A 57,375-nucleotide genomic window follows, 5' to 3' on the forward strand; every position below is an offset into this window, starting at 1 on the left:
ACCTCGAGTCATACCACTCCGACATGTCGTAGTCGCGTCCACTTGCCTTGGCGTGACCCGACGTTCCTAGTGTTGTTGCCATGTTGTTTCCTCCTGTTGCCTTGTGCGTTGATCATGTGCTGCGCGCTCTACCGGCTTGAACCCAACTTCGACTCCTTAACCACTCCCCGCCGGTATGAGCTTCGATAATTTGTTGCTGCGCAATTCAATTAATTACTACTTGTACTAACTAATACGGTCTAACTGGTACTTTACATACCCACAACCCGGCAAAGACTATCCTCGAAAATGGCCTAAGTCAAGCAATTTGGGGGCAATGATCGCTCTCCCCCCTTTAAAAACCTTGAAAAGCCCCCATGTAGCGCGAGAGAAATTTTTTCAATGTTCTTTAAAAACCCTGGGCTTGCCGTCCGGAAATAATTCCAGATCACCACCGGGACAATATTCCGTCCAATTGCTCAAGGCTGTCATAATGAATCACTACGCTCCCCTTGCCTTTTTTTCCGGGATTTATGACGACCTGCGCGCCAAGTTTCAAAGAGATATTTTCCTGCAAGCGCAACAAATCGCGATCGCGTTTGGGGTGTTTTTTTTCTACCGGATGCTCTATCCGATGCACCAGCCTTTCGGTCTCGCGTACCGAAAGCTGTTTATACACCACCAGATTCGCGGTTTCTATCTGCTTTGACGCAGGAAGCGAGAGCAGCGCGCGGCTGTGTCCCATGTCGATCTTTCCCTGCATCAGCAATTCCTGCACGGCAGCCGGTAGATTGAGTAATCGGAGGAGGTTGGAAACCGCGCTGCGGGAGCTGCCCAGCGCTTGGCTAGCAGCCTGGTGAGTCATTCCGAATTCTTTGATAAGCCTTTGAATACCCATAGCTTCTTCCAGCGGATTCAAGTTCTCGCGCTGAATGTTCTCGATCAACGACATGGCCAGCGCTGCCTCATCCGGTACTTCGCGGATGAGCGCCGGCACCTCAGAGAGTCCCGCCAGTTGTGCTGCCCGCCAGCGCCGCTCGCCGGCTATGATTTCGTAGCTTCCCGGCGAAACAGGCCGAACCAGGATCGGTTGCATTACCCCCTGGGCCTTGATGGATTCCGCCAACTCCGCCAAAGATTCCTTATCCATGTGGGTGCGCGGCTGATACTTGCCCGGCTGTAACAGTGAAGTTTTCAGGTTCTGCAGCGATTCTTCTACCTTGAGACCATCGCTGTCACCTGCCAACAACGCATCCAACCCCCTTCCCAACCCCTTCAATTTCATCTGCTTTTTTCCTTCCTGGTCTTTATCCGGCTAAGCTTCAAGCTTCTGATCGTGATCCTGTTGGACCGGCCCGACATTGGATGAGTCTCTGTTTAGCATTTCCCCCGCCAGCGCCAGATAGGCCTGCGTGCCTTTCGATAATTTGTCGTGATATAACGCCGGTATACCGAAGCTTGGTGCTTCGGCCAGTCGCACGTTACGTGGGATTACAGTGCGGTAAACCTTGTCCCCAAAGTGCTGCTGCAATTGTTCGGATACCTGTTGCGCCAGTATATTGCGGGGGTCGAACATGGTACGCAGTAGTCCTTCGATCTCGAGCACCGGGTTGAGATTTGCCCGTACCTTTTTTACGGTATTGACAAGATCGCTTAACCCCTCCAAGGCGTAATACTCGCACTGCATCGGAATCATTACCGCATGGGCAGCGCATAAACCGTTGAGTGTCAGCAGGTTAAGTGCGGGCGGACAATCGATGAGAATAAAATCGTATTCCTTTTCCACCGCTTGCAGCGCGGCCTTCAGTCGTGTTTCCCGCTGGGGTAAATCCACCATTTCTATTTCAGCCCCGGCCAAATCACGGTTGGCGGGGACCAGGTCATACTTGCCACTGGTAGTGGTTACACGGACATCTGCAATACTTCGGCTACCCAGCAATACCTGATATACCGTATGCTGCAGGACACGTTTGTCCACGCCACTTCCCATCGTGGCGTTACCCTGAGGATCGAGATCGATTAACAAGACACGACGCTGGGCGGCTTCGAGACTCGCAGCCAGATTAACACTCGTAGTGGTTTTTCCTACCCCACCCTTTTGATTGGTTATTGCCAGAATTTTTGCCATCTTGTCCCCTCCGAACCGGGCCTCTCCGGCTAACCCGGCCGTCAAATCGCAGGCCATCCGCTAAAACCACCGTCGCAACGCCGTCACCCGCTATGTCTGCTTGATCAAAACAAGATGCCGCTCTGCCTCAAGGCCAGGGACTGTAACCGGTAATATCTTTTCGACCATGAACCGTGCTGGGAGCTGCGCCAGTTCTTCATGAGGATACACTCCTTTCATCGCCACAAGTCTGCCGCCACCGTTTCCTGGCGCGCACAAATGCCCCGCCAGGCCGGCAAAATCCGCCAGATCGGAAAAAGCACGGGAAATGACGACATCAAACCCATCCACCGGATGAAAGTTTTCGACGCGCTCAGTCATCACCTCGACATTTTTTAAATCGAGTTCGATTCGCGCCTGCTGCAAAAAAGCGGTTTTTTTATGATTGGTTTCGACCAGAGTCACACGCCACTCGGGCCGCGCCAAAGCCAGAGGAATCCCTGGCAAGCCGGCGCCACTGCCAACGTCGGCAATACGTGGTCCTGCGACGTGCGGTAAAATGGCGAGGCTATCGAGCAAATGACGAACCAGCATTGCTTCCGGCTCACGCACCGCGGTCAGGTTATGCACCTGGTTCCACTTGCGGATCAGCGCAAGGTATTGCAGCATGCGCGTTTGGGTTTCGCGCGGGAGCGCCAACCCCAGGACTTCAATCCCCTCAGAGAGTTGCGCGGCGAGTCTCATGCGCTTTTCTTTTTTTTCTGGCCGGAAAATCCACGTTTGACGTGTACCAGCAATAGTGAAATTGCTGCTGGCGTTATGCCGGAAATCCTGGCCGCCTGTCCTGCTGTTTCCGGCTTGAATTCATTCAGTTTTTGCTGTGCCTCGCTGGAAAGGCCGCGCACGGTAGCGTAATCAAGATCGAGCGGCAGGCGAATGTCCTCATAGCCCGCATTACGCGCAACCTCATCCTTCTGACGTTCAATGTAGCCGTGATATTTCGCCTGGATTTCAACTTGTTCCGCAACCACGGGGTCAGTAACGCACTCCCCTGCGCCGGGCAGCGTCATCAGAGCGGCATAGGATACGTCCGGACGACGCAACAATTCGTATAGCGAATAATCATGTCCAATGGTCTTGCCAAGCACTCGCAACACGTCTGCTTCAGGCAGAGCTTTCAAGCTGGTATTCGGACTGAGCCACGTCGCTTTTAATCTGCCTTGCTCTCGAATAATCGCTTCGCGCTTGGCTTCGAATGAAGCCCCGCGTACGTCGTCGACCACCCCGAGCTCCCGGCCCATCCCGGTCAGACGCAAATCAGCGTTGTCTTCCCGAAGTTGTAGGCGATATTCGGCACGACTGGTAAACATGCGGTAGGGTTCGGTCACACCTCGGGTGACGAGATCGTCTACCAAAACGCCGAGATAAGCTTCGTCGCGGCGCGGACACCATGCTTCCCGGTCTTGTGTTTTGCGCGCCGCATTAATCCCTGCCAGCAATCCCTGGGCAGCAGCTTCTTCATAGCCTGTCGTCCCGTTGATCTGGCCGGCAAAAAATAAACCTTCGATTGCTTTTGTTTCAAGCGAGCTTTTCAATGCCCGCGGGTCAAAAAAGTCGTATTCGATAGCATAGCCGGGGCGCGTAATATGCGCATTTTCAAGCCCCTTGATCGACTGCACCAGCTTTACCTGCATGTCAAATGGCAGACTGGTCGAGATTCCGTTGGGGTATACCTCATGAGTATCGAGACCTTCCGGTTCCAGAAAGATCTGATGCGATTCCTTCGCTGAAAATCGAACGACCTTGTCCTCGATGGAGGGACAATAACGCGGCCCTGTGCCCTCGATTACGCCCGTAAACAATGGAGATCGATCCAGGCCGCTGCGGATGATGTCGTGAGTACGGCTATTGGTATGCGTCAACCAGCAGGGCAACTGCCGTGGGTGCCGGGCAGCGTCCCCCATAAAGGAGAAGACCGGCACAGGGTCGTCTCCCGGTTGCTCGGTAACCGCCGAGTAATCGATGCTACGGCCGTCTATACGCGGCGGAGTCCCGGTTTTTAACCGCCCCACAGGCAGCTTCATCTCCCGCAGACGTGCAGCCAGGCTGGTGGAGGGCGGATCGCCGGCCCGGCCGGCCTGGAAATTGACTGATCCCACATGCGCAAGCCCCCCAAGAAACGTTCCTGCCGTCAGGACCACCGCCCTGGCCGCAAACCTGATTCCTAATTGGGTTACGACACCGGTGACGCGCCCCCCTTCAAGCGTGAGATCGTCCACCCCCTGCTGGAACAACCAAAGGTTGGGCTGGTTTTCGAGACGACGCCGGATCGCCTGGCGATAGAGCACCCTGTCTGCCTGGACACGCGTTGCCCGTACCGCCGGCCCCTTGCTCGAATTCAGTATGCGAAACTGGATACCGGCTTCATCGGCTGCGGCAGCCATTGCTCCACCCAGCGCATCAACTTCTTTCACCAAGTGCCCCTTGCCGATACCTCCTATGGAAGGGTTACAGGACATCTGCCCCAGCGTTTCGATATTATGCGACAACAGAAGGGTTTTTTTGCCCATGCGTGCAGCTGCGAGGGCGGCCTCGGTACCGGCATGTCCCCCACCTATAACTATTACATCGAAATTTTCCGAATAAATCATTACGCTACAGCACCCTTCAAAGACGGGCATTCTACGGTAAAACGGAGACCTATGTAAGGCGCAGCCCTTCGGAGCCATGAAATGCGGCTATCCAGACGTATGTTCCATGGGAGTTTCATGTGAGACTGTTTCACGTGAAACATTTTTTCTTGAAATTCTTGGAGAACCGCTGGATGGCCGGAAATCGGACCACCCCGAGGCGTTACTTGCCAATACAGAATCGCGAAAATATCTCCCCCAGCAAATCGTCGGCCCCAAATTCGCCAGTAATTGACGATAGAGCTTGCTGAGCAAGCCGCAACTCTTCGGCGAGCAGTTCGGATTGAAACTCTTCCTTGTCCAGTTCTGCAGCGTTTCCCAAGTATTCGCGGGTAGCCGTCAACGCGCGCAGATGGCGCTGGCGCGCCATGAATGCACCCTCGCCCACCGAGCGTGGTTGCCATCCTGCTAGTTCCAGTAGCTTCTGGCGAAGTGTTTCAATCCCCGCGCCGGTTATCGCGGAAAGGTAAATCTCTAATTCGCCGTTTCCCGCTTCGATAAGGGAGGACTTGTCCAGCAGATCGATCTTGTTATACACGTATATTACCGGTAATCCTGAGGGAAGACTGTCGAGTATCGCTCGATCCTCCGAGGTAATGCCCCATCGGCTGTCCATCACGAGCAATACGAAATTCGCTTTCTCGATGGTGGAGCGCGTGCGGGCGATGCCCATTTTTTCCACGGCGTCGTCCGTTTCCCGCAGCCCAGCGGTATCCAGTAAATGTAGCGGGACGCCTTCAATCTCAATTGTCCGGTGAATCGTGTCACGTGTAGTACCCGGTATCTCCGTGACAATGGCCGCCTCTTCACCTGCCAGTACGTTCAGAAGGCTTGATTTTCCGACGTTAGGCTGTCCAACCAGAACGATCCATATACCTTCTCGCAGTATGCTGCCCTGCCGGGCCGATGCAAGCACATGCTCCAGTTGTGCCTGGACGCTTTTCAGCTTGTGGCTAACATCAGCATGGTGGACATGATCTATTTCTTCCTCCGAAAAATCCAGTGATGCTTCAACCGATATACGAAGATCAGTGAGCGCTCGCACTACGACATGAATGGCGCTGGAAAACTCTCCTTGCAGAGAGCGCATGGCACACCGTGCGGCTTCGCTCGTACTGGCGTCTATGACGTCCGCTACGCTTTCAGCCTGAGCAAGGTCCAGCTTATTGTTAAGATAGGCGCGAAGGGTAAATTCTCCGGGCTGCGCCATCCGGGCGCCCGCAGAGAGACAACTTGACAATAATAGATTCATTACCGCTGGGCCGCCGTGGCCCTGCAGTTCGAGAACGTCTTCGCCGGTATAGGAATGAGGGGCAGGGAAAAAAAGAACGATTCCTTGATCGATGACTTGTCCATCCTCATCGTAAAACTTGCTTAGGCTGGCGTAGCGCGGTTCAGGAACATAACCGACAACTTTCAGCGTCAAGGATTTTATATCCTTGCCCGAAACACGCACCACACCAATGCCGCCTCGTCCGGGCGGCGTAGCAACCGCGGCAATAGTGTCGGCATTCTCCATCACACATTGGGTCGAGATGAGTCACCCTGACAGGGCGACTCATCTCACCTGGATATTTCCAATAGAGCCAGCCATTTCGAATAGAAAGAGCTCGGCGATATCAGCCGTTCTGCTTTTTCTGTTTTACCGCGGCAGTAGTGGCGGCAGAACTTTCGATCATGCGCGTGATTTGCCATTGCTGGAGAATGGAAAGCACGTTATTGACCAATGAATAGAGCACCAGCCCAGCGGGAAAGAAGAAGAAGAAAACGCTGAAAGCGAACGGCATGATCTGCATCACTTTCGCCTGGATCGGATCCGCAGAAGGCGGGCTTAGCTTTGATTGGATGAACATGGAAATACCCATGAGTATGGGTAGCACATAATAAGGGTCGGGAGAGGACATATCTTCTATCCACAATGCGAAGGGCGCGTAACGCAACTCCACGCTCGCGAGCAATACCCAGTACAACGAGATAAACACCGGGATCTGAACCAGGATGGGAAAACAGCCTCCCATCGGGTTGATTTTTTCGGCCTTGTAAAAATCCATCATCGCCTGATGCATGCGCTGACGATCGTTCCCGTGCTGTTCACGCAAACGCTGCAACTTGGGCGTAACCAGCCGCATCTTCGCCATCGACCGATAGCCCGCCGCGGATAACGGGAAAAACACCAGCTTGACCGACATGGTCAGAAGGATAATGGCTACCCCCCAATTTCCCGTCCATGAATGATAGAACGACAACAACCAGAACAGCGGTGCGCCGATCACTGTCAGCCAGCCATAGTCCACCGTAAGGTCAAGCCCGGGAGCAACCGCTGCGAGCTTGCTTTGTTCCTCGGGACCCGCGTAGAGCGGCACCGTAACGGTAGCCGTAGCGCCAGGCTCGATCATGCCCACCGGCACAATGACACCGGCCGTATACTCGTTGTCGCCCAAGGGCTTCGCGTAATACTCGCGGGGGGTTTTGTCCTTCGGAAGCCAGGCGGTGAGAAAATAATGCTCCAGCATGGCAATCCAGCCATTGTCAGCTGTTTTAGGATAAGTTGCTTTGCCTTTATCCAAGGCTGAAAACTCGATTTTCTTGAACTTATCCTGCTCTGTGTAAAGCGCGGCGCCGGTATAAGTGGGAATCATGAATACCGAACCGACTGGAGGCTGGCTGTCGCGCAACATCTGGAAATAAGAGAAGGGCTGGATCGCGGCAGTTCCCTGATTGGTAACCTCAAAACTGACATCTATGAGATAAGTTCCGCGATGGAACGTGTATATCTTGACTACTCGCACGCCTTCGGCCTCGGGCGCCAGGAGTCGTATCTCGATTTTTTTCGCTCCAGCTGCCAGCTCATACGTACTCTGGTCTGCCGTATAATTTGTCTTATGGCTGGGTAGGCCTTCTCCTATCAGCCCCGACTGAGCCACATAAACATGCTCGTCCTGACTTTGCAGCAGTGCAAAGGATTTGTTTTTATCTGCGGTATCAGGGTATTGGAGTAACTCAAGGCGTCTTAAATCGCCTCCCGCAGTATCGATTTCCGCAACGACCATATCGGTCTTGACGATAATTTTTTCGCGTGTTCCCAGCTTGCCCGTCACTTTGACCGGAACACCGTCCTGAACAGCCGCTCCACCCTTGCCCGGTTGTGCCGAAACAAGCTTATCGCCGGGTATGGGGGTTTCGTTCTGGCCGTTTTTTACAGTCTGATTTGCCCCACCTTGGGTCGCAGGGGCTGATGTGGCGGGGGATGGCGGAAGTTGTTCCTTCTGCCACGCCTCCCACAGAAACAGCATCGACGTGGAGAAAATCAGGAAGAGTATTAGTTTTTGTGTATCCATCTTGCTTCGCGATTTTATATTTTACGATACGGGATAATCGAGGCATGATTATTCAAACCTGATAAGCCCCATGTGATAAATCCTATGGGACGGGGTCATGTCCGCCACGGGCCCAGGGGTTGCAACGCATTATCCGCCAGACGCTCAGAAATATTCCCCGAAGCACCCCATGCTTGGTGAGTGCCTCACATGCATAGTTTGAGCAGGATGGACTGAACCGGCACGAGGGCCCTAAGAAAGGGCTCAGGCAATATTGGTAGAGCTTGATAAAACCGATGATTATCCGCGACATCGCTGCAGTTGAATCATGAGCTTTTCCGCTTCCCCCGCTATCCGTGAAGAATTGTTATGGCTAACCCGACATCGTAAACGCACCACGAGATCAAGGCCAGCCAGATCTCGTTGACGCGCTCGAAATGCCTCGCGCAACACGCGTTTCACCCTGTTTCGATTTACGGCCAACCGCTCGATTTTACCAGCGACGATCAGCCCCAGTCTCGGGTGTAATAAGCCATTGGGCTTAGCGAAAACTTGAAGAAATTCGCTGCGTGCAGAACACTTGAACCGGATAACCGAGGAAAATTCTTCTGCTTTATGCAGCCGCTTATTTTTTTGAAAGCGAATAATACAATCCCTCGAGTTCAACCTGGCGCCAGCAGCTATACTGCCAGGCGGGCTCGTCCCTTGGCGCGGCGAGCTCTGATAACGGCCGCACCCCCCGGGGTTTTCATGCGAACTCGAAAACCATGGGTTCGCTTCCTCCGCGTTACGGACGGTTGATAAGTGCGTTTCATTATGTCCCCTGAGCCTGATAATCAATAAAACTCGGCATTACAACTCTTTACGGACGTTGATGTCAACCAATATTTTTTCCCCACCCTGTGGATAAGTCGGGAGGAACGGTCTAAAATGCACTCCTCGCCTGCGCTTTCGCTTTTAACTTCCGATTTCCGCTTCTTCCCCAATCAGCAATGACAATCATGCCGGCAATGGATATCTTTTGGCTTTCCTGTCTTGAACATTTTGAGAAAGAGCTGAGTGCCCAGCAATTCAATACCTGGATCAAACCGTTACGCCTGGAGGTATCGCATAATCCCCACGACTCAACCGCAGTCGTCATCGCTCCCAACCGGTTCGTCATGCAATGGGTCAAGGACAATTTCCTGTCCCGCATTGAACAAATGGCGGGGCTGCATTTTCCTCAAGCTATTCGTTTTCAATTGAAGCTTGCTGATCCGATTTCGATAAAAACAACTATTCGGGCTACTGAAAATACTGACCCAACGTCGCCGTCTGCAACACCACCTTCAAATTCCGCCCCGTTTGGCGTACCCGTGGTGCCAGTACAAAAATTTGCCATGGATGCGAGAGAAAAACGTGAAAAAAATCCGAGCCGTCTGAATCCATCTTTCACTTTTAATAATTTCGTTACCGGAAAAGCGAATCAACTGGCGCGCGCGGGCGCCATTCAGGTTGCCGAACGTCCAGGCACCGCTTATAACCCATTTTTTATTTACGGCGGCGTCGGGCTGGGCAAAACTCACTTGATTCAGGCTATCGGTAATTTTGTACTGGAACACAACAGCACGGCCAAGGTCAGGTATATTCACTCGGAACAGTATGTTTCCGACGTAGTAAGGGCTTACCAACATAAAGCTTTTGATGATTTCAAACGATACTATCATTCGCTTGATGTTCTGCTAATAGACGACATCCAGTTTTTCGGCGGCAAGAATCGAACTCAAGAAGAATTTTTCTATGCGTTCAATGCGCTGATTGAAGCACATAGACAGGTAATCATCACCTGCGACTCTTACCCAAAAGAAATTTCAGGTATGGAAGAACGGTTGATTTCCCGTTTTGGGTGGGGCTTGACAGTAGCGGTCGAACCGCCGGAACTGGAAATGCGTGTCGCCATTCTGCTTAAAAAAGCATTGATGGAAAATATTGTTCTGGATGAAAACGTCGCTTTTTTCATAGCCAAGCATATTCGTTCCAATGTGCGTGAACTCGAAGGCGCACTGAAACGAGTGCTCGCTTACTCCCGTTTTACGGGCCATTCGTTATCGCTGGATTTGGCGAGAGAAGCATTGAAAGACCTGCTAGCGGTACAGAATCGTCAAATTTCGATTGAAAATATACAGAAGACGGTTGCGGACTACTATAAAATCAAAGTGGCTGAAATGTATTCAAAAAAACGTTCGCGCATCGTTGCGAGACCGCGGCAAATGGCTATGGCCATATCCAAGGAACTGACCCCTCTGAGCCTGCCCGATATAGGTGAAGCCTTTGGTGGCAGGGATCACACTACCGTACTGCACGGATATCGGAAAATTGCCGAATTACGCGCATCGGACCCAGCGATCAATCGAGACTTTAATGCGTTGCTGCACATTCTGCGCGGTTAATAACAGCGAGGATAGCAAAAGGATGATTTGGGGATAACTCGGTTTTTTTTCGAGACGGTAATTCTATCCACAAACTGCCCACAGACCATACCGGCTTGATACCGGAAAAAAATAATGGGTAATCTGCTGATATCAATTGGTTTTTTTTATTAATACCGGACTTGCCCCGCTTTTATTAACTATTATTTAGGTTTTTAATACAATGAAACTAATAGAAACAGATCGGGATACTTTACTTAAACCATTGCAAACGGTTACCGGTATTGTCGAGCGTCGTCATACGTTGCCGATACTTTCCAACGTGTTAATAGAGCGAAAGCAGGAGAAAATTTCGTTTATTGCAACTGATCTGGAAATTCAGATAACTACCTCCGTAGAGGACGCTAATCCGGTAAATGAAGAACGCGCGGTTACGGTACCGGCAAAAAAACTGCAGGACATATTGCGTGCCCTTCCTGATAAGGTTCAAGTAACGCTGGAAACCGGTGAGAACAGGTTGCATGCCAAAGCGGGAAAAAGCCGTTTTAATTTACAAACCCTGCCTGTCGAAGATTTCCCTAAATTTCCTGAAAGTACAGAACCTCAGGCAAAAATAACAGTACAGCAGAAAGAGCTGAAACATATCCTGTCCATGGTTCAATATGCGATGGCGCAGCAGGATATCCGTTACTATTTGAACGGCCTCCTTTTACTGATGGAGGATAATCATCTGAAGGTTGTCGCTACCGACGGTCACCGCCTGGCGTTTGCCTTGATGTTGCTGGAAGCGCCTCAGGAAAAAAAAGAAGTCATTCTCCCGCGCAAGGTGGTACTGGAACTGGCGAGGTTGCTGAATGACACTGATGAGCCTGTTACGGTGGAACTCCTCCAGAATCAGGTTCGCTTCACCTTTTCAAATGTGATATTGGTATCTAAGGTTGTGGACGGAAAATTTCCCGACTACAACCGTGTTATCCCTGAGGGCTACCAGAAGCAGTTTGATATAAATCGGGCGCTGCTCTTGCAGACGCTGCAGCGTGCATCAATTTTATCCAACGAAAAATTTCGCGGCGTCCGTCTCATATTGACATCGGGTAATCTTCGCATTGTATGTAATAACAGTGAACAGGAAGAAGCGCAGGAAGAGCTGGAGCTTCAGTATGAAGGGGAAGCGCTGGATATAGGCTTCAATATCACCTACCTTCTTGACGTATTGAACCATCTGAATTGCGAAACAGTGCGATGCGCATTTGGCGATGCCAACAGTAGTGCGCTTATTTCTATCCCTGGCAACGATGATTTCAAGTATGTCGTGATGCCGATGAGGATATGAACAACGGAAGCAAGATCTCCAATTGCCCCAACCAGCTATTTAAATTAGTTTTGCGGAAGGTACATTTTACCGAACAGGTGGTATGGAAGACGGTCCACGTTTCACGTGAAACTGAAGACAACTGAAGGAACAGGATAATGAACGAAAAAAACCGCACTCGGCAACAAAATGAAAGTTCGACCGCCTATGGTTCGGACAGCATCAAAATCCTGAAAGGGCTTGATGCAGTGCGCAAGCGGCCGGGCATGTACATCGGCGATACGAGTGACGGCACCGGCTTGCATCATATGGTATTCGAAGTGCTGGATAATGCGATTGACGAAGCACTAGCGGGTCATTGTGACGAAATTTCCGTCATCATTCATCCCGATAACTCGTTAACCGTACAGGACAATGGCCGGGGGATTCCTACCGGTATAAAACACGATGACGAACTGAAACGCTCGGCCGCCGAAATCGTCATGACTGAACTTCATGCGGGCGGCAAGTTTGACGACAATTCGTACAAAGTATCAGGAGGATTGCACGGCGTTGGCGTGTCCGTGGTCAATGCCTTATCGGAATGGTTGCGCCTCACTATTCGTCGAAACGGGCAGGTTCATCAGATTGAGTTCCGCATGGGCGTTCCCGTAGGGCCCCTGATTGTTACAGGCAAGACAGAGCGCCGCGGTACGGAAGTACACTTCCTCGCCAGCAAGGAAATCTTCGGCGACATTGAATATCACTATGATATATTTGCAAAGCGTCTGCGCGAACTTTCATTCCTCAACAATGGCGTTAAAATTCATCTGGTTGATCAGCGCAACGCCAAGGAAGAAATTTTCGCTTTCGTTGGGGGAGTACGAAGCTTTGTCGAGTATGTCAACCGCACCAAGTCGGTTCTTCATCCGAATATTTTCTACGCTTCAGGTGAAAAAGACGGCATCATGGTTGAAGTCTCGATGCAGTGGAACGATAGCTATTCCGAACAAGTATTGTGTTTTACCAATAACATTCCACAAAAGGATGGGGGAACTCACCTCACTGGGTTACGCGCTGCCATGACGCGCACGCTCAACAACTATATCGAAAAAAACGAGGTGGCAAAAAAAGCCAAAATTGAAACTTCCGGCGACGACATGCGCGAGGGTCTATCCTGCGTTTTGTCCGTGAAATTATTCGAGCCCAAATTTTCCTCGCAAACCAAGGAAAAACTCGTCTCCTCCGAAGTGCGTCCTGCGGTAGAAGAAATCGTATCGCAAAAATTGACGGAGTTCCTTTTAGAGCAACCACTGGATGCCAAAACAATCTGCGGCAAAATCATTGATGCGGCGCGTGCCCGGGAAGCAGCGCGAAAGGCGCGTGAATTGACTCGACGTAAGGGCGTCCTGGACGGCATGGGCTTGCCCGGAAAGCTTGCCGATTGTCAGGAAAAAAACCCCGCGCTCTCTGAGCTTTATCTGGTCGAAGGCGATTCCGCGGGTGGTTCGGCGAAGCAGGGACGCGACCGCAAATTTCAGGCCATCCTGCCGTTGAAGGGAAAAATCCTGAATGTCGAAAGAGCCCGTTTCGACAAATTGATTTCCTCGCAGGAACTCGCATCCCTTATTACGGCGCTGGGCACAGGGATCGGCAAGGACGAATACAACCCCGACAAATTGCGTTACCACCGCATCATCATCATGACCGATGCGGACGTGGATGGGTCGCACATCCGCACTTTACTGCTTACTTTTTTTTACCGGCAAATGCCGGAATTAATCGAGCGTGGCCATATATTCATTGCCCAGCCGCCATTATATAAAATCAAGCACGGCAAGCAGGAACGCTACGTCAAGGACGACCATGAACTCAAACAATATCTGTTGGGTCTGGCGCTGAATGGAGCCGAATTGCATAATTGGGAAGATAAGCTGCCTCTCACGGGAGAAACGCTGGAAAAAATCGCCAATGAATACCTGTTGGCCGAAGCCGTGATCGAGCGCATGAGCCGCCTTATTGACAGCGAAGTAATGCATACATTGCTCCTGCGTCCTGATATTGATTTAAGCAGCGAAAGCCTTGCCGCTGAAAGCGCAGCCAGGCTCGCAGCGCATGTTTCCAGGGTAAAAATTACGCCGGAATACGACGCCGCCACCGAAGAGTTTCGGTTGAAAATTTCCCGCATGCATCACGGCAATGTTCGCGCCACCTACCTCGATCAGGAATTCTTGCATAGCGGTGACTATGCTCAAATCAAGCAAACCGCTGAAGTGCTCGATGGATTGATGGGGCCGACGGCCTACATCAGACGCGGTGAACAAAAACGGCCGGTAAGCAATTTCAAACAAGCGCTTGACTGGCTGCTGCAGGAGGTAAAAAAGGGCATTGGGACTCAGCGCTACAAGGGCTTGGGTGAAATGAACCCGGCACAGTTGTGGGAAACCACAATGGACCCCGCAAGCCGCCGATTATTGCGCGCCCAGATCGAGGATAGTATCGCTGCCGACGAGATTTTCACTACCCTGATGGGTGACGTGGTCGAGCCGCGACGTGCATTCATCGAAAACAATGCATTGGGCGTGAGAAATCTCGACGTATAGTCGTATTAGCAATGGAAAAATCCGGCGAGATAATTATCTATCTAGCTTTTCTTCAAATAATATCAAGGAATGAACCGACATGCTGTCTCCGAAGCTGACCTTGCAACAGGTCGACCCCGATCTCTGGCAGGCAATAAAAGGTGAGGTACAACGCCAGGAAGAATATATTGAGTTGATCGCCTCGGAAAATTATGCCAGTCCGGCGGTGATGCAAGCGCAGGGATCGGTGCTGACGAATAAATATGCTGAAGGTTATCCAGGCAAGCGTTACTACGGCGGCTGTGAATATGTAGACGTTGTGGAGCAGCTTGCGATAGATCGGCTGAAAGCACTGTTTGGTGCGGAGTACGTTAATGTTCAGCCACATTCCGGTTCACAGGCCAATGCCGCGGTATATTTGACGGCATTGAAGCCAGGGGATACGCTGCTTGGCATGTCGCTCGCCCATGGCGGGCATTTGACTCATGGTGCTTCAGTCAACCTCAGCGGAAAAATTTTCAATGCCGTTTCATACGGATTGGATCCCGAAACCGAAGAGCTTGACTATGATGAGGTGGCGCGGCTTGCGCATGAACATAAACCCAAAATGATCGTTGCCGGGGCGTCCGCCTATGCATTGGTCATAGATTGGAAACGCTTCCGCAAAATTGCCGATGAAGTAGGCGCTTATCTGTTCGTTGACATGGCTCACTACGCCGGGTTGGTGGCGGCGGGATTTTATCCCAACCCCGTCGGTATTGCCGATTTTGTCACCAGCACCACGCATAAGACATTACGGGGGCCGCGCGGCGGCGTTATTCTGGCCAAGCCGGAGCACGAGAAAGCGCTTAATTCCGCAATTTTTCCCCAGACTCAGGGTGGCCCGTTGATGCACGTGATCGCGGCCAAGGCGGTAGCATTTAAAGAAGCCGCAAGTAAAGAGTTCAAGAATTACCAGGAACAGGTGATCGACAACGCGCGCGTAATGGCCAAGGTGTTGCAGGAGCGCGGTTTGCGCATCGTGTCCGGACGCACCGATTGCCACATGTTTCTGGTAGACCTTCGTCCCAAGTATATTACCGGCAAGCAGGCGGCGGAATCTCTGGAGCTGGCGCACATTACCGTCAACAAGAATGCCATACCTAACGATCCACAAAAACCTTTTGTTACCAGCGGAATTCGTATTGGTTCGCCCGCGATTACCACGCGCGGTTTTACGGAAATTGAAGCGGAACAATTAGCAAATCTGATCGCCGATGTGCTGGATGCGCCTACGGATGTCGCGGTGATTTCGCAAGTAGCGGAACAGGCAAAAACGCTTTGTGCAAAATTCCCGGTGTATGGAATAAAGTGTTGATTGCATCACACTGGCAAGCATTGTATCCACCCATTGCTGCTGAGAAGCATCGATCAATCGGCATCTTTCACTCTCTGAATTTGTGTCATGAAATGCCCGTTCTGCAACGCCGATGACACAAGCGTGATAGATTCCCGTGTCAGCGAGGAAGGCGACAGGATACGTCGTCGTCGTCGTTGTCTCACATGCGGCAAACGCTTTACCACTTACGAGACAGTGGAATTGCGTTTACCTCAAGTGATAAAACAGGACGGTAATCGCGCTGAATTTGATCGTAAAAAATTGCTTACGAGCTTCGTGCGAGCTTTACACAAGCGCCCGGTTCCAACCGCGGATGTGGACGGAGCGATGGATCGAATTGTGCAAAAGCTTTTAAACCTGGGAGAACGCGAAATACCTACGCGAAGGATTGGTGAGATGGTGATGGAGGAGCTCTACAAGCTGGACAAAGTCGCTTATATCCGCTTTGCGTCGGTTTACAGGAGTTTCCAGGATGCAGATGATTTTCACAATGCTCTCAAAGAGCTGCAAAAACCGCAGAAAAAGAGAGAAGAAAAAAAATCCTGATGGTAACGCCAGTCAATCATTGTTTTCGATCTTCCCTAATAAAACAATAATCTTGAATCGGGCGGCTAACCGCGCTTTTTTCAGCTCAATTGCCAATTGAATGCCATATCGAAAAGGGTTTTTCACGCCGTGAGCCTCGCCTTTTCAGTGAGCTCGCTACGGGCGGATTTAGGATAACCGGACAGCGCCCGTAAACCCTATTCCACTATTTCGATCAACTGAAATGATGGGCTTCCTATGTTTTCGTCAACCGATTACAGCTTTATGGCCCAAGCTTTACGGCTTGCGGAAAAAGGTCTGTATAGCGCAAGCCCTAATCCTCGCGTGGGCTGCGTGCTGGTGCGCAACGGCCAGGTCATTGGCAACGGCTGGCATGAACGTGCAGGCGGGCATCACGCCGAGATAAACGCGCTTTCCGCTGCGGGGGCGGCAGCGCAAGGCGCGACCGCTTATCTCACGCTTGAGCCTTGCAGCCATCATGGACGAACTCCTCCGTGCGCCGAAGCATTGATCAAGGCGGGTATTGCGAAACTGGTAATAGCCATGGAAGATCCGAACCCCCTGGTATCAGGCAGAGGCTGTGCATCCCTGAAAGCGGCAGGGATAGAGGTGCAATCCGGGCTGATGGAAGCGGAAGCAAGGGCGCTCAATATCGGTTTTATCTCGCGCATGGCGCGCAAGCGTCCCTGGATCAGGATGAAAATTGCTGCGAGCCTCGACGGCAAAACCGCGCTCAACAATGGTACTAGCCAATGGATAACCGGCGAAGCGGCGCGTCGCGACGGGCATCGTCTTCGTGCCCGCTCTTGCGCGGTTCTCACCGGCATTGGCACGGTCCTGGCGGACGATCCGCAGCTCACCGTACGTCACGTAAACACATCCAGGCAGCCGTTGGGAGTGGTAGTCGATAGCCGACTCGATATTCCGGTGGATGCCGGGCTGTTGCGCGGCGGCGGAGAACTGATTTTTACCGCGACCGCCAGCGAAGGGAAAATCCTGGCGTTGCGTGAGGTGGGGGCTCGCGTAATCGTGTTGCCGGGAGAAAATGGCGGTGTTGATCTCGCTGGCATGATGCAGCAGCTTGCCGACTTTGAAATAAACGAAGTGCTGATAGAGGCGGGTTTCAAACTGAATGGCTCTCTCATCAACGCGGGGCTGGTGGATGAGCTGATAATTTATCTCGCGCCGTGTCTGATAGGTGATGCGGCGCGCGGCATGATGAAATTACCCGAACTGGCAAATCTTGCGGATAAGCGCGCACTCAAGATAAATGATGTGCGGATGGTGGGGACGGACATACGGCTCACCTGCGGTTTTTCTTAAATCGCTTGAGAACCCGTTCGTACCATGTCTTATGCTTTAGCGGGGTTCTTGGTGAGCTTCCGTTGCAGGGTGCGCCGATGCATATTCAGTGCTCTTGCTGTTACGGAAACATTGCCTTTATTCTCATTTAACACACGCTGAATATACTCCCACTCCAGGCGGCCGACGGATAACGGGTGCGCACTGATCTGCACATCCGCGTCGCCTGTAGTGCGCTCGAACGCCATCATGATTTCATTAACGTCGACCGGTTTCGCAAGATAATGCATTGCCCCGAGTTTGATTGCTTCCACTGCGGTGGCAATACTGGCATACCCGGTCAACATGACAATTCGGGTACCAGGATCAAGAGCATTCAATTTTTCAACCAGGGTCAATCCTGAAGTGCCGGGCAGTCTGAGGTCGATAACGGCATACTCAGGGGTACATGCCTCCGCGCACTCCAGGGCCTGCTCGACGGTATGCGCACACGTAACGTTGAATCCGCGTTTAGTCATTGCGTTTGCAAGCACCGTACAAAAAGTCGAGTCGTCGTCCACAATGAGTAATGCCGGGCGATCATCCACTTCCGTCGTTGATAACGTCGTCATATTGGTTGCCGGATCAGGGGTAAAGTCACTTGAGTACAGGCGCCGCCTACGCGATTGGTCAGGCGTACCCTGCCGCCAAACCGTTCAATGTTTGCATTTGCCAGAAATAAACCTATTCCGAAACCCTGCCCTGAGGCTTTGCTCGTAAAGAATGGCTGGCCCGCACGCTGTACGGCTTCCCCCGTTAATCCGTCGCCATAGTCGAGAATTTGAAGATGCAGTTCCTGATAATTCCAGCTGACTTCGATCTCGATATGTTTGAGGGACGCATCCGCCGCATTGTTCAACAGATTTAAAATCGACTGGCTCAGCAATTGCGTATTGAGTATTTGTGGAGCAGGCTCTACGCCGCTGCCACGGTAAGTAAATTGGACGGAAGGCCGCATCAATTGCCATTTATCCAGCACCTGCCGCAAAAAAGAATCAACAGCCTGGCCGCTGCCCTCCTCGGCCCGCGCCTGCCCGGCATCGGCCAGTAATTGTGTCAGCGTATGTTTACACTGGGTGATCTGATCGCGCAGTATCCTGATGTTGTCTTGAAATTCCCGGTTCTCTTTATATTCGTCCTGCAGTTCTCCGGTGACAACCGCCATCGTCGCCAGCGGCGTACCGAGCTCGTGCGCAGCACCGGCTGCCAGCGTGCCCAACGCAATGATCTGTTCGTTACGCAGCGCCTGTTCGCGCGCCAGCGCCAGATCCTTGTCGCGCTCGCGAATGGATATGCCCATCTTGACAACAAACCAGGCGATTAACATGGTGCTCAGCACGAAGGCCAACCACATGCCCGACACATGCAGGTTAAACTCGCTGTTGTGTTCCTCATGATCATGAGGCAGCGGCAGGTAATAAAATAGCATCAGCGTATAGCAGCTTATTGTAATGGCAGCCATTACCCACGTGTAGGCCCAGGGCAGCGCGGCGGCGGCTATCGTCAGCGGCAGGAGATACAGCGATATAAACGGGTTTGTCGATCCGCCGCTGAAATACAGCAGTGCGCTCAATGCAAAAACATCAACCAGCAGCTGAGCGAAAAACTCGATGCTCGAGACTGGCCATTTGCGGCGCAGGCGTATCCATGTCGCCAGATTCAACACGGCCAGCATAACCGTTACCGCCACCATCTCCGTCCACGGCAGTTGCATGTTGAGCACCCAGTGCGCCAGGGCAAAAGTCATGCACTGCGCGGCAATCACGATATTCCTGAGCAGGAACAGGCGTTGTAAATTCTTGCTTAAGGGCGATTGGCTGAGATCGCTGAACATTTCCGTTGCTGGTCTGTGTGCGGCGTCTTTGTGTATGATGTAACTTCGGTAACTACAGGAGAACCTCCTGGTTTTGCACCTTGGACCAGGCTACGGCGACGAGCATAGCCGTATCTGTTCATCCTTATTTTATCAGCTAGGGCGCCAACCAGGCGCTTCAAGGATGATTTGTTCAGGAATACCCCGAACATTAGCGTATATTGCCACTCACGACCATGCGGCAAATTGACGCACATCTCATATGTGAGCCGCCGGAGGCAGTGGGATTATCGTATTTAAAAGCGGAGAGAGCTTGATGTTCACCGGAATTGTCGAAGCTGTCGGCGAGATAAAGCAAATCCGTTCCCTGGAGGGGGGCATAAGCTTGAGTATCATGCCGGGCATGTTGGACCTGAAAGATGTGAAAACAGGGGATAGCATTGCAGTAAACGGCGTATGCCTTACTGTTACCGCTGTAGCAAACGACATGTTTTCTGTAGATGTCTCACGCGAGACATTAGACTGTACAGAAGGCCTGGATAAACCCGGCGGGCAAGTCAACCTCGAAAGGGCGCTCTTGCTGTCGGACAGGCTTGATGGCCATCTGGTGAGCGGCCACGTGGATGCAAGCGGCGAAGTCATCAAGCTGGAGCCCGCGGGCGAAAGTTACACCCTGGCGATCAACGCGCCGGATGCATTATTGAAATATATTGCCAGAAAAGGTTCAATCTCGGTGAATGGCGTCAGCCTGACGGTAAACCGGATAGCAGGCAACGACCTGGAGATCAATCTCATCCCTCACACCCTGGCCGCCACGACATTGAAGGATCTGAAGATGGGCGCCAGAGTAAACCTGGAAGTGGATATGTTGGCGCGATATGTAGAACGATTGATGGGAATGGCATGAGAATGACCGAAATTTGACATGATAATCAGCTCGATTCAGGAAATAATAGCGGACATCAAGGCCGGCAAAATGGTAATCCTCGTGGATGAGGAAAACCGGGAAAATGAAGGAGACCTGGTCCTGGCCGCCGATTTCGTCACCCCGGCGGCGATCAATTTCATGGCGACGCATGGGCGGGGCCTGATCTGCTTGACGCTGACCGAGGAGCGCTGCCGCAAACTTAATTTGCCGCTGATGGTGGTTGCCAACCGCTCGCCGCTAGGCACGAATTTCACGGTTTCCATCGAGGCGGCCAGCGGCGTTACCACCGGTATTTCAGCAGCTGATCGTGCACGTACCGTGCAGGTGGCGGTAAACCAAGATTCGAAACCCGATGATATTGTCCAGCCAGGGCACATTTTCCCGTTGATGGCACAAACCGGCGGAGTTCTTGTGCGTGCCGGGCATACCGAAGCCGGCTGTGACTTGGCAAATTTGGCGGGGTTGAGTTCCGCCTCCGTAATCTGCGAAATTCTGAAGGACGACGGCAGTATGGCGCGTCTGCCGGATCTGATCGAATTTGCCGCACGGCATCAGCTCAAAATTGGCGCGATTGCGGACCTCATTCATTACCGCAGCCGCACCGAAAGTCTTGTAAAACGCGTGGCCGAGCGTCCCATCCAGACGATTCATGGCGAATTCCGCCTCGTAGCCTATCTCGATAAAACGGTTAACGCGACACATCTGGCTTTAGTGAAAGGCACGATCGATCCCGTTACTGAAACTCTGGTGCGAGTGCATGAGCCGCTCTCCGTCATGGATCTGCTCGATATAAGCGACGAGACGCATTCCTGGAACGTAAATGATACGCTTCAGGTAATCGCGGGTGCGAGAAGCGGCGTGATCGTACTGCTGCATTGCAGGGAAAGCGCATCTGAGCTGATGGAACGTGTGATGCCGGCAAAATCCAAGCATCGCGTTGCCGCCAGGACAGACTTGCGCGATTATGGTATCGGTGCTCAGATACTCAAGGATCTCGGCGTGGGCAAGATGCAGTTGCTGGCCGTCCCGCGAAAAATGCCAAGCATGGCGGGCTTTGGGCTCGAAGTAACCGGATATCTGGAGCCGAAGGAAAAAAAGTCGGCCAGCCAGCCGTTAAAATCGAGCTAGCGCAATGCATCGGCACGAGTCAGGAAATATTGTTAAAAGATATCCGGGGCAGTTGGAAAAATTCAGTGGAAATGCTCCTGTTGCCTCATAGGTCAATGAACGGCTTGGCTTGGCGGTTATCGTCAGATTTGTTTAAAGGAGTAAAACATGGCACGTTACGAAAACATTCTTGAACTTGAGCCCAATCTTAACGGCGGAGAGTTACGTATCGGCATCGTTATGAGCCGCTTTAACATCGATGTGAGCGACGGGTTGCTTGGTGCTTGCACTGCGGAGCTGGTGAAGCGAGGCGTGGAGGAATCGGGCATGCTGCTGGTGACGGTCCCCGGCGCGCTGGAAATTCCCATGGCGCTGCAAAAAATGGCTTTGACCGACCAGTTTGATGCGCTGATAGCCTTGGGCGCGGTGATACGCGGCGACACGTATCATTTCGAGGTCGTATCCAATCAATCCACCAGCGGCGTGGCCGCGGTGCAGTTGGATACCGGCATCCCCATCGCCAACGGCATCCTCACCACCGATACCGATGACCAGGCATTGGCGCGTATGAGCCGTAAAGGAGCCGAAGCGGCGCTGGTTGCGATAGAGATGGCTAATCTGATGCGAGATCTCGACGAAGTGACCCAATAAACAATATCCAATGACACACACAAAACCGGCCGCCAAACGGGCAACCACGTCGTCAGAGCAGTCCGCAGAAGATTCGGGAGCAACCACAACCAAGCCGGGCCGGAAAACCCGGCGCCGGCTAGCCCGTGAATTGGCTTTGCAAGGACTTTATCAATGGTGCGTGGCGGGTGGAACCCTTGAGGCCATTGAAACGCAACTGCGCGAGACCAAAGAATTCCCAAGGACCGATGAGAAATATTTTTCAGGTTTGCTGCGAGGCGTGCTGACGAATGCCGCGGCGCTGGAGAAGCTGATTCAGCCTTATCTCGACCGGCCTTTCAAAGAACTCAGTCCAGTGGAGATTGCCATACTGCTCCTCGGTACCCACGAGCTGGAGAGTCATCCGGAAATACCTTATCGGGCAGTGATCAATGAAGCCGTGGAGCTCGCCAAAAGCTACGGCGGCACCGATGGACATAGATATGTGAACGGCGTACTGGATAAATTGGCAGCCAAGCTCCGTACGGCCGAGGCCAATGCAAGAGCCTGATCTCCTTGAAAGTACGTTCAGAATTCGACATCATCCAGCAGTACTTTTCCCGTCCGGCGCTAAGCGCGGTGTTGGGGATAGGCGATGATGCGGCACTGATCAAGCCGGCAGCAGATATGGAGCTGGCGGTTTCCACCGACATGCTGGTATCTGGCCAGCATTTTTTTGCGGATGTCGATCCATGCAAGCTGGGCCACAAATCCTTGGCGGTGAATCTCTCAGACATGGCAGCGATGGGGGCAACGCCGCGCTGGGCAACCCTTTCGCTGGCGCTTCCCGAAAAAATGGCGGGGGATGAGGAATGGCTACAAGCATTCTCCAGTGGATTTTTCGGGCTTGCCAGCACTCATCAGGTAGAGCTTATCGGTGGCGATACCACCAAGGGACCACTTAATATCTGCGTTACCATCATGGGTGAAGTGGCGAAAGGAAAAGCATTGCGTCGTAGCGGCGCCAGACCGGACGACGATATCTGGATATCGGGCCATTTGGGCGATGCCGCACTGGCGCTTGCTCACCAGCAGCAGCGCATCGTGCTTGAAACCGGCGAGCTCGATCGGTGTCTTTCCGCGCTGCACAGTCCTGCGCCCCGGGTCGCCCTGGGGCAGCGACTGATCGGCCTTGCCCACAGCGCCATCGATATTTCTGACGGACTGTTGGCCGACCTGGGGCATATTCTGCAAAATTCGAACGTCGCGGCCACCATTCACCTGGATGAGATAAATTGCTCGGCATCAATAAAAAAACGCCTCCCTCTGCCGCTGGCCATGAAGTGTTTGCTGGCTGGCGGAGATGATTACGAACTCTGCTTCACCGCGCCTCGGACTGCGCGCGCAAAAATCGAAATGCTTTCCCGCGAAGAGGGGATACAACTCACTCGCATCGGCACGATCGTAGAGGGCGCGGGCCTGGTCGTGCTGGATGCGGCAGGCAAGGCAGTCAAGCTCGAGGTAAAAGGGTATGACCACTTCCATGTCGAGCATTCATTCTGACAACGGAGATGATAAGCGGATGGATGGCCAAATTGATGGTCTGCCGGCGCCTGAACCGGAGGTCCAGCCAATCCCGAAATCTGAAGGACCCGAGCTTTTAGCGCAACCCGAACCTGCCCGGCCACGTCCTAATAAGAATTTCGTGCGGAGCCATCCTGCGCATTTCATCGCATTTGGCGGCGGCGTCGGCTTGAGCCCGGTTGCGCCCGGTACGGCGGGAACGCTGGTTGCATTTCCCTTGTTCTGGATGTTTGCGCTCTTCCTCAATCCAGTTGAATTTCTCCTGCTGATTGTTGCCTTATTTATTATTGGAATCTGGGCTTGCAGCGTTACCGGAAAGGCACTCGGTGATCACGATCATGGGGGTATGGTCTGGGACGAGATAACCGCTTTTCTGCTGATACTGCTTTTTACGCCCCATGACTTGCGATGGCAGGCATGCGCATTTCTGCTTTTCCGTTTGTTCGATATAATCAAGCCGCCGCCCATCCGATATTACGACAGAACGTTGCGCGGCGGCTTCGGCGTGATGTTTGATGACCTGCTGGCTGCGTTCCTGACGCTGCTTTGCCTTGCCGCATGGAAAGCGTTTGTCATATAAGCCATCAGATACAGATCATGGTCTGATATACAAATCACAGTAAGGGAGTAAATTCGGAAGGGGTTGATGACATGGATGACATGATACTTCAGGATCTTGCCAGACAAGCAGGGATAGCGCTTGAGCAGGAGGAATTGTTGCTGGCGACAGCCGAATCATGTACCGGAGGATGGCTGGGTCAGGTCATCACTTCGATAGCCGGAAGCTCAGCCTGGTATGAACGCGGCTTTATCACCTATGCTGTCGGCTCAAAACAAGAAATGCTGGGCGTAAGCAATGCGACTCTCGAGCAATATGGCGCGGTATCGGAGCAGACTGCATCCGAAATGGCCGCGGGCGCCATTGCGCGGAGCCACGCCCAAGTCGCGGTGTCCATTACCGGCATTGCCGGCCCCGAGGGCGGAACCCCGGAAAAACCGGTAGGAACGGTATGTTTTGCCTGGATAATGAAAGAAGGAATGGCTCTCACTGAAACTCGATATTTCAGCGGCAACCGCGAAGAGATAAGACGCCAATCAGTGGGGGGAGCGCTGCAAGGCATTATAGACCTGTTACACAGCATCCCTCCCAAAGTTGCGTAAACCGGTTATTGTTCAGTGGGAATTCCTGGCTTCCTTATGCGAGGTGTTGCCGCTCATGAGGCGATCACTATAGGCGATCGCAATCGCAGAGAGCAGGAAAACCAGATGAATCCCGGTCTGGGCCAAAATGGTTTTCTCATCGTATGCCTTGGCATTGATGAAAGTCTTGAGCAAATGAATAGACGAAATACCGATAATGGCTGTGGCAAGTTTGACTTTCAGCACTGATGCATTGACATGCGATAGCCACTCCGGCTGATCGGGATGACCATCGAGATTCATGCGAGAAACGAAAGTTTCATAACCTCCGATGATCACCATGATCAGCAGATTGGAGATCATCACCACGTCAATCAAACCCAGCACCACCAGCATAATGGTGGTTTCACTGGTCTTGGTAGGCCGGACAGCGCCTTCGATAGCCACTGCATCTAAAATGTGCTGTAACGCTGTCTGGTTACCCATCACAGCGCCGATCAGATCAACCAGTTCGACCCAGAAGTGATACACGTACACACATTGCGCGAGAATCAACCCAAGGTACAACGGCAACTGAAGCCAACGTGTAGCAAAAATAAAATATGCCAGCGGTTGAATTCTCCTCGAGTGGGCGCCCGAATGAGAGCCGTCGGAGTCCCCGTTGTTATTCATAAGCTTCCGCGGTTTGCGGTGAACAAGTAATTTAATTATTTTACACTGCTGAGCTTTGCTGTGCACATTGTTAGCATCGCTCCACAGCATTCGCGCTCGACAATACACCCCAGCCAGTACATTGCGAGATACCGTCGTGAATCTGAATTAAAAAAATCATGATATTCATACACCCCGTCGTGCTTGGGGCTTTCCTGTCTGGCGTGATTTCGCCCCTTGCGGTGGCTAATACCCCCACCAAAGCGCGCCATGCCCCCGAGACCCCTGATCAGATTTTTTTGCGGGCGCAAATTCAGCGACGTGGTTTAGCTTGGGAATTGCTTTCGCCAACCTCAAGCAATATGACCAGGCGATCCAGCCTATCGAGAAGCCATACGCAACGAGGACGAATATGGCGATGCCTGGCATAACCTGGGCGTGCCTATGCCAATCTCAAAGAATACGATAACGCGATCCAGGCCTATGAGGATGCACTACGCATGCAGCCGGACAATGCCGGCATCTGGTACGACCTGGGCAACACCTACTACAACACCAAACGGTACGCACATGCAGTACATGCCTATCGGGATGCGCTACGCATACAGCCCGAGAATCCAGACGCCTGGTATAGCCTGGGCCTAGCTTATGCGCACCTGGATGAGCGAGACAGGATGAGGGGGATTTATCAGACCCTGCGCAAGCTGGACCTGGCAAGAGCGGAGCGATATTTCAACACTTATATCCTGCCCTGATCTTGAATAATACCGAAGCGGAATAACCTGTTCCAATTAGCCATCAACCCATCGGCGCATACTCCAGCCTGACCGTGTGATTAAAGGATGGGAGTTAAAAATCAGGCAGCCCAAACACATTGTCATTCCCCTCCCGCTTCCCGGCCGAGGTCACCTATGCGATAATTCACCCTACCCTACAAAGGAAAAACCTCATGGATGAAAACAGAAGCAAGGCGCTGGCGGCGGCTCTCTCCCAGATCGAGAAGCAGTTTGGCAAAGGTTCGATCATGCGCCTGGGCGCCAACGAGGTTGCCAGAGACATCCAGGTAATTTCCACGGGTTCGCTCGGTCTCGATATCGCGCTGGGCGTGGGTGGGTTGCCTCGCGGCCGGGTAATCGAAATCTACGGCCCGGAGTCCTCCGGCAAAACCACCCTCACCCTGCAAGTCATCGCGCAGATGCAAAAAATGGGAGGTACTGCTGCATTCATCGATGCGGAACACGCGCTCGACCCCCAGTATGCGCAAAAAATCGGCGTCAATGTGCAGGAATTATTGATTTCCCAGCCCGACAATGGCGAACAAGCGCTGGAAATTGCCGATATGCTGGTGCGTTCTGGGTCGGTTGATGTGGTGGTGGTGGACTCGGTCGCCGCCTTGACGCCGCGAGCGGAGATAGAGGGGGAAATGGGCGAACCGCAGATGGGCCTGCAAGCGAGATTGATGTCCCAGGCCTTGCGCAAACTTACCGCCAACATCAAGCGCAGCAATACCATGGTAATTTTCATCAACCAGATACGCATGAAGATCGGTGTCATGTTCGGTAGTCCCGAAACCACTACCGGCGGCAATGCATTGAAATTCTACGCATCGGTCCGCCTCGATATACGCCGTACCGGCTCCATCAAGAAAGGCGATGAAGTGATCGGCAGCGAAACGCGGGTGAAGGTGGTAAAGAATAAGGTTGCGCCACCATTCAAGCAGGCGGAATTCGATATTCTCTACGGGGAAGGCATCTCGCGTGAAGGCGAGATCGTCGAGTTGGGCGTACAGCATAAGCTGGTCGAGAAGGCTGGGGCCTGGTATTCCTACAAGGGCGAAAAAATAGGCCAGGGCAAGGATAATGCGCGCGAGTTTCTGAAGGAACACCGCGACATTGCGATGGAAATAGAAGCGAGGGTCCGCGAGGCCGTAGGCGTCGCCAACCCGGCTGTCGAAACCGCGAACGCAGAGTAGTCGCAGCGTATTTTATTGCATCGTCGAGGCCGTCATGACGCGCGCGCCGAGCCTGAAAACCCGCGCGCTGGGTTATTTGGCCCGGCGGGAGCACTCCCGGCTGGAGCTGGAAAGAAAGCTCGCTCGCTATGCCCAGACTTCCGAAGAACTTTCCTCCATGCTGGACGCGCTTGAGCAGCGAGGCTTTCTATCTGCCGCGCGCGTGATCGAGCACGTAATACACATTCGTAAAAATAGATTTGGCAGTCAGCGAATAATGCATGAGCTGCGTGAAAAAGGTATTGCAGAGAATTTAATCGCCGCGGCGTTGCCCAATATCAAGGAAACTGAGCAGGATAATGCACGCGAAGTATGGCGAAAAAAGTTTGGTGTGATGCCCACCGACGCAAAAGAACTCGGCAGGCAGATGCGTTTCCTGGTGGGGCGCGGTTTTTCGACGGAAGTGATACGCCAGGTATTGCGCCATTCTGATAAGGAAGAAGCTTGATAGACCGTTTGGCTCACCGCTTGGTTCGACTCGTGCTGACAGTTGCGACTGCGGGGGTTGTGCTGGGTGGTTGCAATTCCATCAATACCACGCCCATCAGCGAAATAAACGTCTCCCCAGCAAATTTTGACGGCAAGGAGGTCATGCTTCACGGCGTGGCAAAAGAGCCTACGCGGCTTCCGTTATTAAATCTGAAGTCCTATGTATTGAAAGATGACAGCGGAGAAATCGATATTCTGACCGAAGCCGATCTGCCGAAAGTCAATGAAGAAATCAGCGTAAGGGTGAAGGTCGCAAATATTGCAATTATCAATGGCGAACCACTGGGAACGACCGTAACGGAAATAGCGCGGCGCTAGCCGAGGCAGCAGGCAGGGCGTAAAGGTGGATGAACCCACCCCAGCATTCATTATTGTTCAAATGAAATGAAGTCGAGATGAAAAGCAGCGAAATCAGGCAGCAATTTCTTGAATTCTTCGAATCGCACGGCCATACGGTCGTGGCGTCGAGCCCGCTCGTTCCCGGCAACGATCCTACGCTATTGTTCACCAATGCGGGCATGGTGCAGTTCAAGGATGTATTTCTTGGACAGGATAAGCGGCCTTATGTGCGCGCGGCGAGCTCGCAGCGCTGCGTGCGCGCGGGCGGCAAGCACAACGACTTGGAAAATGTAGGCTATACCGCACGGCATCATACATTTTTCGAAATGCTGGGTAATTTCAGCTTCGGCGATTATTTCAAACGCCAGGCCATCAAATTCGCTTGGGAATTTCTTACCGTTGCCCTGAAGATTCCCCCAGAGAGATTATGGATCACGGTTTATGCCGAGGATGACGAAGCCGCCGACATCTGGCTCAACGAGGTGGGTATTGACGCCTCGCGCTTCACGCGCATCGCCACCATGGATAACTTCTGGCAGATGGGCGATATCGGCCCCTGCGGCCCCTGTTCCGAAATTTTCTACGATCACGGTCCGGAGATCGCGGGCGGCCCGCCAGGCACGCCCGAGGCGGACGGCGACCGCTATGTCGAAATATGGAATCTGGTATTCATGCAATACAACCGGGATAGCGCGGGCGTACTGCATCCACTGCCCCGGCCGTCGGTAGACACGGGCATGGGGTTGGAGCGCATTTCCGCAGTCATGCAGCAGGTCCACAGCAATTATGAGATCGATTTGTTTCAGGATCTGATCAGGGTGGCGGCGAAAGTAACAAATACCGCTGATTTATCCAGCAGTTCCCTCAGAGTGATTGCTGATCACATTCGTGCCTGCGCCTTTCTCATCGCCGATGGCGTGATACCCGGCAATGAGGGTCGCGGCTACGTGCTCCGGCGCATCATCCGCCGCGCCATTCGCCACGGCTATAAGCTTGGGCAAAAACAGCCGTTTCTTCACTTGCTGGTGGAAGAGCTGGCACGTGTAATGGGGCAAGCCTATCCGGAATTGGTAGATGCCAGGGTTCGTATCGAGGCGGTACTGAAGCAGGAGGAAGAACGTTTCGCCGAAACGCTGGAAAACGGCATGCAGTTGCTTGAAGCAGCACTTTGCCATGAAAGCCGGTTGCTGGATGGCGAAGCCTTGTTCCGGCTCTATGACACCTTCGGTTTTCCGCTGGATCTCACCGCTGATATTGCGCGTGAACGCGGCGTCAAAATAGACCAGGCCGGGTTTGAGCAGGCCATGGAACGCCAGCGCCAACGCGCCAGGGCAACGAGCAAATTCACCATGCAGGATGGGATAACGTACAGCGGACCCTCAACAGCGTTCCATGGCTACGAAAGCCTGCAGCATGAAGGACACATTCTTGCCCTATATAAAGAAGGCAGCCGGGTCGACTTCGTCGAGGCAGGAGATGAGGCGGTAGTGGTACTCGATAGCACGCCTTTTTATGCCGAATCCGGCGGGCAAGTAGGAGACAGCGGCGAACTGCACGCCGCCAATGGCACCTTTGCCGTATCGGATACGCAAAAAATCCAGGCAGATGTGTTTGGTCATAAAGGGTTATTGCGTAGCGGGCGGCTGGTCGTCGGCGATAAGGTGCTGGCGAAGGTCAATCGCGACGCGCGGGCCCGCACGGAGCGCAACCATTCCGTCACACACTTGATGCACAAGGCGTTGCGCCAGGTATTAGGCGCCCATGTGCAGCAAAAAGGCTCGCTGGTCGATGCCAGCAAGACGCGTTTCGACTTCGTGCACAACCAGCCTGTGACAGATGCGGAAATTCGACAGGTGGAAGTGTTGGTGAATTCTGAAATCCTGGCCAATGCAGCGACCGCGGCGCGCCTGATGACAATAGAGGACGCCAGGAAAACAGGCGCGATGATGTTGTTCGGCGAGAAGTATGGCGACGAAGTGCGCGTGCTGGATATCGGCACTTCACGTGAACTGTGCGGTGGTACGCATGTCAAGCGTACCGGCGATATCGGACTCTTCAAGATCGTGGCCGAATCGGGTGTCGCTGCGGGTATTCGTCGTCTGGAAGCAGTAACGGGCGAGAATGCATTGGCTTACATCCAGGAACGGGAATTGCAATTACAGCAGGTAGCGGACGCGGTGAAGGTGCAACCGCAGGAAGCGGCCGCGCGCATAGCGCAGATTCTCGATAACGTAAAACATCTGGAAAGAGAGCTCGGGCGCCTGAAGTCGAAGCTTGCCACTTCGCAAGGTAACGACTTTGCCGGGCAGGTCCGCGAGGTTAAAGGCGTAAAAGTGCTCGCAATTTGCCTGGACGATGCGGATTCCAAAACCTTGCGCGAAGCGCTGGACAAGTTCAAGAATAAATTTCAGTCCTGTGTCGTGGTGCTGAGCGCGATAGAAGATGGAAGAGTCAAGCTCATCGCAGGCGTTACTTCCGATCTGGCGACGAAGGTGAAGGCAGGCGAACTGGTCAATTTCGTGGCGCAGCAAGTGGGTGGCAAGGGCGGCGGGCGCGCCGACATGGCTCAGGCCGGTGGAACCCAGCCTGATAATCTACCCGCTGCTTTGGAAAGCGTTGCCGGCTGGGTTGAACAACGACTGTAAGAAGTGACAGGCGTTTTTTGGAAAAACCTCTCGCGATGCTGCGCTGCCTCCTCAGCAATTGCACCTGTTTTTTTGAATAATAATCCCCACATATAAAATATGACTAGCAAGCACTCCCGCCTTCTCATCCTCGGTTCCGGTCCTGCCGGCTATAGCGCGGCGGTTTACGCTGCGCGTGCTAACCTCAACCCCGTGCTCATCACCGGCATGGCCCAGGGTGGCCAGCTCATGACCACTACCGACGTCGATAATTGGCCAGCCGATGCAATGGGTGTGCAGGGCCCGGAACTGATGGAACGCTTTCAGAAACATGCTGAACGCTTTAACACCGAAATCCTTTTCGACCATATCCATACGGCCAGGCTGACAGATAGGCCCATCGCCCTGATCGGCGATCAGGGCACCTATACTTGCGATGCCCTCATTATCGCCACTGGCGCCTCCGCCCAATACCTGGGGCTGCCCTCCGAGGAAGCGTTCATGGGCAGGGGCGTATCCGGCTGCGCGACATGCGACGGGTTTTTCTACAAGGGTCAGGACGTGGCCGTCATAGGCGGTGGCAATACGGCGGTGGAAGAGGCGCTATATCTTTCCAATATCGCGCGCAACGTCACTGTGGTCCACCGGCGCGACAAATTCCGTTCTGAAAAAATCCTGATAGACAAATTGATGGACAAGGTGAAAAACAGCAACGTCAAGCTGGAGCTTAACCATGTTTTGGATGAAGTGCTGGGCGATAAATCCGGCGTCACCGGCATGCGTGTTAAAAATGTCCAGGACAGCTCAACCAAGAGACTGGATTTGCAAGGCGTATTCATCGCCATCGGCCACAAACCCAACACGGATATTTTTCAGGGCCAACTGGAAATGAAAAACGGCTATATCATCACACGCAGCGGAAACGAGGGTAACGCAACTGCAACCAGCGTTCCTGGCGTGTTCGCGGCGGGCGACGTGCAGGATCACGTTTATCGTCAAGCAGTGACCAGTGCGGGTACCGGCTGCATGGCGGCGCTGGACGCGGAAAAATACCTGGATGCATTGGCGTAAGCAACCATTGACCAGAAATCGAGCAACCGCAGATTGAAAATTACGTATGAAACGGCGGGGAAAGAAGGCGGCAATCAAGCTCGCGATCGAGTCCGCAAAGGTTCGAGCAGCTGAATCGACCCTTGATGATGCGGACACCGCCCTGTTTCGCGATGCGGTTCGCGGTGTAGCGCCGCTGGCCCCCTTTGATAAAGTACCGCTGACTGTCGAGCATCCCCGGCCTATACCACGTCAGACTCTGGACGACGGACAAACGGCGCCGGTCGATTCGCTATCTGACCATATCTCGCTTGAGATGGAACCGGGCGACGAATGGGCATTTGTTCGCCCCGGCATGCCGCGCCAGACTTTGCGGCGCCTGCGGCGCGGTTATTGGAAGATTGAAGCGCAGCTTGATTTGCACGGGCTCACCCGTGACGAAGCCCGTCCGCAACTGGCAGCGTTTCTGGATGCCAGCCGCCTACGGGGCGCACGTTGCGTGCGAATAATACACGGCAAGGGCCTTAGCTCAAGGAATCATGAGCCGGTTTTAAAATCCAGGGTTGGAAGCTGGCTCGCCCAGCGCAGCGACGTGCTGGCTTTCAGCCAAGCCAGGCCGGAAGATGGCGGTAGCGGCGCTGTGCTGGTGCTGCTTAAGGCCCCGGCGCATGGCACTTATTCACAGGTGGCTTAAAGAGTGGGCTTGTTCTCGTGCGAATACGTTTTTTCGCGCAATTCCTGACAACGCACGCATCGCTGCGCCGTCGGATAAGCCATGAGCCGCTCAAACCCGATTTCACCGCCACACTCGATGCAGTCGCCAAAATTCAGCTCAGCCAGGCGTTTTAGCGTTGCTTCCACCTCGCGTATCTCGTTTACCTGACGGTCTACAAGGTTGGCGTTCAAATCCACCAGCATATCGGCAACTGACGCATCGCCGGGATCAGCCACGCTGCCGGCCAGATCCGCATAATGCTGGTTCCCGGAATGCTCCAGTTCGGCACGAATCTCCTCTCGCAATTCCAGATAACGCTGTTGCAGCGCGGCTTTCAGTTGCGCCAATTGATCGTCGGTCAGTTTTGCCATGATGTCATCCCCTTATAGTGGATTCGGCATTCTCAAACGGTGCACTTAAGAGGCATGCCGTTGCCCCGTCATCCAATTAAAGCGGTACTGCGGAAAGTTTCATGAACCGGCTGAACCTTTCAATTTCTTCAAATCCTCGATTATCTCGGCAGAATTACGCGAAGTGCTGGCTGACAAATAGACCTTGGCAATCCTGCCTTGCGGGTCGATCAAAAAACTATTACGTTTCGCCAAACTTCCGTCGCCCCGAAGTGAATCGTAACGCGCGGCAATCTCGCCCTTGCTATCCGCCAGAAGCGGGAATGGCAGATTATATTTCTTAGCAAAATTGCCATGACTGGCCGTATCATCCACGCTCACGCCGACCACTTGCGCGCCCAAGTCCGTAAGCTCATGGATGTCATCGCGAAACTTGCACGCCTGCTCGGTACAACCGGGCGTGTCATCCTTTACATAGAAATACAACGCCAGCCACTTCCCGCGAAAATCCGCAAGCGTACGCGTTTTGCCGTTCTGGTCTGGCAGACTGAAATCCGGCGCAGGCTGGCCAACTTTAAGCGGTTCAGCCGCTTCAGCACGTACCGCATGACTCGAAAAGAGCAGAACCGTTGCCACCAACGTCGTCAACGTTGCCAGTAATTTCATCACGTCCTCCTATAATAGTAGGATGGGTGAAGCAAAGTGCATCCCATCACTTGAATATTTCACACCTCACCAAATCCCCCGTCACCCACCTCACCACTTCCAGCCCAGTCCCTGAGGTATACACCTGCTTCGACATAATGATGAAACGTGGAATACGGCCAATCGACAACCCACTTAACATGCTGATGCTTGACCGGATTGTAATGAATATAATCCATGTGGCGCTTCCAATCTTCCTCGTCGCGCAACGTATGTTCCCAGTAACGGCGTTGCCAAATGCCACGCTCACCCTTCAGTTTTTTGCTGGGAGAGCGTAGACCGCAACTCGGCACATGGCGTGAAAATCCTCCCTTGATGCGCCGCCACCGCTCGGGATAATCCGCATCGCCCTCCGGCAAAGTCCAGATGCAGTGCAAATGCTCCGGCAAAATAACAATAGCATCAATGGTAAAAGGATATAAGGCTTTAACGCGGTGAAATGACCGGCGTAGAGCGTCAATGTAATCTACCAGAAGTCGTTTCCTGCGGTCTGCCAGCACCACTGTAAAAAAGTAGCTGCCGCCCTTGACGAAATTGCGCCGGTATTCTGTCATGGTTTAATGTGCAGATCGTGCGTGAGCTTTGATGGGTTGCGCTTCGCTCCACCCATCCTACGAATTCTACGAACTCTGTGGTGCAGATATCACGAGAGCTCCAGTTACCTTAGTAGGATGGGTGAAGCGGAGCGTAACCCATCATCGGTCATTCCAATTCAACAATATCCAAAAATATCCATCCAAAAACCAACCGTCCCCCTCCTTTTATCCCTCACTCCCCCTCAATTTCCTGACCGGCCAAGCCCAAACTCGCAACAGCAGCGCCGCACTAGCTGCCAATCCGCCAGCAAAGAAAAAAGCCATCGCCGCACTTTGAAATTGCCAGATCGAACCAAACAGCAATCCTGCTGGAATTGCCGCAATGCCCACCATCAAGTGATACCAGCCGAACGCCGTCCCGCGCTCGCGAGGAGCAGCATAATCGCTGATGATGGCCCGCTCGGCACCTTCGCTCATGCCCGTACATAGACCATAAAAAATGCTTACCGCCCATAATCCGGCACTCTGCTCCACTATCCCAAGCATGAGGAACGAAAGTGAAAAAGTTGTCCAGCCGATCAGCATCAACGTGCCGTGCCCCAGCTTATCCGCCAGTTGCCCACCCCAGGTAGAGGTGGCGGCTTTGCAAAGATACAGGGTTGACCACAGCAGCAATAATTCGACTACGCCCACGCCCAATTGGTGCCCCAGCAGCAGGATAAAGGTTTCCGAGGCGCGGGCGAACGTGAACAGCATCAGTACCAGCAGATAACGCCGCATGGGCAGGGATAATACTGACCAGCGCAAGGGCGGCAGCACAATCGGAGTTTGGGCTGTGGAATTTTTCTCCTTCTTTTCTTCCTTTACCCCTACACCCAGCAACAACACCGCGACAAAACCGGGTACCGCCGACCAGAGGATCACCTCTGTCAAGCTCAAGCCGGACCAGGCAAGGGCCGCCGCTGCCACAAGGCTGCCCGCCACCGCTCCACCATTGTCCATTGCCCGATGGTAGCCAAAAGCATAGCCGTGCATGCCGGGCGGCGTCGCATCCGCCACAAGCGCATCGCGGGGGGCGCTACGCACGCCCTTGCCTACCCGGTCGATGCTGCGCAGCACCAGTATCATCGGCCAGGAACCCGCCAGCCCCAGCAATGGGCGCGCTATGTTCGATAGCGTATAACCCGCCACAGCGAGGTTTTTGCGCCGGCCGCTCATGACGTCGGAATGGCGCCCCGACCACAGCTTGAGCAGGCTGGCCACCGCATCGGCGACCCCCTCGATAAGCCCGAGCGCTACCGGCCCGGCGGCCAGCACCGTCGCCAGCAAGATGGGGATGAGCGGAATGACGATATCCGAGGCGAAATCATTGAAGAAACTGACCAGTCCGAGGACGATTACGGTACGTGGCAGTTTGCGGGTATTGGGTTCAGTTGGGCTAGCGGTTTGGTCAGGTTTATCCATACCGCAATATTAGCGTAAAATGCAGTCACGCCCTGGTAGCTCAGTGGATAGAGCAACCCCCTCCTAAGGGGTAGGTCACACGTTCGATTCGTGTTCAGGGCGCCAATAAAACAATGTGTTAGGTTAACTCAGCCCATCTTTTTCTTTTATGGCGTAACACAGGGGTAACTTCGGCGCGTAAAACAGCGAAAACTTAGCAGCAATCCGAGGTAAGCAGTGTGCAATAGCTGTCACCCCAGAGCTGTATAACTATCCAGGATTTTGCTAAAGATTCTGGCGTATATATATAAAAACAACGCCAGCATCAGGCGACGTCATCTAACAAATGGCGAGACCATAGGCGCCATTGCACATGGCTCTGGCGGCGTAACGGTTAAACGCACATGAATTGGCGGCAAAGTCCGGTGTGAAAATGATAGGCCGTAGCGCAATCGGTAACCTCATGGCGCAGCACACTACCAAAACCGATAATGGCTAAGTTCAGGGAGCATGGAAAACGACCATGACTGATCGGGAAAATTTACCCGCTGCAATCAATCCGAAAGTTGCCGCGCATGCCGAGCAACGCGGCGGCCTTGTGGCGCGTGGGCTGATGGCCGTTCAGAAAAGTAAAGGGTTGGTGCGGACGAAGGACAACGACGCACTATATCGAGAAGCGAGAAGGAGATTTAACGAAGGGACAGGAATTAAAAACTGGAATGAGATAGAAGATACTGACTTATTTGCAGCGTTTAAGAAATTTCAGCAATTGGCTAACAACAAATATGGGAAAGCCTATTACCCGCTATCTGTACTCTACCTTGGTAGCAACGACGATAAAAACGGCCTAAGTAGCGCTCAACATTTTGCAGAACTGGCCATGGATTGGTGTCTTGCCAACCAAGCCCAGCAGGATGGCGATCTATGGTGTGACTTGGGAGATATGTACAGAGACGGTCATGGTGTTGCAAAAGACGGTGCCCAAGCCGAAATTTGGTATCGCAAAGCAGCTGAGTTAGGCGATATGAGGGGGCAATGGCAGCTTGGCCTTTCGTTATTAGTACCCGATTGCGACAACGTTACAAAGCGACAAGAAGCATTTTCCTGGATGAGTAAAGCTGCCGAGCAAGGCGATGCTTTTTTGCAAGACTGTCTGGGTGATTCTTATTGGGTAGATTCGCAATACGAACGAGCTTTATTTTGGTATCACAGGGCTGCGGAACAAGAGTATGACAGCGCTCAATATAATCTTGGTGTGATGTATAAAGATGGTCGGGGAGTTGAGCAAAGCCATCAAAAGGCGGTTCATTGGTATCGCAAGGCTGCTGAGCAGGGTTATCGCTTGGCGCAGTGGAAACTAGGCGAAATGTACGGGGCGGGGAGTGGTGTAGAGCAGAATGAAGAACAGGCAGTTTATTGGTTTTGCAAAGCCGCTGAGCAGGACGAAGATTATCAATATGAGCTTGGCGAATTGTATAGTACAGGCAAAGGTGTGGAGCAGAGTTACGTACAGGCAGAGTTTTGGTATCGCAAAGCTGCTGAGCTTGGCAACGCCAGTGCTCAATTCAGCCTAGGGTTGATGCACCACAAAGGTGCAGGTGTCACCAGAGATTTCGCCAAAGCAATGCAATGGTTTCGAAAAGCTGCCGAACAGGGGCATGCCAGAGCGCAGGTCATCCTCGCCGTGATGTACTCAAAGGGTGAAGGTTTGCCTAAGGATGCTGCCAAAGCGGTGGAGTGGTATCAAAAAGCTGCGGAACAGGGAAATGCCGTAGCGCAATTCAACTTGGGGGGGAGGTATTGGCACGGTGAGGGTGTGCCCGAAGATCACATCGAAGCCATGAAGTGGTGGCAAAAAGCAGCAGCACATGGGAATGTCTATGCGCAATGCATTCTCGGGGTTATGTATAAAAATGGAGAATTTATACCCAGAGATTCCGCGAAAGCGGTGAAGTGGTTTCAAAAATCCGCGGAACAGGGATATGCCGAAGCCCAATATTACCTTGGGTTGATGTACCACAAAGGTGAAGGTACGCTCAAAGAAGCTGTCAAAGCTGCGCAGTGGTGGCAAAAAGCCGCAGCGCAGGGGGATGCCAGAGCACAATACAACCTTGGGTGGGTATATGACAACGGTAGAGGTCTACCCAAAGATGTCGCCAAAGCCGTGCAGTGGTATCAAAAAGCTGCGGAGCAGGGGCATGTCCACGCACAGCGGTGTCTTGAATCGCGTGGCATAGCCTGAAGAAAAGAAGATGCTTCCTGAAGAACAAGAGCTGTTACGACTGGAGTTGGAGCAGGCACAGCTGGAAGAGCAGGTCGTAACGGCAGAGCTTGAACGCGAAACTCAGAAGACAGATATTGCCCGGTTCCAACAGCGCTATTACGAAACCGTTGGACAGCTGTATGTAGAGTTGGATGAATTACTTGCTGGCTTCACGCGCCAACAGGCTACGGCGAATCCAGACGACACAGCCGCTCAAGCACACGCTGAGGCGGCAGAGAGGCAATCCAGAAAATCTGCTGAAGAAGCCGGTTTGATAGAAGCTCAGCCTGCCCCGCAAGCGGAAATTACGCCAGAGTGCAAGAAAGCGTATCGCAAGGCTGCGCAGATGATGCACCTCGATCGTGCCACCACGGCGCGAGAAATTCAACGGCGCACCGCTCTGATGGCAAAACTGAATTTCGCCTATGAAAGTGGCAATCAACAGGCTATAGAAAAGCTGATGCTGGAATTCGGTCAAGACCCCGAAGCCATTGCAGGGGAAGATGTGGCATCAAGAATTGTAAAGACCATTCGACGTATTGCACAACTGCGCCGCCGCATGAGTGAAATTCAGCAAGAACTGGAAACGCAAAAGCAATCAGAAATTTATCAACTCAAAACCTCGGTTGAAGAAGCCGAGTTGATGGGTGGCGATCCACTGGGCGACTTGGCGCAGCAGTTATTGAGAGAGCTATCGGAGCAGAAAATTCGACTAGAAATGAGTGCCATGACAAATTAATATTCTAAACATCACAAGCAACTACCGCAAGCCTCCTTCGATTTGCATCCGTGCCTGATACAGAACCGCTGCGAAGTGCGCATATCTCACCCATCCTTGGCTTGCATCCGTCAAACCGAGTCCGACCGTTTCATTCTGATTGCTTTTCACTGGCTAGGCACCGCAATAATAACCATATCTCTCCTCTGGTGTACTTAAGTCCAATAGCAATAGTGCATGCATTTGGTAACAATTTGGACCTCGCATTAATCGCCAGATTAAAAAGACTGAGGCCGAGTGAAAATTATCGATTTTGTAGTTGAAGTGCTGGAACATGCAAAAATTGAAATGCATGTTAACGATATAGCAAAAGCCATTGTTGTGCGGTTTCCAAATATTCAGGACCCGGCGGACGTGCTTGCCAAGAAGGTTAGTTCAGCACTAGCGGTCAATATTAAAAAAAAGGACTCCATTTTTACCAAACCAAAAAACAAGAGTGGAGGCTATAAGAAAGGTATATACAAACTAAAACTGAAGACCACAGGCCGCGCGATAGCAAAGAAATTTAAAGTACCGGAACAGCCGAAAGTCAACACATTATTCACGGGGAAAGCGGGCGAGCATTCAGTGATGTCAGAGTTACTTTTCTTTGGGTTTAATGCGTCAGCAATGGCCGTTGATGACGGAATAGATATTGTCGCGAGTAAGGACAACGTGTATTTTCACATTCAAGTCAAAACTGCAAATCTGTCGATTCAAGGAAAATATAGATTCACGGTAACCAAAAAGGCTTTCGGCTCTAAAGACGCCGCAACAACGTTTTATATACTTGTTATGAGGTCGTTTATCACGAGTAGAAACGTTTCGGACCATCTTATTCTTCCCAGCAGCGAAGTGCGGAAACTGGTTGATCGTTCCGTAATTAAAGACGGGGATTCTTTAACATTTTCGATCGAAAAAGACCGGTCCGGTCAATTCATTTTAAACGGTCTCGAAAACCTGAACTGGACATTAAATAGGTACGACAATATTAAGTAGATGCAGCCCGCCTCTACAAAGCCAAATGGCAAGATTTTATAGCGAATAAAATAATGGCTTCCGTACCTCAGAAAAAGACAAAGGCCTCCGCTCCATCCGCTGATCTATTTTCTTCTAAGAAAACCACTACCGATGAAGTCGCCCTTACGCATACGCCAGAACTAGTAATCGCGCTGTGTGGGCCTATTGGTTCACCGCTCCACAGCGTATCTAACACCATATCTGATATGCTGCGAGACAGCTTTGGCTATACGGACTGCAAAAACATAAGATTGAGCGAACTTATCAATAAATACGCATACAAGATCGAGCCAAGCAGGATCATTCCTGACAAACCCGAATTTGAAAAAATACAAGCCCAAATTGATGCTGGAAATGAATTAAGAGAAACGTATGGCGGCAGCATATTGGCTGAGCTGGCGATTCATGAGATTAGGTTCGAACGTGAGAACCACAAGATGTCAGCACAACATGAAATTCATGTTCCTCGCCGAGTCTGTCATATCTTAGACTCTATAAAGAACCAAGAAGAGCTTGACCTACTGAAGACCGTTTATCGAGAAATGTTGTATGTTGTAGGAGTCTTTTCCCCGCTAGAACAAAGGGAATATCAGCTTAAACGAAGGGGACTGGATTCAGCACAAGTCTCGAAATTGATTGATCGTGATTCGGGGGAAGAGTCTGAAACAGGTCAGACAGTTCGAGATACTTTTCCTCAATGTGATTTTTTTCTGAGGATGGATGCAGGCACCGACTCCCAGTTAACAAGCCGCGTGTCACGTTTTTTGCATCTCATCCTAGGAACTAAAATTATTACCCCGACCAGTAACGAATCAGCTATGTATGCCGCCGCGTCGGCAGCAGGAAACTCCGCTTGTTTATCAAAACAAGTCGGGGCCGCAGTAATGTCTAAAGAAGGTGAGATTCTAAGTACAGGGTGGAACGATGTGCCAAAGAAAGGTGGAGGACTATACACCTATAATCCAGACGAGCCGTTAGGAGAAAACGATAAACGCTGTTTTAATCGAGACGGTGGGAAGTGTTTTAACGATGAAGAGAAAACGCTATTCGCAAGCGACCTTATGGAAATACTAGATGCCTACATCCCCAAGGGCAAGCATTTTGAAGTGAGCCAGGCCATTAGATCTTCAAAAAAATTAAAAAATCTCATCGAGTTCTCCAGAGCTATCCACGCCGAAATGCACGCGATTCTCAACGCAGGGAGGGTGGCAGGTGATAAGATTGTAGACGGCAAGCTTTTCGTCACAACGTACCCGTGCCATTCTTGTGCGCGCCATATAATTGCGGCGGGAATCAGTGAAATTTATTACATTGAGCCGTATCGAAAAAGTCTAGCAATCAAGCTGCATGGGGATGCTATTTCAGAAAGTGAAACAGAAAAAGGCAAAGTACGGCTCTTGCTTTTCGATGGGGTTGCGCCAGGAAGATACTTGGACTTATTTAAAGTGCGTCCAGATTCGAGAAAGAAGGACGGCATGCTGATCAAGACACCTTTAAAAGAATCAATGCCTCGTCTTGAAAAAAGTATGCAAGCTTTCCCTGAATTAGAAAGTATGGTTATAAGATCGTTAGCTAAACAGAAGCTCATATCATCGGCGGTATTGCAAAATGAACAGGACAACGGCCCCGGAGCAGCTTAATCTCCATTTTGATGAAATAGAGGATCAACCCAACCTAGCTACTGAGTCCGCGCTCAATGCGTCCGATACTCGGGATAGGGGGACCTTAATGTTTAAGTCTAATATCGTACAACTCAAAACATTTATCGCAGAAAGAAATCAGTGTGAAACGGATGTTATATATAGGCAAATATTAGATTCCATTCGGATGATTTAGTATCTATCCCACTAGAACAATAGGATCTAAGGGGTCAGACTCACTGCTGTCCCACAAAACCGCTAAAAAAGGTCCTAGATATCCTTTGTTGATTTACAATGAGTTTCTCAACAACTCTTTGAAAGACAAGGGAATCCAAGCCATGGCGCATTGTAATACGGTTTTCTCGCAACTGCTTAAAACAGTTAGCAGACATGAATTTGAAGCGATCGCTTCTTTGCATCACCAAGGCCAGAGGTTGCGCAAGACCAGCCGCTGGGCGCAGTTTGTCGCGATCTAAGGGGTCAGGCTCGATCGATCTTGAACTGCTCCGGCCATCTACCATTAGTACGCTCGCGGTTTCAGGCTATTACCCCTTTATACAATTAATACCTTAGAATTTAGGACTGTCAAAGCATGTAACAGAAAGGAACTGGCATGCGGATTTTGCTTGCTGGACCCATGCGTGAGCAGTCACGAGCGGAAGAAATTGCGAACAGCATCAGCCACGGTATAGCGCTGATTGCCGCATTCGTCGGCGGTCCTATTCTCATCATGCACGCAGCGAGGCACGGGAACACTGGATTCCTTATCGGCACATGCCTCTTTGCAGCCACGACGATACTCCTTTACCTTTCCTCTACCATCTACCATGCCTTACCAATCGGTAAGGCCAAGCGGGTTTTCCGTGTTTTGGAGCATTGTGCGATATTTTTTCTTATCTCTGGTACGTATACCCCATTTACTCTCGGAATATTGCGTGGGGCATGGGGCTGGACGCTTTTCGGCTTTATCTGGTGTCTTGCAGTAGCAGGGGTGGTGCTGAAATTGTTCGGCAAGAGATCCCATCCTGTTCTCTCTACTTGTCTTTATCTACTGATGGGCTGGCTTGTCCTGATTGCAATTGCACCGTTGTCTGCAAAGATGCCAGCAGCGGGACTCTCCTGGCTAGTGGCGGGGGGCTTGTGTTACACAGTCGGCGTAGTCTTTTTCGCAACCGATTCGCGGCTGCTCTATGGCCACCTGATCTGGCATTTGTTTGTCATAGCCGGTACCACATGCCATTTCATTGCAGTGCTTTGGTATGGGTTCTGATATTGAGATGAGCGCGACGTGTCTGAGCGATGTGTCCAAAATGGCGCGGGCCGGATATCTTTATCGCATTTTATCGTTACAGGAGGAAGGGCGCTAGCTGATCAGATGTAGTGGCAACTCCATCTGGCGCTCACCTCTACTCCTTGCAACTCTTCACATCCTCGGTAACCGTTTTCCCATCCTTGAGCACAACCGTTTGCCTGATGGTCTTGCATTCCCGGCCTTCCGCTGGTCCAACGATTTCAGCTTTACCTCTCACGCCACTATCCGGATTGGTGAAGGTCTGCGTCTGGTTGGTTTCGTACGCCTGCTGCGACGTCTCGGCCATTCGCCGTTGGTCGTCCTTGCCAAGGTAGCCCCCGACCGTGGAGCCAAGGTAATATCCGCCCACGCCCCCTGCGACAGCGCCCAAGATGCGGCCCGCTGTACCTCCGCCGAGATAGCTGCCAAGATAGCTTCCCCCGATAGAGCCGGCGACGCTGCCAAGGATGCTGCCAAAACGTCGTGTTTCAGCAGACTGGCAGGCTGCCAGGAGCATGACCAGGACTATTACGGTTAACCGCCTGAACCATGCTCCCGAGATCGGTGTTCCAACCATGATGTTTCCTCCAGAATTTATTCCAGCCGAATGATTCAGTTATGTCCGAGATTGCATTGATCGCTTCGGGCGGTGTCCGTATCCCTGATTTCTCCTCTACGCTGAGTCCTTAACGAAATATGAGCGTCCTGGATGACAAAGTTGACATTGTTCCGTCCCGTTGGATAAATTTGCTGGAGAATCTCAAGGGGTCAGACTCAGTTGGTCTTGAATTGCTCCGGCCATCCGCCATCACCCGTGGCCGCAGCCTTTATCCATCTTTCAATTTCTCTAGGTGCGCCGCCTTTTCGGTTATAGCGCTTAACTGACAAATGAGCAGCCAGTTGCATTGAGTCTGACCTCATAGATTCCTCTTTCCAGACGCTTGCGAAATATCCTTATAGATAGAAACCTGATCGAAAAATATTGGGTTGCAGTTGTCAATCACATGCTGCTACGCGGGTTTTGAAGATGTACCTAATTCTGGCCCCATATACCTGCTTGAAAAGATCGGGAGCAATAACGCTGTCGCTTTTTTCATAGTAGTTATTTCCACATAGGCGACTGAAGCTGACCTGGCCGTTTGGCGTCAACTCCTGACCGTTTCTGTCGAGAAGAACCAGGTTGAGTACCACGTCTGGTGAAACCGCGCTGCGGACGCGGGACCGCACATCGAAAGACGTGTGCCAGATAAGTGTGTCACCGCGCTCTGATACACTCAGCGTAAGATTGTCGATATAGGTTGTCCCGGCTGGGCTTTGAAGCTCCAGATTATTGAAAGCCCAAGTTTTGCTGTTCGCGCGTTCGTCGGCTGCGGCCCTGCCGTCCATGGTCATTGCCGCACTAGAGTCGGAAGCAGAGGACGTCCTTGAAACAATAATAACCTTATCTGTGGCGCGAGATGTGGCTTGAGAACCCTGCTGGTCGGGTGAGCCTCCCGATCGAAACGATATGCATCCGGATAACGCGACAAGAATTATCAATACCGTAATCGTATACAGATTTTTCATGGTTTTCCTCTCTTTCGATTGTGAAAAACACGTATGTCGCATTCATGTCTCGTTGGGTCCGGACTCGATTGAGTAAACATAAAAGTGAATAGCGGTTACGAATTCCCATTCGACAGGCTTTCTGCGCGCTAGCGTTCAAAAAAGCCGCTTCAGTAGCGACTACGCGGGTGCTGCTGTGCGGATTTCGGCAGCGGCACGGATACGAAGCGCCCAATCGAAGGAACACCACGCCTTGCGCCGGAAATATCGGCTCGGCTTGTACAGCGCGCTATTGTTGAAAGGGAAGTCGCGCGCATAATACGGGGGGCATGCTCCGGCGGCATCTAGCGCATGGAGTGCAGCCCGATCATGTTTTCCTCGGTGTCGAAAACCAGCGCGATGAAGCCATATTTGCCGATCGACATTTTTTCCTTAAAAATACGCCCGCCGTGCTCGGCGGCACGAGCAGCCTCTACCGCGCAATCTTCGCACGCGAAGTAAACCAACGTGCCGCCGCCACCCGATGCGCAGCCTTCCATTTTTGCGAGCGCGCCCGCCGCTCCGTAACCTCCCTCCGACATGGGAAAGCTCCACAATTCCACTTCGAGGCCAGGGGTGGGACTGGGAATCTGCTCGAGCTTTCCTTGCAATACACCTTCGTAGAAAGCCTTGGCGCGCTTCATGTCCTGCACATAGATTTCAAACCAGCCAACGGGGTTGTTTTTCATGGCGTTGCTCCTTTAACGTAAGAGAATTCATGTGTTTGCAACATAACGTATTTCGCGTCCTAATCGTCGTGTTGAGGCTTCGGTTCGGGCATTACTCGTTACTCATTTCCTGATTGTGAAAACTATGGAATCAGACCTGAACGATTTGAAATTGCTCCCGGTGAAAGAAGATCTGTGAAGGTAAAGGGCTGGGCCTGAGGTTGGAAAATCTTGGGGAAAGTGTATAAAAAGGAAACCTTCAAACAATTATAGGATTTGAAAGAAAAATGGCAAATTCTTTCAAGCACCCGAATGGGGTTCGGATCAGAACAGACTACGTTTTCCTCATCTCCATCTACAGAACCAAAGAAGCCTTCATGCTGCCAGGCTTCTGCCGACGTGTCGGTTCGCTTTACACTTGCGATCCCAAGCATTCGGAGGAAATATATAAGTTGTTGAGCAAGAAGGTTTTTCCGAAGCTAGCATAGACTTTGCTTCGGGATTGATTGAGCCACCGTGAGGAGCAAGAATTTAACTACAGCATAAACAATAGACGCATATGATTGCCAATCCATTGTCTAACCGAGAGGCACTGCAATGAGCGAAACTCCAAAAGACACCTCTTCTGCCGCAGAAGGACAGGCTGATCACTTACCTGAGGGGTACTTGCCTGGCATTGAGCAACTTGCGACAACAGTCATTGCGTCGTTTATAGCGAAGCATGGCCCCGCGGTTGGCGGAGCCATGTATAAGGCTTTGAAAGGCGACGATGTTCTTTTTGTTCAGATTGAAAAAAGCTGGAAGGATGCGGATTACTATTACATTGCGCTAAAGTTCAGAAACTTGATCGAGCATGGTGTTTATCTCGAAGACATCTATGTATTGGTACCCAATGACGCTCCGCTAGCTGTTTTCAAGAGCGGGAGAAACTCGATGGACTTCAGCAACGAGGACGCAACCTGGGTTGTTCCCAGCGAATTACTGCCCAGGCTGCTACCTGCCGAAGCGGACTCGGCAAAGCAGCTCCTGCTGCGCATTCCCGACTTTACACGAGAGGGGTACGGCGAAAAGGCCCTTGCTAAACTCAACTCCATCACTTTGGGATATCAGTTTTCGCGGCTCGATAAGCCGGGGCCTGACCTTAAAAAGGATATTGTTATCCGCCTTCGAAAAAGTACGAACTTATCCTGACGGGCTGATCTTCTCCTCGAACAGTCGTCCAGTCGACAATTGGGCTACCGCAAAGCGGTGATAGAGTTTGCTCCCCAAGCGTTTCTCTTGCACTATCCAGATCTATTGCCTATCTTTTACTTTATAGGCCAGCTTGCCGACAATGCATTTATGAGGGCGTTTGAGCGGCTATTGGACATCGACATGACTTTTGGATCGAAACCTTAGCGACTTTATTTTTAAGCGTAGCCGCATCTTAAACGTACCGCTTCACCTGACTATCGATAGGAGAGACGTCATGCCATACGCCACCATAAAGGATCTCCCGGAAAACGTCACAAACGTATTGCCGAAGCACGCGCAGGAAATATATCAGGCAGCTTTCAATAATGCCTGGGATGAATACAAGGACCCGGATGATCGCAGATGCGATGCTTCACGCGAAGAAACCGCGCATAAAGTCGCGTGGTCGGCAGTAAAAAAGGAATATGAGAAAAAAGGTGATGAATGGAAGAAGAAGTCATGAGTTTTACAATGAGGTAAACACCGCAGATTACGGGCTTTCCAAGGTGTTTTCAGGAATTGATACACCCGGGCACATTTTGAGTATGTGCCTGCCCGTTCAAATCCCGCCGATTCTCAATCCTTACAGCTATTCACATCCTCAGTAACCGTTTTCCCGTCTTTTAGCACGACAGTTTGCCTGATCGTCTTGCATTCCTTGTTTTGCTGTGCCGTTACCGGTCCGGATTGAACGACCTCAGCTTTATCCACCAGGCCGCTATCGGGGTTGCTGAAGGTCTGGGTTTGGTTTGTCTCGAACGCTTTTTGCGACGCATCGGCCATTTTTTTCTTATCGTCTTTGCCGAGAACGCCTCCAATCTCCGAACCGACATAATAGCCTGCGACACCGCCGGCAACAGCACCCAGAATGCGCCCCACCGTACCGCCGCCGAGATAGCTCGCTCCGATAGAGCCAGCAATGCTACCGATCAGCCCGCCGGTTCGCCTCGTGTCCGCTGTTTGACATCCCGGTAGGAGCACGATCAACGCTATCGCGATGAGCCATTTGGCTCGTTTACCAGAAAGTGAAATGTTGCCCATGATTTTCCCCTTTCAAAAATTCCGGATCTACAACGGGTTAGCGTCGCGAAATGCTCGGAATCGAAGCCGGCTTGATCCAGGCCCGGTTTATGTGCTTCTGTACCCGGATATCATCAAAAGAAAATAAATACAACTATTTGACAGCATAGCAATCCCTGAGGTAAGTTCGCGCGACCGTTATTTGCATTTTCCTTTTATATTAGAAGAATTTTGATGAAAATGAAGAGAACAATTCTAATAGTCGCGCTCCTGGCTGTCATTCCAGCGCTCTCAGGTTGCTGGTATGTTGTCGCCGGCGGCGCGGGCGCTTATGGCGGATACAAAATGAAACAGAAAGGTTATACGCTACAGAACCCCATCACCAAGGAAAAGAGCAGCCAGCCCTCCAGGTAACTCAGTTAGTATTGCGTGGATGCATCACGTTATTTTTTCGGCGATCCTATCATCGCGGGAAAAGCCGTTTTTGCCATTGCAAGATCCGGCGAGCCATCTAACATTTATAATAATACCAAGCGGTAAGCAGGTAACCGGAAGTGGATGCCCGCTAATCCGGATATGGGCGCTTTACTCTCTGCGTGTTTTTATCCACTCTTCCGCTTGTCGTTGCGCTTCGGCAACTTGTACCGGTGTCATGAGCTTCTCCATGAGCTCCTGGTTTTCTTTCGCATCCTCGTAATCGCCCGCGCTGGCGATGCTGAACCACTTATCAGCCTCAACATAATCCTGCGTGACGCCGGTACCATTGTAATAAAGCACGCCCAGGTTTGTTTGTGCCCCGTGATGACCCTGCTCCGCCGCTTTTTGATACCACGACAAGGCTTGCGCATAATCCTGCGGTACGCCCTGCCCATTGTTATACTTGACACCCAGGCTGTATTGCGCCCTTGCGTAACCCTGCTCCGCCGACTTGCGATACCAGGATAACGCCTCCAGCGCATCCCTTGCGACGCCCCGGCCGCTGTCATATCGTACGGCCAGGTTGTATTGGGCATCCTCATCCCCCTGCTCAGCGGCTTTTCGATACCATGGCACCGCCTGCTGATCATCCCGCAAGACACCTTTTCCGGTGGCGTACATTACGCCGAGATTGAATTGGGCGGGGGCGTACCCCTGCTCAGCCGCCTTTCGATACCACGCAGCCGCCTCATAATCGTCGTGCGTAATTCCCCGGCCTTTGGCATAAGCGACTCCAAGCTTGAACTGCGCCCGTGCATATCCCAGTTCGGCGGCCTTGCGGTACCAGGAGGCAGCTTGTTGATCATCCTTGATAGTGCCCTCGCCCGTCGCATACATGATGCCGAGATTGAATTCGGCATCCGGATTCCCCTGTTCAGCCGCTTTGCGAAACCAGGACACCGCTTTCTGATTGCTCTGCTCCACGCCTCGGCCCTTGGCGTACAGCACGCCTATCGCATATTGCGCATCCGCATATCCAAGTTCCGCAGCTCTAAGATACCAGGATGCCGCTTGCTGATCATTCTGCTCCACGCCCTGGCCTTTGAGGTACATGAAACCCAGGATTCCTTGCGCGGGAGCGTGTCCTTGCTCAGCAGCTTTGAGATACCAGGACAAGGCCTGCTGGTAGTCCTGTGTAACTCCCTGGCCTTTTGCGTACATCACGCCAAGATTGTACTGGGCCACGGCATATCCTTTATCCGCTGCCCTGAAGTACCAGAGCATGGCCTGCTGATAGTCCTGCTCCACCCCTTGACCTTTAAGGTACATGAAACCCAACATGGATTGCGCCGGCGCATCGCCCTGCTCCGCCGCTTTGCGATACCAGCTCGCGGCCTGCGCGTCATTCTGAGGCACACCTCGGCCTTTCGAATACATGACACCCAGATTGAACTGAGCATCCGCATTTCCTTTTTCTGCTGCCCTCCTGAAAGAAGCTACCGCTTTAACGTAGTCCTTGCTGAGGGCGAACCGCATTCCATCCTCAAAGTCTCCGGCGAATGCCGGAAGAGTCAGCAACATCAGTACCAGTCCGGTTATCGCCGGCCCTGCCGCCGCCATTGATATCGATAAACGCGTCATGTATTCCCCGTAATCCCACTAATTCTTGTGTTAGAACCTGACATTCAAAGTTCGTTACCAGTTTTTTACCCATCAATGTTTTTTCGTGCTGTTTCCTGAAGCTTGAAATAACCCGAGAAATGCGATAGCTATATCCAGGAATATCAAGAGCACTATTCTATCGCGGCAAGCACTTAAAAATGGCCCATGCGCGATCACGTCCAGGATTTTTTTGTTTGCGGGGCTTGATAAAAGGAAATCCGGGTTTTTTCAGCCGAAGTAGCGTAACCGGCCGAAGAGGTGAAACGAAAGAAGTTTTTCTCAGTTTAGCGGGGTGAACACGCTTTCAGCTTGTCCCATGCTATGTCGCTCTCGTATTTCTTGCCGTTCAGCGTGGCCACTACCGTTTCGTTATCGGTCCTTTGTATCGTCATGATAAACGAATAACCGGGGCTGGCTTCACCGCGAATATCAGCATTTGATTTATGCGCATAGATCTTGGGAATCAGTGGCTGGAGCACCGCATCAGGGTTGTTGGTTGCATTGCGTGCATATGTTCCCGGTAGCGCGCCGGACGGGTAGGCATAAATTTCCGTCGCTTTGATATCCTGATAGCTTCGTACCTCATATTGCAGGCCGCGGATTAGCCACCGGCTATCAGTTTGCAGTTCGTTTATGACGCAGCGTGCGAGCGAAGCGCGATCTCCGGTAAATTTGGCGGCGTAAGTCTGCGATTTTTCCTTGAGGCCAATGCCCGAGCATGCCGATAACAGGCACGCTGACAAAAGTGGGACTAAAATTGTAATGCGTTTTTTCATGATAACGTTCGAATATCGCCTTCACATTTTAATGAGATCAAGCGCACTTCGCGGATTTTTTGTTTTCATTGGGGTTAGCAGGGCTTGTGGGGCGACGCTTTATCCAAACCCGAGCTATCATGCCATGTAAACGTAGGCCAAAAGTATTCATTTGTAAAGCATCCTTTTTACGGATCAATCCAGAAAACCAATGCGTGTATTTTCCAGGCGGCGTTCTCGCGGCATAGGTCGCGGTGCAGACGACAATTCTGATGACGACTCCGGCGTTCATATGAGTGAGGAGTACGGCGTGCGCTCACTCCATATTGGCAGCAGCATGGTGCAAAGCGCGATGAGATTGGCAGCACCAAACCATTTGGAGCTGACCTATACCCGATGCATGATGGGTTTTACCCTGTTTAACCCACAGCCGGAAAATATGCTGATGATCGGACTGGGAGGGGGTTCGCTGGCGAAATTCGTATATCACTGTTTGCCCCAGACTCGAACGACCGTGATTGAAATCAATCCGCGAATCGTTGCGATGGCGCGAGATCATTTTTTTGTACCGGCGGATGATGATCGCCTGCAAGTCATGATTGCGGAAGGCGGCGAATTTGTTGCCAGCCACCCTCGCAGCGCCGACGTACTGATGGTTGACGGTTTTGACGATGGCCGCCAGGTACCCTCGCTTTGCAGCCAGGATTTTTATGATCGCGCCCATGAGGCGTTGAAAAAAAACGGTGTGCTGGTGGTCAACTTGCTCAGCAGAGACAAGGCAGTCCATGACTACATTCACCGCATCGAGGATAGTTTCGCCGGTCGAGTCGCTACGCTACTGGCCGAGCCGTTCGGTAATCTGATCGTCTTCGCTTTCAAACACAGTCCTGGCAGCCCCGCCTGGGAAAATTTGCAGGAGCGTGCGAAGCAACTCGAACAGGAACTTGCGTTGCCTTTTACCAAGTACATCAATAAATTACAGCAGCGCAGGCCTTTTTAAGTCATGCATCATGTCGATGGAGCTTGATGGTTTCGTTAGCTCCACCGATATCATTGACTTAAATCACTGACAAGTAGGTCGGGCTCCGCCCGACATCGTTTTCGATCGTCGGGCGGAGCCCGACCTACATTGGCGGGTGAAGATATTCAGCCGGAACCCATCAAAACACGATCGGATTATGGATTATGCCCCGATCCGGGCCACAGCACACAGGCTCAACCGATGCGAGCACCTTCCGATTATGGTAAAGTTTCGGGTTGCCACAGGAAAGTGACGAGAGGAGAAGCCAGACCATGAAACTGTACGAATCCGACCATACCAAATTCATGCGCGAGCTGTTCGAAAAAAATCCGGAACTGGCGGAGGATCAGAAAGAGGCACGCGCCATCTGGTGGGATAAAAAGCTGGACCTGGAAGAGCGCAAGCGCTTCAAGGAATCAAGCGTACCGCAGAAGGCCTACGTCTATTTCGGAAAATAGAGCGGATCTCCGAGTAGGTCTGCAAGCTTGCCGTGCCACATGCTCACCAGCATAACAGCCCGGTTGGTCTCAGATTCCTTATGCAAACTTCTTCCGCGTTCCCGTCACAGCGCTTCAAATACGCCCGCCGCGCCCATGCCTGTCCCCACGCACATGGTTACCATGCCGTATTTCCGATGATGCCGGCGCAGGCCGTGCAGCAACGTGGCGACACGGATGGCGCCGGTCGCGCCCAACGGATGACCTAGCGCGATCGCGCCGCCCAGCGGATTGACTTTAGCGCGATTCAGCCCCAGGTCATGGATGACCGCGAGGCTCTGGGCTGCGAAAGCTTCGTTCAATTCGATCCAGTCGAGATCATCCAGTTTCAAGCCAACCTGCTTCAGCACCTTCGGTATCGCCTTGATTGGGCCTATGCCCATGATTTCCGGTGGTACACCCGCGACAGAATAGCCGAGGAAACGGCCAATAGGGGTAAGATTGAAGCGTTTCAACGCAGCTTCGCTTGCTACGATCACGGCGCCCGCACCGTCGGACATCTGCGAACTGTTGCCCGCCGTCACGGAGCCATTTGCCGCGAATACCGGTTTCAATGTGGCAAGCGTCGCCACGTTGGTGCCGGGTCGCGGGCCTTCATCGGTATCTCTTGTGCTGGAAACGTCCCGGACCTCATGCGAGACGAGATCGGGTCGTTTTTCGACCACCGTATAAGGCGCGATTTCCTGTTCGAATTCCCCCGTCTCGATGGCCTTGAGTGCCCTTGCGTGGCTTGTTACCGCAAATTCATCCTGGGCCTCACGGCTGACTTGCCATCGCTGTGCGACTTTTTCTCCCGTTATGCCCATGCCGTAGGCGATGGCCACATTCTCGTCACGCAAAAATATAGCCGGGTCCAGCGACATCTTATTGCCCGTCATCGGGACCATGCTCATGCTCTCCGTACCAGCCGCGATGATTACGTCCGCATTGCCCAGACGAATGCGGTCGGCAGCGAGCGATACCGATTGCAACCCGGAGGCGCAAAAACGATTGACCGTCATTCCGGGCACGCTATCAGGCAGCCCTGCCAGCAGGAGCGCAATGCGTGCAACGTTCATTCCCTGCTCCGCCTCAGGCATGGCGCACCCGGCGATTACGTCATCGATAGCTGCATGATCGAGGCCCTCGCACTGCGCCAGGGCAGCTTTCAACACGTGTGCCAACATGTCATCAGGACGAACGGTTTTGAACATTCCGCGTGGCGCTTTGCCAACCGGCGTACGGACGGCGGCAACGATGTAAGCGTCTTGTATCTGTTTGGTCATGACAGTTCTCCTTCGCTTAATTCCTGAGAGGCTTCCCGGTCTTCAGCGTATGCTCCACGCGCGCTTGCGTCTTTTCGGTTGCCAGTAGCTCTATGAATGCGGCACGCTCCAGCTCCAGGAACCAGTCTTCATCGACCACGCTGCCGGGAGTCAGTTCACCTCCACACATGACGTGGGCGATCCTGGTGCCGATCAGGTAATCATGGTCCGAGATGAAATTGCCTTCGCGCATATTTACCAGCATGCCTTTGATATTGGCAATGCCGGTAGAACCGGCCACCGAAATATTACGGGCTTTCAGCGGCGGGCGATACCCTGCTTCAGCCAGGGCGATCGCTTGCGCCTTGGCAACATAAAGTAATTCATACCGGTTCATCACTACCGGGTCGGCAGCGCGCAGATAGCCCAGTTCTTTTGCCTGCTCGGCACTTTTTGATAGCTGCGCGGTTGCGACGCTCTGAAAATAATTTTTCAGTAAAGGGAAAGGATCGCCATCTTTCGCATCTCGCGATGCTCTCAACGCAAGTTCCTTGCAACCGCCACCCGCGGGCAATAATCCCACGCCAGCCTCTACCAGGCCGATGTAGCTTTCCATAGTCGCTACCGCACGGTCGCAATGCATTACAAATTCGCAGCCGCCTCCCAGCGCGAGGCCATCCACGGCCGCTACAGTGGGAATCATCGAGTATCGGAGGTCCTGCGAAGTCTGCTGGAATTGCGCAACCATTGCTTCGATTTCGGCCAATTTGCCTGCCATCAATGCATCGGCGAGATTGAGGCCGCGCGCTGCCTTGAGTACCGCAGACTGCGCTGTTTTCCTGATTTTTTTTGCCAGGACGCTGAAGGCGGAAGGAGGCTCGTCACTTTTCAGGCGCGCCGTGGCTTTTTGAAGATTGGCACCGGCAGAAAATGGAGGCTCAGTTTGCCAGATCACCAAGGCACGCCAGTTCCGTTCGGCTTCATCAATGGCCTGTTGCACTCCATCCAGCACATCGCTTCCGATGGTGTGCATTTTGCTCTTGAAGCTGAGAATGGCTATGTGGTCATCGGCCGAGCCATTGCCGCCGGACTCGCCCGTATGCCACATCCGTACCGCATCGGTCTCGAATATTGTTGTGCCATATTGCGCACGCTCACTCAGCAGCCTATCCGGAAACAGCTGCCGCCGGTACACAGGCAACGTCGAACGTGGCCGGAAGGTATTGTTGGACGGCGCAAAGGAACCCGGTGTTCTATGCACGCCCTGTATGCTGATATCGATGGCTTGGCTGGCGCTTTCCCCCAGTTCCTGCACCCATTCCGGCAACGATACTGCGCTCATGCTTTTGCCGGCCGCGATATCCTCGTTTATCCACCCGGCAATTTCGCTCCATCCTGCCGCTTGCCAAATCTCGAGCGGTCCCTGGTTCCAGCCGAAACCCCAGCGCATCGAGAAATCCAGGTCGCGCGCATTGTCGGCGATTGCGCCGAGATGAACCGCGCAATAATGAAACAGATCGCGGAATATGGACCATAGGAATTGTGCTTGCGGATGTGGATTCGCGCGCAACGCGCCAAGCTGGCTCGCAAGATTTTTACGTTTGAGCAGTTCCTTTATGTCGTCCTCGGCCGTACCCGCCGAGAGAATATATGCGCCCTTCGCAAGGTCCAGGACATGGATTTCCTTGCCCATCTTCTGATATATGCCGCGCCGGGCTTTCTGCCCGAGCGCACCTTTATCTACCAGGGCTTGCAGCCAATCGGGCACGGCATAGTATCTGTGCCATGGATCTTGCGGCAGCGTATCGCGCATGGTAGCGATCACATGTGCAAGGACATCGAGCCCCACCACATCCGCCGTGCGGAAAGTCGCGCTCTTGGGCCGACCAATGAGAGTGCCGGTCAAGGCATCCACCACGTCGAATCCGAGGCCGAATTCATCTGCGTGATGCATGGTGGCGAGTATCGAAAACACGCCTATCCGGTTAGCGATAAAATTCGGCGTGTCCTTTGCACGAATTACGCCCTTACCCAGGCATGTTACCAGGAACGCTTCCAGATCATCGAGCATCGCGGCATCGCTCTCCTTGCAGGGAATCAACTCTGCGAGGTGCATGTAGCGGGGAGGGTTAAAAAAATGGATGCCGCAAAACCGGTGGCGCAAGTTGTCGGGGAACGACTTTGCCAGCTCATTGATGGAGAGCCCCGATGTGTTGCTGGCAAAAATAGTGTCCTCGCCGAGGTGTGGCGCGACCTTTTTATACAACTCGCTTTTCCAGTCCATGCGCTCGGCGATGGCTTCGATCACGATGTCGCAATCCCCGAGCAATTCCAGGTTCTGGTCGTAGTTCGCCGGTTGAATGGAGGCGGCCTTGGCCGCCATCGACAGTGGCGCAGGATCCTGTTTTTTTAAATTCTCTATTGCTTTGATGACGTTGGCGTTGGGACCCCCCTGCTCAGCGGGCAGCTCAAATAATAGCGTCTCGACGTTGGCATTGACCAGATGCGCCGCGATCTGCGCTCCCATTACGCCGGCGCCGAGGACAGCGGCTTTGCGCACCATGAATTTACGATTATTCAATGTCGCCTCCAGTTCGATCCGTTTTTTTTCATCAGGAAAAACCGCTGCGTGAGCATTGCGGCATTCTTGCCTGCTTACTCCTTAAACCCTTACCCATTACATCAAGGTATCGTATTACCGTCCGCTCGGCGAGAACAATTTCTTGAATATTATTCGCTGAGCTCATTTGCCGGTAATCGGCAAATGAGCTACAAGAATCTCGAGTTTTTGAACAAAACCGTTATTCCTGTGGAACGACGCGCGGTCTGCGATTCTCGTCCACGGCGACATACGTCAGGACTGCATCGGTCACCCTGCAGCATATTTCATCGATTCCGTGACGAAGACCCCGTTGTGCATAGACAGTGACGTCCACCGTGATGGAAGTTCGGCCTACCTTGACGATCTTGGCATAAAAACTCACGATATCCCCGACAAATACCGGCTGCTTGAATACGAAGGAATTCACGGCTACGGTGGCAACACGCCCACGAGCCCTGCGTATTGCCGGAAGGCTCCCTGCAATGTCCACCTGCGCCATGATCCAGCCGCCGAATACATCCCCGGCATAATTGGTGTCCGTTGGCATCGGCACGAGGCGCAGTATCGGATCGAGCCCCTCGGGCAGCGATGTATGAGTTTCTGTGTGGGTATTCATTTTCCATCCCAGGGTTTAAATTGCCAGCTTTGGCCAGTCAGTGGGGCTATGCACGATATTATTTTTCGATCGTCGGGCGAAGCCCCGACCTACTTGGCGCCAGTCTTCGCACTCCGGGTGAGGTGACATACGGGCACGCCACCTATCGATTCCTAATGCCCCGCATATAGCCTGCTCACTTCGGCCTGGTAACGGCTCAACACCTGCGCGCGACGCAGCTTCAACGTAGGCGTCAGCATATCGTTCTCGACAGACCATGGCTCCTGCGCCAGCGCCACGCGATATATTTTGGCATAACCGGGAAACTCTTTTATTTGACGGGTGATTCGCTCCACGAGGATTTCTTCGAGCTTCTGGTCTTGTGACAGCCGGCGCAAATCGCTATCAAGATTATACTGCGCTGAAATGCTTTCCCAATTGCGGGCGTTCAGAACCACCAGCGCGCTTAAATACGGGCGGCCTTCTCCAATCAGCATTACCTGCTCGAATAACGAGTCATGTAGAATCGCCGCTTCGATGGGCGCCGGCGCAATTTTCTGGCCGGTGGACATCACGATGATTTCCTTCAGGCGACCAGTGATGGTCACCCGGCCTTGTTCATCAATGCGCGCGATATCGCCGGAATTGAGCCACCCGTCAGGTGTCATTATTGCGTCGGTGGCTGCCGGATCGTTCCAGTAACCGAGCATGACGTTGGGGCCGCGAATCAGCAAAGCATCGTCTGAGCCAAGTTTCACCTCTACTCCTGGGATGGGACGCCCCACGCTCGACGGAAGGTTGTCCTCAATGGTGTTGCAGCATACGACCGGGCTGGTCTCTGTCATGCCGTAGCCTTGCAGGATAGGCAGGCCCAAACCGATAAATACCCGTGAAACCTTTGTCGGTAACGCCGCGCCGCCGCTCATCGCCTCGCGTAGACGTCCGCCCAGCTTGCTCATTACCTTCTTCGCCACCAGGGCTTCCAGCAGCGGCCATAACATGTGAGAAAAAAGCCGGGGACCCCGCCGCTGCTGATACTCAAAGCGGCTGTAGCCGGTGTCAACCGCCAGATTGAACAGTTTTCTGCTCAAAGCCGAACCCGCCGCCAGCTTGGCATGAATGCCGGCATAGACTCGCTCATAAATTCTCGGGACGGAAACAAGAATAGTGGGCCGGATGATCAGAAGATCTTCTTGCAGTTGGTGAACCGAGCGGGCATATGCCACCGTTGCACCGCGCATCATCGGAGCATAATAACCTGCAGTGCGCTCAAACGTATGCGACAGCGGCAAAAATGAAAGCAGTAGATCGTCCTGCATGATGGGCACCACTTGCAGGCAGCTATGCGCATTCGTGAGTATATTGTAATGGCT

The 57,375-nt window shown here is 52.4% G+C and carries 55 protein-coding genes, 1 tRNA gene and 2 pseudogenes (1 of these 58 only partly in view); 32 read left to right on the top strand and 26 right to left on the bottom strand.

All coding sequences use genetic code 11. The annotated features are described in order from the left end of the window. Positions 1–427: 427 nt before the first annotated feature. The 9 genes from BLS94_RS03235 to rpmH form a co-directional block, all read right to left on the bottom strand. Positions 428–1,264 (bottom strand): ParB/RepB/Spo0J family partition protein, encoded by an 837-nt coding sequence (locus tag BLS94_RS03235; protein ID WP_090957747.1) that lies wholly within the window; start codon positions 1,262–1,264, stop codon positions 428–430. A 30-nt stretch (positions 1,265–1,294) separates the two neighbouring features. Next, positions 1,295–2,107 (bottom strand): ParA family protein, encoded by an 813-nt coding sequence (locus BLS94_RS03240; protein WP_090957854.1) that lies wholly within the window; start codon positions 2,105–2,107, stop codon positions 1,295–1,297. Between the two features lie 90 nt (positions 2,108–2,197). Continuing rightward, positions 2,198–2,830, bottom strand: coding sequence for a 16S rRNA (guanine(527)-N(7))-methyltransferase RsmG (rsmG, locus tag BLS94_RS03245; RefSeq protein ID WP_090957748.1), 633 nt, complete (start codon positions 2,828–2,830; stop codon positions 2,198–2,200). Continuing rightward, the gene (mnmG, locus tag BLS94_RS03250) at positions 2,827–4,737 is read right to left on the bottom strand and encodes a tRNA uridine-5-carboxymethylaminomethyl(34) synthesis enzyme MnmG (RefSeq protein ID WP_090957749.1); all 1,911 of its coding nucleotides are present in this window, start codon (positions 4,735–4,737) and stop codon (positions 2,827–2,829) included. Before mnmG ends, rsmG begins: the two co-directional genes overlap by 4 nt. Positions 4,738–4,939: 202 nt before the next feature. After that, positions 4,940–6,295 (bottom strand): tRNA uridine-5-carboxymethylaminomethyl(34) synthesis GTPase MnmE, encoded by a 1,356-nt coding sequence (mnmE, locus tag BLS94_RS03255; protein ID WP_090957750.1) that lies wholly within the window; start codon positions 6,293–6,295, stop codon positions 4,940–4,942. Between the two features lie 100 nt (positions 6,296–6,395). Continuing rightward, complete coding sequence (yidC, locus tag BLS94_RS03260; protein WP_090957751.1) at positions 6,396–8,114, bottom strand: membrane protein insertase YidC; 1,719 nt, start codon at positions 8,112–8,114, stop codon at positions 6,396–6,398. 82 nt (positions 8,115–8,196) lie between these two features. Then, complete coding sequence (gene yidD, locus BLS94_RS03265; protein WP_072768817.1) at positions 8,197–8,406, bottom strand: membrane protein insertion efficiency factor YidD; 210 nt, start codon at positions 8,404–8,406, stop codon at positions 8,197–8,199. Then, the gene (gene rnpA, locus BLS94_RS03270; protein WP_256325270.1) at positions 8,394–8,759 is read right to left on the bottom strand and encodes a ribonuclease P protein component; all 366 of its coding nucleotides are present in this window, start codon (positions 8,757–8,759) and stop codon (positions 8,394–8,396) included. Before rnpA ends, yidD begins: the two co-directional genes overlap by 13 nt. 14 nt (positions 8,760–8,773) lie before the next feature. Next, complete coding sequence (gene rpmH, locus BLS94_RS03275) at positions 8,774–8,908, bottom strand: 50S ribosomal protein L34 (RefSeq protein ID WP_072768818.1); 135 nt, start codon at positions 8,906–8,908, stop codon at positions 8,774–8,776. 186 nt (positions 8,909–9,094) lie between these two features. Here rpmH and dnaA point away from each other — a divergent pair, with 186 nt between their 5' ends. From dnaA to ribD, 6 genes are all read left to right on the top strand, one after another. Then, on the top strand, positions 9,095–10,522 hold the full coding sequence (gene dnaA / locus BLS94_RS03280) for a chromosomal replication initiator protein DnaA (RefSeq protein ID WP_090957856.1): 1,428 nt from the start codon (positions 9,095–9,097) through the stop codon (positions 10,520–10,522). 202 nt (positions 10,523–10,724) lie between these two features. After that, positions 10,725–11,834 carry a DNA polymerase III subunit beta gene (dnaN, locus tag BLS94_RS03285; RefSeq protein ID WP_090957752.1) on the top strand — a complete coding sequence of 370 codons (1,110 nt, stop codon included), beginning with the start codon at positions 10,725–10,727 and terminating at the stop codon, positions 11,832–11,834. A gap of 137 nt (positions 11,835–11,971) precedes the next feature. Beyond that, entirely contained in the window at positions 11,972–14,395 is a 2,424-nt protein-coding gene (gene gyrB, locus BLS94_RS03290; RefSeq protein WP_090957753.1) for a DNA topoisomerase (ATP-hydrolyzing) subunit B, read from the top strand. A 79-nt stretch (positions 14,396–14,474) separates the two neighbouring features. Next, on the top strand, positions 14,475–15,731 hold the full coding sequence (gene glyA / locus BLS94_RS03295; protein ID WP_072768821.1) for a serine hydroxymethyltransferase: 1,257 nt from the start codon (positions 14,475–14,477) through the stop codon (positions 15,729–15,731). 87 nt (positions 15,732–15,818) lie between these two features. Further along, a complete protein-coding gene (gene nrdR, locus BLS94_RS03300; protein WP_090957754.1) occupies positions 15,819–16,298 on the top strand; it encodes a transcriptional regulator NrdR in 480 nt (159 codons plus the stop codon). A 237-nt stretch (positions 16,299–16,535) separates the two neighbouring features. Next, positions 16,536–17,621, top strand: coding sequence for a bifunctional diaminohydroxyphosphoribosylaminopyrimidine deaminase/5-amino-6-(5-phosphoribosylamino)uracil reductase RibD (gene ribD / locus BLS94_RS03305; RefSeq protein ID WP_090957755.1), 1,086 nt, complete (start codon positions 16,536–16,538; stop codon positions 17,619–17,621). A gap of 29 nt (positions 17,622–17,650) precedes the next feature. Here the strand turns inward: ribD and BLS94_RS03310 are convergent, their stop codons facing one another. Together BLS94_RS03310 and BLS94_RS03315 are read right to left on the bottom strand one after the other, a co-directional pair. Then, positions 17,651–18,211 (bottom strand): response regulator transcription factor, encoded by a 561-nt coding sequence (locus BLS94_RS03310; RefSeq protein WP_090957756.1) that lies wholly within the window; start codon positions 18,209–18,211, stop codon positions 17,651–17,653. After that, positions 18,208–19,473: an ATP-binding protein gene (locus BLS94_RS03315; protein WP_090957757.1), complete on the bottom strand. Its 1,266-nt coding sequence runs from the start codon at positions 19,471–19,473 to the stop codon at positions 18,208–18,210. Before BLS94_RS03315 ends, BLS94_RS03310 begins: the two co-directional genes overlap by 4 nt. 295 nt (positions 19,474–19,768) lie before the next feature. On the opposite strand from BLS94_RS03315, the gene BLS94_RS03320 reads away from it, so the two are divergent. The 7 genes from BLS94_RS03320 to BLS94_RS03350 all read left to right on the top strand — a co-directional run bounded on the left by BLS94_RS03320 (position 19,769) and on the right by BLS94_RS03350 (position 24,841). Next, positions 19,769–20,359 (top strand): riboflavin synthase, encoded by a 591-nt coding sequence (locus BLS94_RS03320; RefSeq protein ID WP_090957758.1) that lies wholly within the window; start codon positions 19,769–19,771, stop codon positions 20,357–20,359. An 18-nt stretch (positions 20,360–20,377) separates the two neighbouring features. Beyond that, positions 20,378–21,508, top strand: a complete 1,131-nt coding sequence (ribBA, locus tag BLS94_RS03325; protein WP_090957759.1) for a bifunctional 3,4-dihydroxy-2-butanone-4-phosphate synthase/GTP cyclohydrolase II — start codon at positions 20,378–20,380, stop codon at positions 21,506–21,508. A gap of 147 nt (positions 21,509–21,655) precedes the next feature. Further along, complete coding sequence (gene ribH, locus BLS94_RS03330) at positions 21,656–22,138, top strand: 6,7-dimethyl-8-ribityllumazine synthase (RefSeq protein WP_090957760.1); 483 nt, start codon at positions 21,656–21,658, stop codon at positions 22,136–22,138. A gap of 10 nt (positions 22,139–22,148) precedes the next feature. Next, positions 22,149–22,667: a transcription antitermination factor NusB gene (gene nusB / locus BLS94_RS03335; RefSeq protein WP_090957761.1), complete on the top strand. Its 519-nt coding sequence runs from the start codon at positions 22,149–22,151 to the stop codon at positions 22,665–22,667. Positions 22,668–22,672: 5 nt separating this feature from the next. After that, positions 22,673–23,659, top strand: a complete 987-nt coding sequence (gene thiL, locus BLS94_RS03340; RefSeq protein WP_090957762.1) for a thiamine-phosphate kinase — start codon at positions 22,673–22,675, stop codon at positions 23,657–23,659. 19 nt (positions 23,660–23,678) lie between these two features. After that, positions 23,679–24,260, top strand: coding sequence for a phosphatidylglycerophosphatase A family protein (locus BLS94_RS03345; protein WP_090957763.1), 582 nt, complete (start codon positions 23,679–23,681; stop codon positions 24,258–24,260). Between the two features lie 71 nt (positions 24,261–24,331). Next, on the top strand, positions 24,332–24,841 hold the full coding sequence (locus BLS94_RS03350) for a CinA family protein (RefSeq protein WP_090957764.1): 510 nt from the start codon (positions 24,332–24,334) through the stop codon (positions 24,839–24,841). A 12-nt stretch (positions 24,842–24,853) separates the two neighbouring features. Here BLS94_RS03350 and BLS94_RS03355 read toward each other — a convergent pair whose 3' ends face one another. Further along, entirely contained in the window at positions 24,854–25,492 is a 639-nt protein-coding gene (locus tag BLS94_RS03355; RefSeq protein WP_090957857.1) for a TIGR00645 family protein, read from the bottom strand. 425 nt (positions 25,493–25,917) lie between these two features. On the opposite strand from BLS94_RS03355, the pseudogene BLS94_RS03365 reads away from it, so the two are divergent. The 7 genes and pseudogenes from BLS94_RS03365 to BLS94_RS03395 form a co-directional block, all read left to right on the top strand. After that, positions 25,918–26,226, top strand: a pseudogene (locus BLS94_RS03365) (tetratricopeptide repeat protein); the annotation flags it as partial. A 194-nt stretch (positions 26,227–26,420) separates the two neighbouring features. Then, positions 26,421–27,443 (top strand): recombinase RecA, encoded by a 1,023-nt coding sequence (gene recA / locus BLS94_RS03370; RefSeq protein WP_072768833.1) that lies wholly within the window; start codon positions 26,421–26,423, stop codon positions 27,441–27,443. A 34-nt stretch (positions 27,444–27,477) separates the two neighbouring features. Further along, on the top strand, positions 27,478–27,930 hold the full coding sequence (gene recX, locus BLS94_RS03375; RefSeq protein WP_090957767.1) for a recombination regulator RecX: 453 nt from the start codon (positions 27,478–27,480) through the stop codon (positions 27,928–27,930). Then, complete coding sequence (locus BLS94_RS03380) at positions 27,927–28,289, top strand: hypothetical protein (protein ID WP_256325271.1); 363 nt, start codon at positions 27,927–27,929, stop codon at positions 28,287–28,289. The genes recX and BLS94_RS03380 overlap by 4 nt, the downstream gene beginning before the upstream one ends. Before the next feature lie 77 nt (positions 28,290–28,366). Then, positions 28,367–30,955 (top strand): alanine--tRNA ligase, encoded by a 2,589-nt coding sequence (alaS, locus tag BLS94_RS03385; RefSeq protein WP_090957768.1) that lies wholly within the window; start codon positions 28,367–28,369, stop codon positions 30,953–30,955. 99 nt (positions 30,956–31,054) lie between these two features. Beyond that, positions 31,055–32,005, top strand: coding sequence for a thioredoxin-disulfide reductase (trxB, locus tag BLS94_RS03390; RefSeq protein WP_090957769.1), 951 nt, complete (start codon positions 31,055–31,057; stop codon positions 32,003–32,005). 46 nt (positions 32,006–32,051) lie between these two features. Further along, positions 32,052–32,678 (top strand): Smr/MutS family protein, encoded by a 627-nt coding sequence (locus tag BLS94_RS03395; protein ID WP_090957770.1) that lies wholly within the window; start codon positions 32,052–32,054, stop codon positions 32,676–32,678. Here BLS94_RS03395 and BLS94_RS03400 read toward each other — a convergent pair. The 4 genes from BLS94_RS03400 to BLS94_RS03415 form a co-directional block, all read right to left on the bottom strand. Then, positions 32,675–33,070, bottom strand: a complete 396-nt coding sequence (locus BLS94_RS03400; protein WP_090957771.1) for a TraR/DksA family transcriptional regulator — start codon at positions 33,068–33,070, stop codon at positions 32,675–32,677. The two genes, BLS94_RS03395 and BLS94_RS03400, sit on opposite strands and share 4 nt — an antisense overlap. A gap of 99 nt (positions 33,071–33,169) precedes the next feature. Next, positions 33,170–33,715, bottom strand: coding sequence for a peroxiredoxin (locus BLS94_RS03405; RefSeq protein ID WP_090957772.1), 546 nt, complete (start codon positions 33,713–33,715; stop codon positions 33,170–33,172). Between the two features lie 59 nt (positions 33,716–33,774). Beyond that, positions 33,775–34,308 carry an REP-associated tyrosine transposase gene (locus tag BLS94_RS03410; RefSeq protein WP_090957773.1) on the bottom strand — a complete coding sequence of 178 codons (534 nt, stop codon included), beginning with the start codon at positions 34,306–34,308 and terminating at the stop codon, positions 33,775–33,777. A 207-nt stretch (positions 34,309–34,515) separates the two neighbouring features. Further along, positions 34,516–35,754, bottom strand: coding sequence for an MFS transporter (locus tag BLS94_RS03415; protein WP_090957774.1), 1,239 nt, complete (start codon positions 35,752–35,754; stop codon positions 34,516–34,518). A 29-nt stretch (positions 35,755–35,783) separates the two neighbouring features. Between BLS94_RS03415 and BLS94_RS03420 the strand changes: the two genes are divergently transcribed. The 7 genes and pseudogenes from BLS94_RS03420 to BLS94_RS03455 all read left to right on the top strand — a co-directional run bounded on the left by BLS94_RS03420 (position 35,784) and on the right by BLS94_RS03455 (position 42,683). After that, positions 35,784–35,859 (top strand) — tRNA-Arg (locus BLS94_RS03420). A gap of 397 nt (positions 35,860–36,256) precedes the next feature. After that, a complete protein-coding gene (locus BLS94_RS03425) occupies positions 36,257–37,975 on the top strand; it encodes an SEL1-like repeat protein (RefSeq protein WP_090957775.1) in 1,719 nt (572 codons plus the stop codon). Positions 37,976–37,985: 10 nt separating this feature from the next. Then, positions 37,986–38,735, top strand: coding sequence for a molecular chaperone DnaJ (locus tag BLS94_RS03430; RefSeq protein WP_090957776.1), 750 nt, complete (start codon positions 37,986–37,988; stop codon positions 38,733–38,735). 276 nt (positions 38,736–39,011) lie between these two features. Then, a complete protein-coding gene (locus BLS94_RS03435; RefSeq protein ID WP_090957777.1) occupies positions 39,012–39,752 on the top strand; it encodes a hypothetical protein in 741 nt (246 codons plus the stop codon). 53 nt (positions 39,753–39,805) lie between these two features. Further along, complete coding sequence (locus tag BLS94_RS03440) at positions 39,806–41,413, top strand: anti-phage dCTP deaminase (protein WP_090957778.1); 1,608 nt, start codon at positions 39,806–39,808, stop codon at positions 41,411–41,413. Positions 41,414–41,751: 338 nt separating this feature from the next. Further along, a pseudogene (locus BLS94_RS03450) lies at positions 41,752–41,886 on the top strand (DUF4372 domain-containing protein); the annotation flags it as partial. A gap of 140 nt (positions 41,887–42,026) precedes the next feature. Then, positions 42,027–42,683, top strand: a complete 657-nt coding sequence (locus BLS94_RS03455; protein WP_090957780.1) for a PAQR family membrane homeostasis protein TrhA — start codon at positions 42,027–42,029, stop codon at positions 42,681–42,683. Between the two features lie 136 nt (positions 42,684–42,819). Here BLS94_RS03455 and BLS94_RS03460 read toward each other — a convergent pair whose 3' ends face one another. From BLS94_RS03460 to BLS94_RS03470, 3 genes are all read right to left on the bottom strand, one after another. Then, positions 42,820–43,281 carry a glycine zipper 2TM domain-containing protein gene (locus BLS94_RS03460; RefSeq protein WP_090957781.1) on the bottom strand — a complete coding sequence of 154 codons (462 nt, stop codon included), beginning with the start codon at positions 43,279–43,281 and terminating at the stop codon, positions 42,820–42,822. A gap of 419 nt (positions 43,282–43,700) precedes the next feature. Continuing rightward, entirely contained in the window at positions 43,701–44,270 is a 570-nt protein-coding gene (locus BLS94_RS03465) for a hypothetical protein (protein WP_143021642.1), read from the bottom strand. Between the two features lie 323 nt (positions 44,271–44,593). Next, on the bottom strand, positions 44,594–44,977 hold the full coding sequence (locus BLS94_RS03470) for a VOC family protein (protein WP_090957783.1): 384 nt from the start codon (positions 44,975–44,977) through the stop codon (positions 44,594–44,596). Between the two features lie 576 nt (positions 44,978–45,553). Between BLS94_RS03470 and BLS94_RS03480 the strand changes: the two genes are divergently transcribed. Together BLS94_RS03480 and chaB are read left to right on the top strand one after the other, a co-directional pair. Further along, a complete protein-coding gene (locus tag BLS94_RS03480; protein ID WP_090957785.1) occupies positions 45,554–46,147 on the top strand; it encodes a hypothetical protein in 594 nt (197 codons plus the stop codon). Positions 46,148–46,424: 277 nt separating this feature from the next. Beyond that, complete coding sequence (gene chaB / locus BLS94_RS03485; protein WP_090957786.1) at positions 46,425–46,652, top strand: putative cation transport regulator ChaB; 228 nt, start codon at positions 46,425–46,427, stop codon at positions 46,650–46,652. Positions 46,653–46,765: 113 nt separating this feature from the next. Here the strand turns inward: chaB and BLS94_RS03490 are convergent, their stop codons facing one another. After that, positions 46,766–47,230, bottom strand: a complete 465-nt coding sequence (locus BLS94_RS03490; RefSeq protein WP_176767779.1) for a hypothetical protein — start codon at positions 47,228–47,230, stop codon at positions 46,766–46,768. Between the two features lie 219 nt (positions 47,231–47,449). Here BLS94_RS03490 and BLS94_RS03495 point away from each other — a divergent pair, with 219 nt between their 5' ends. Further along, positions 47,450–47,623: a hypothetical protein gene (locus tag BLS94_RS03495; protein ID WP_256325272.1), complete on the top strand. Its 174-nt coding sequence runs from the start codon at positions 47,450–47,452 to the stop codon at positions 47,621–47,623. A gap of 171 nt (positions 47,624–47,794) precedes the next feature. Here BLS94_RS03495 and BLS94_RS03500 read toward each other — a convergent pair whose 3' ends face one another. Together BLS94_RS03500 and BLS94_RS03505 are read right to left on the bottom strand one after the other, a co-directional pair. Beyond that, positions 47,795–49,267, bottom strand: coding sequence for an SEL1-like repeat protein (locus BLS94_RS03500; RefSeq protein ID WP_256325273.1), 1,473 nt, complete (start codon positions 49,265–49,267; stop codon positions 47,795–47,797). A 305-nt stretch (positions 49,268–49,572) separates the two neighbouring features. Continuing rightward, entirely contained in the window at positions 49,573–50,064 is a 492-nt protein-coding gene (locus BLS94_RS03505; RefSeq protein ID WP_090957787.1) for a hypothetical protein, read from the bottom strand. Positions 50,065–50,254: 190 nt separating this feature from the next. Between BLS94_RS03505 and BLS94_RS03510 the strand changes: the two genes are divergently transcribed. Then, positions 50,255–51,043: a polyamine aminopropyltransferase gene (locus tag BLS94_RS03510; RefSeq protein ID WP_090957788.1), complete on the top strand. Its 789-nt coding sequence runs from the start codon at positions 50,255–50,257 to the stop codon at positions 51,041–51,043. Positions 51,044–51,336: 293 nt separating this feature from the next. Beyond that, positions 51,337–51,522 carry a DUF3460 family protein gene (locus BLS94_RS03515; RefSeq protein ID WP_090957789.1) on the top strand — a complete coding sequence of 62 codons (186 nt, stop codon included), beginning with the start codon at positions 51,337–51,339 and terminating at the stop codon, positions 51,520–51,522. Positions 51,523–51,626: 104 nt separating this feature from the next. Here BLS94_RS03515 and BLS94_RS03520 read toward each other — a convergent pair whose 3' ends face one another. The 4 genes from BLS94_RS03520 to BLS94_RS03535 form a co-directional block, all read right to left on the bottom strand. Further along, complete coding sequence (locus tag BLS94_RS03520; protein WP_090957790.1) at positions 51,627–52,826, bottom strand: acetyl-CoA C-acyltransferase; 1,200 nt, start codon at positions 52,824–52,826, stop codon at positions 51,627–51,629. A 16-nt stretch (positions 52,827–52,842) separates the two neighbouring features. Further along, a complete protein-coding gene (locus tag BLS94_RS03525) occupies positions 52,843–55,368 on the bottom strand; it encodes a 3-hydroxyacyl-CoA dehydrogenase/enoyl-CoA hydratase family protein (RefSeq protein ID WP_176767785.1) in 2,526 nt (841 codons plus the stop codon). Positions 55,369–55,606: 238 nt separating this feature from the next. Further along, entirely contained in the window at positions 55,607–56,023 is a 417-nt protein-coding gene (locus BLS94_RS03530) for an acyl-CoA thioesterase (RefSeq protein WP_090957792.1), read from the bottom strand. 152 nt (positions 56,024–56,175) lie between these two features. Next, on the bottom strand, positions 56,176–57,375 hold the 3' portion of the coding sequence (locus tag BLS94_RS03535) for an AMP-dependent synthetase/ligase (protein WP_090957861.1). The gene runs 642 nt beyond the window's last position; 1,200 of the gene's 1,842 nt are visible here — the last part of the coding sequence; the start codon falls outside the window, past its right edge; the stop codon is at positions 56,176–56,178.

It is taken from the genome of Nitrosospira sp. Nsp18 (genome assembly GCF_900103145.1).
GTDB lineage: Bacteria > Pseudomonadota > Gammaproteobacteria > Burkholderiales > Nitrosomonadaceae > Nitrosospira.

Excerpts from the sequence above, each read along its gene's own strand:
- BLS94_RS03415 (WP_090957774.1), bottom strand. The coding sequence starts at position 35,754 with ATGGATAAACCTGACCAAACCGCTAGCCCAACTGAACCCAATACCCGC.
- BLS94_RS03440 (WP_090957778.1), top strand. The coding sequence starts at position 39,806 with ATGGCTTCCGTACCTCAGAAAAAGACAAAGGCCTCCGCTCCATCCGCT.
- BLS94_RS03355 (WP_090957857.1), bottom strand. The coding sequence starts at position 25,492 with ATGAATAACAACGGGGACTCCGACGGCTCTCATTCGGGCGCCCACTCG.
- trxB (WP_090957769.1), top strand. The coding sequence starts at position 31,055 with ATGACTAGCAAGCACTCCCGCCTTCTCATCCTCGGTTCCGGTCCTGCC.
- ribH (WP_090957760.1), top strand. The coding sequence starts at position 21,656 with ATGGCACGTTACGAAAACATTCTTGAACTTGAGCCCAATCTTAACGGC.
- mnmE (WP_090957750.1), bottom strand. The coding sequence starts at position 6,295 with ATGGAGAATGCCGACACTATTGCCGCGGTTGCTACGCCGCCCGGACGA.
- ribD (WP_090957755.1), top strand. The coding sequence starts at position 16,536 with ATGTTTTCGTCAACCGATTACAGCTTTATGGCCCAAGCTTTACGGCTT.
- glyA (WP_072768821.1), top strand. The coding sequence starts at position 14,475 with ATGCTGTCTCCGAAGCTGACCTTGCAACAGGTCGACCCCGATCTCTGG.
- chaB (WP_090957786.1), top strand. The coding sequence starts at position 46,425 with ATGCCATACGCCACCATAAAGGATCTCCCGGAAAACGTCACAAACGTA.
- BLS94_RS03410 (WP_090957773.1), bottom strand. The coding sequence starts at position 34,308 with ATGACAGAATACCGGCGCAATTTCGTCAAGGGCGGCAGCTACTTTTTT.
- BLS94_RS03460 (WP_090957781.1), bottom strand. The coding sequence starts at position 43,281 with ATGGTTGGAACACCGATCTCGGGAGCATGGTTCAGGCGGTTAACCGTA.
- BLS94_RS03320 (WP_090957758.1), top strand. The coding sequence starts at position 19,769 with ATGTTCACCGGAATTGTCGAAGCTGTCGGCGAGATAAAGCAAATCCGT.
- BLS94_RS03350 (WP_090957764.1), top strand. The coding sequence starts at position 24,332 with ATGGATGACATGATACTTCAGGATCTTGCCAGACAAGCAGGGATAGCG.
- BLS94_RS03515 (WP_090957789.1), top strand. The coding sequence starts at position 51,337 with ATGAAACTGTACGAATCCGACCATACCAAATTCATGCGCGAGCTGTTC.
- BLS94_RS03235 (WP_090957747.1), bottom strand. The coding sequence starts at position 1,264 with ATGAAATTGAAGGGGTTGGGAAGGGGGTTGGATGCGTTGTTGGCAGGT.
- BLS94_RS03430 (WP_090957776.1), top strand. The coding sequence starts at position 37,986 with ATGCTTCCTGAAGAACAAGAGCTGTTACGACTGGAGTTGGAGCAGGCA.
- BLS94_RS03315 (WP_090957757.1), bottom strand. The coding sequence starts at position 19,473 with ATGTTCAGCGATCTCAGCCAATCGCCCTTAAGCAAGAATTTACAACGC.
- BLS94_RS03530 (WP_090957792.1), bottom strand. The coding sequence starts at position 56,023 with ATGAATACCCACACAGAAACTCATACATCGCTGCCCGAGGGGCTCGAT.
- dnaN (WP_090957752.1), top strand. The coding sequence starts at position 10,725 with ATGAAACTAATAGAAACAGATCGGGATACTTTACTTAAACCATTGCAA.
- BLS94_RS03345 (WP_090957763.1), top strand. The coding sequence starts at position 23,679 with ATGGATGGCCAAATTGATGGTCTGCCGGCGCCTGAACCGGAGGTCCAG.
- BLS94_RS03400 (WP_090957771.1), bottom strand. The coding sequence starts at position 33,070 with ATGGCAAAACTGACCGACGATCAATTGGCGCAACTGAAAGCCGCGCTG.
- yidC (WP_090957751.1), bottom strand. The coding sequence starts at position 8,114 with ATGGATACACAAAAACTAATACTCTTCCTGATTTTCTCCACGTCGATG.
- alaS (WP_090957768.1), top strand. The coding sequence starts at position 28,367 with ATGAAAAGCAGCGAAATCAGGCAGCAATTTCTTGAATTCTTCGAATCG.
- BLS94_RS03455 (WP_090957780.1), top strand. The coding sequence starts at position 42,027 with ATGCGGATTTTGCTTGCTGGACCCATGCGTGAGCAGTCACGAGCGGAA.
- BLS94_RS03520 (WP_090957790.1), bottom strand. The coding sequence starts at position 52,826 with ATGACCAAACAGATACAAGACGCTTACATCGTTGCCGCCGTCCGTACG.
- yidD (WP_072768817.1), bottom strand. The coding sequence starts at position 8,406 with ATGTCGCGGATAATCATCGGTTTTATCAAGCTCTACCAATATTGCCTG.
- BLS94_RS03470 (WP_090957783.1), bottom strand. The coding sequence starts at position 44,977 with ATGAAAAACAACCCCGTTGGCTGGTTTGAAATCTATGTGCAGGACATG.
- BLS94_RS03505 (WP_090957787.1), bottom strand. The coding sequence starts at position 50,064 with ATGAAAAAACGCATTACAATTTTAGTCCCACTTTTGTCAGCGTGCCTG.
- nrdR (WP_090957754.1), top strand. The coding sequence starts at position 15,819 with ATGAAATGCCCGTTCTGCAACGCCGATGACACAAGCGTGATAGATTCC.
- BLS94_RS03500 (WP_256325273.1), bottom strand. The coding sequence starts at position 49,267 with ATGACGCGTTTATCGATATCAATGGCGGCGGCAGGGCCGGCGATAACC.
- recX (WP_090957767.1), top strand. The coding sequence starts at position 27,478 with ATGACGCGCGCGCCGAGCCTGAAAACCCGCGCGCTGGGTTATTTGGCC.
- BLS94_RS03395 (WP_090957770.1), top strand. The coding sequence starts at position 32,052 with ATGAAACGGCGGGGAAAGAAGGCGGCAATCAAGCTCGCGATCGAGTCC.
- rpmH (WP_072768818.1), bottom strand. The coding sequence starts at position 8,908 with ATGAAACGCACTTATCAACCGTCCGTAACGCGGAGGAAGCGAACCCAT.
- BLS94_RS03240 (WP_090957854.1), bottom strand. The coding sequence starts at position 2,107 with ATGGCAAAAATTCTGGCAATAACCAATCAAAAGGGTGGGGTAGGAAAA.
- ribBA (WP_090957759.1), top strand. The coding sequence starts at position 20,378 with ATGATAATCAGCTCGATTCAGGAAATAATAGCGGACATCAAGGCCGGC.
- rsmG (WP_090957748.1), bottom strand. The coding sequence starts at position 2,830 with ATGAGACTCGCCGCGCAACTCTCTGAGGGGATTGAAGTCCTGGGGTTG.
- dnaA (WP_090957856.1), top strand. The coding sequence starts at position 9,095 with ATGCCGGCAATGGATATCTTTTGGCTTTCCTGTCTTGAACATTTTGAG.
- mnmG (WP_090957749.1), bottom strand. The coding sequence starts at position 4,737 with ATGATTTATTCGGAAAATTTCGATGTAATAGTTATAGGTGGGGGACAT.
- BLS94_RS03465 (WP_143021642.1), bottom strand. The coding sequence starts at position 44,270 with ATGAAAAATCTGTATACGATTACGGTATTGATAATTCTTGTCGCGTTA.
- BLS94_RS03310 (WP_090957756.1), bottom strand. The coding sequence starts at position 18,211 with ATGACGACGTTATCAACGACGGAAGTGGATGATCGCCCGGCATTACTC.
- BLS94_RS03490 (WP_176767779.1), bottom strand. The coding sequence starts at position 47,230 with ATGGGCAACATTTCACTTTCTGGTAAACGAGCCAAATGGCTCATCGCG.
- BLS94_RS03425 (WP_090957775.1), top strand. The coding sequence starts at position 36,257 with ATGACTGATCGGGAAAATTTACCCGCTGCAATCAATCCGAAAGTTGCC.
- BLS94_RS03480 (WP_090957785.1), top strand. The coding sequence starts at position 45,554 with ATGAGCGAAACTCCAAAAGACACCTCTTCTGCCGCAGAAGGACAGGCT.
- BLS94_RS03405 (WP_090957772.1), bottom strand. The coding sequence starts at position 33,715 with ATGAAATTACTGGCAACGTTGACGACGTTGGTGGCAACGGTTCTGCTC.
- BLS94_RS03495 (WP_256325272.1), top strand. The coding sequence starts at position 47,450 with ATGAAGAGAACAATTCTAATAGTCGCGCTCCTGGCTGTCATTCCAGCG.
- recA (WP_072768833.1), top strand. The coding sequence starts at position 26,421 with ATGGATGAAAACAGAAGCAAGGCGCTGGCGGCGGCTCTCTCCCAGATC.
- gyrB (WP_090957753.1), top strand. The coding sequence starts at position 11,972 with ATGAACGAAAAAAACCGCACTCGGCAACAAAATGAAAGTTCGACCGCC.
- nusB (WP_090957761.1), top strand. The coding sequence starts at position 22,149 with ATGACACACACAAAACCGGCCGCCAAACGGGCAACCACGTCGTCAGAG.
- BLS94_RS03510 (WP_090957788.1), top strand. The coding sequence starts at position 50,255 with ATGCGTGTATTTTCCAGGCGGCGTTCTCGCGGCATAGGTCGCGGTGCA.
- BLS94_RS03525 (WP_176767785.1), bottom strand. The coding sequence starts at position 55,368 with ATGGTGCGCAAAGCCGCTGTCCTCGGCGCCGGCGTAATGGGAGCGCAG.